53 protein-coding genes (2 of these 53 only partly in view) are annotated in these 57,671 nt (G+C 47.6%); all 53 read right to left on the bottom strand.

Features of this window, described 5'->3' with window-relative positions; genetic code table 11:
* Positions 1-647: the 5' portion of a DUF3388 domain-containing protein gene (locus ACEN86_RS13245; protein WP_495631093.1), read on the bottom strand. Its footprint begins 121 nt before the window's first position; 647 of the gene's 768 nt are visible here — the first part of the coding sequence; the start codon lies at positions 645-647; its stop codon lies beyond the left edge, outside the window.
* A 224-nt stretch (positions 648-871) separates the two neighbouring features.
* Complete coding sequence (locus tag ACEN86_RS13250; protein WP_127199722.1) at positions 872-1,126, bottom strand: DUF3243 domain-containing protein; 255 nt, start codon at positions 1,124-1,126, stop codon at positions 872-874.
* 95 nt (positions 1,127-1,221) lie between these two features.
* Entirely contained in the window at positions 1,222-1,989 is a 768-nt protein-coding gene (gene ymfI, locus ACEN86_RS13255) for an elongation factor P 5-aminopentanone reductase (protein WP_495631094.1), read from the bottom strand.
* A complete protein-coding gene (gene yfmH, locus ACEN86_RS13260; protein ID WP_495631095.1) occupies positions 1,986-3,269 on the bottom strand; it encodes an EF-P 5-aminopentanol modification-associated protein YfmH in 1,284 nt (427 codons plus the stop codon). Before yfmH ends, ymfI begins: the two co-directional genes overlap by 4 nt.
* Before the next feature lie 3 nt (positions 3,270-3,272).
* Positions 3,273-4,553 (bottom strand): EF-P 5-aminopentanol modification-associated protein YfmF, encoded by a 1,281-nt coding sequence (yfmF, locus tag ACEN86_RS13265; protein WP_495631096.1) that lies wholly within the window; start codon positions 4,551-4,553, stop codon positions 3,273-3,275.
* Between the two features lie 149 nt (positions 4,554-4,702).
* Positions 4,703-5,572, bottom strand: a complete 870-nt coding sequence (gene sleB, locus ACEN86_RS13270; protein ID WP_495631097.1) for a spore cortex-lytic enzyme — start codon at positions 5,570-5,572, stop codon at positions 4,703-4,705.
* Between the two features lie 143 nt (positions 5,573-5,715).
* Complete coding sequence (locus ACEN86_RS13275; protein ID WP_495631098.1) at positions 5,716-8,322, bottom strand: FtsK/SpoIIIE family DNA translocase; 2,607 nt, start codon at positions 8,320-8,322, stop codon at positions 5,716-5,718.
* A gap of 66 nt (positions 8,323-8,388) precedes the next feature.
* Complete coding sequence (locus tag ACEN86_RS13280) at positions 8,389-8,619, bottom strand: YlzJ-like family protein (protein ID WP_495631099.1); 231 nt, start codon at positions 8,617-8,619, stop codon at positions 8,389-8,391.
* A complete protein-coding gene (locus ACEN86_RS13285; RefSeq protein ID WP_495631100.1) occupies positions 8,616-9,380 on the bottom strand; it encodes a ClpP family protease in 765 nt (254 codons plus the stop codon). Before ACEN86_RS13285 ends, ACEN86_RS13280 begins: the two co-directional genes overlap by 4 nt.
* A 190-nt stretch (positions 9,381-9,570) precedes the next feature.
* Positions 9,571-11,250 (bottom strand): ribonuclease J, encoded by a 1,680-nt coding sequence (locus ACEN86_RS13290; protein ID WP_495631101.1) that lies wholly within the window; start codon positions 11,248-11,250, stop codon positions 9,571-9,573.
* Positions 11,251-11,546: 296 nt separating this feature from the next.
* Complete coding sequence (gene dapA / locus ACEN86_RS13295) at positions 11,547-12,410, bottom strand: 4-hydroxy-tetrahydrodipicolinate synthase (RefSeq protein ID WP_495631102.1); 864 nt, start codon at positions 12,408-12,410, stop codon at positions 11,547-11,549.
* A 59-nt stretch (positions 12,411-12,469) separates the two neighbouring features.
* Positions 12,470-13,687: an aspartate kinase gene (gene dapG, locus ACEN86_RS13300; protein ID WP_495631103.1), complete on the bottom strand. Its 1,218-nt coding sequence runs from the start codon at positions 13,685-13,687 to the stop codon at positions 12,470-12,472.
* 75 nt (positions 13,688-13,762) lie between these two features.
* Entirely contained in the window at positions 13,763-14,803 is a 1,041-nt protein-coding gene (locus ACEN86_RS13305; protein WP_495631104.1) for an aspartate-semialdehyde dehydrogenase, read from the bottom strand.
* Between the two features lie 62 nt (positions 14,804-14,865).
* Positions 14,866-15,462, bottom strand: coding sequence for a dipicolinate synthase subunit B (locus ACEN86_RS13310; protein WP_495631105.1), 597 nt, complete (start codon positions 15,460-15,462; stop codon positions 14,866-14,868).
* A complete protein-coding gene (gene dpsA, locus ACEN86_RS13315; protein WP_495631106.1) occupies positions 15,459-16,358 on the bottom strand; it encodes a dipicolinate synthase subunit DpsA in 900 nt (299 codons plus the stop codon). The genes ACEN86_RS13310 and dpsA overlap by 4 nt, the downstream gene beginning before the upstream one ends.
* Positions 16,359-16,497: 139 nt before the next feature.
* Positions 16,498-16,950 carry a dUTP diphosphatase gene (dut, locus tag ACEN86_RS13320; RefSeq protein WP_495631107.1) on the bottom strand — a complete coding sequence of 151 codons (453 nt, stop codon included), beginning with the start codon at positions 16,948-16,950 and terminating at the stop codon, positions 16,498-16,500.
* Positions 16,922-18,187 carry a M16 family metallopeptidase gene (locus ACEN86_RS13325; protein ID WP_495631108.1) on the bottom strand — a complete coding sequence of 422 codons (1,266 nt, stop codon included), beginning with the start codon at positions 18,185-18,187 and terminating at the stop codon, positions 16,922-16,924. Before ACEN86_RS13325 ends, dut begins: the two co-directional genes overlap by 29 nt.
* A gap of 101 nt (positions 18,188-18,288) precedes the next feature.
* Positions 18,289-19,293 (bottom strand): polysaccharide deacetylase family protein, encoded by a 1,005-nt coding sequence (locus tag ACEN86_RS13330; protein ID WP_495631109.1) that lies wholly within the window; start codon positions 19,291-19,293, stop codon positions 18,289-18,291.
* A 165-nt stretch (positions 19,294-19,458) separates the two neighbouring features.
* Complete coding sequence (gene pnp, locus ACEN86_RS13335; protein ID WP_495631110.1) at positions 19,459-21,555, bottom strand: polyribonucleotide nucleotidyltransferase; 2,097 nt, start codon at positions 21,553-21,555, stop codon at positions 19,459-19,461.
* A 242-nt stretch (positions 21,556-21,797) separates the two neighbouring features.
* Entirely contained in the window at positions 21,798-22,067 is a 270-nt protein-coding gene (rpsO, locus tag ACEN86_RS13340) for a 30S ribosomal protein S15 (RefSeq protein WP_127199705.1), read from the bottom strand.
* Between the two features lie 156 nt (positions 22,068-22,223).
* On the bottom strand, positions 22,224-23,174 hold the full coding sequence (locus tag ACEN86_RS13345; RefSeq protein WP_495631111.1) for a bifunctional riboflavin kinase/FAD synthetase: 951 nt from the start codon (positions 23,172-23,174) through the stop codon (positions 22,224-22,226).
* 42 nt (positions 23,175-23,216) lie between these two features.
* Positions 23,217-24,137 (bottom strand): tRNA pseudouridine(55) synthase TruB, encoded by a 921-nt coding sequence (gene truB / locus ACEN86_RS13350; protein WP_495631112.1) that lies wholly within the window; start codon positions 24,135-24,137, stop codon positions 23,217-23,219.
* Complete coding sequence (locus tag ACEN86_RS13355) at positions 24,134-25,111, bottom strand: DHH family phosphoesterase (RefSeq protein ID WP_495631113.1); 978 nt, start codon at positions 25,109-25,111, stop codon at positions 24,134-24,136. Before ACEN86_RS13355 ends, truB begins: the two co-directional genes overlap by 4 nt.
* Positions 25,112-25,124: 13 nt before the next feature.
* On the bottom strand, positions 25,125-25,475 hold the full coding sequence (rbfA, locus tag ACEN86_RS13360) for a 30S ribosome-binding factor RbfA (protein ID WP_495631114.1): 351 nt from the start codon (positions 25,473-25,475) through the stop codon (positions 25,125-25,127).
* Between the two features lie 16 nt (positions 25,476-25,491).
* A complete protein-coding gene (gene infB, locus ACEN86_RS13365) occupies positions 25,492-28,080 on the bottom strand; it encodes a translation initiation factor IF-2 (protein WP_495631115.1) in 2,589 nt (862 codons plus the stop codon).
* Positions 28,073-28,396, bottom strand: coding sequence for a L7Ae/L30e/S12e/Gadd45 family ribosomal protein (locus ACEN86_RS13370; RefSeq protein WP_495631116.1), 324 nt, complete (start codon positions 28,394-28,396; stop codon positions 28,073-28,075). Before ACEN86_RS13370 ends, infB begins: the two co-directional genes overlap by 8 nt.
* Positions 28,389-28,703 carry an RNase P modulator RnpM gene (gene rnpM, locus ACEN86_RS13375; protein WP_495631117.1) on the bottom strand — a complete coding sequence of 105 codons (315 nt, stop codon included), beginning with the start codon at positions 28,701-28,703 and terminating at the stop codon, positions 28,389-28,391. Before rnpM ends, ACEN86_RS13370 begins: the two co-directional genes overlap by 8 nt.
* 21 nt (positions 28,704-28,724) lie before the next feature.
* Positions 28,725-29,822 (bottom strand): transcription termination factor NusA, encoded by a 1,098-nt coding sequence (nusA, locus tag ACEN86_RS13380; protein ID WP_495631118.1) that lies wholly within the window; start codon positions 29,820-29,822, stop codon positions 28,725-28,727.
* A 44-nt stretch (positions 29,823-29,866) separates the two neighbouring features.
* Complete coding sequence (gene rimP / locus ACEN86_RS13385) at positions 29,867-30,328, bottom strand: ribosome maturation factor RimP (protein WP_495631119.1); 462 nt, start codon at positions 30,326-30,328, stop codon at positions 29,867-29,869.
* A 233-nt stretch (positions 30,329-30,561) separates the two neighbouring features.
* Positions 30,562-34,878, bottom strand: a complete 4,317-nt coding sequence (locus tag ACEN86_RS13390) for a PolC-type DNA polymerase III (protein WP_495631120.1) — start codon at positions 34,876-34,878, stop codon at positions 30,562-30,564.
* A gap of 417 nt (positions 34,879-35,295) precedes the next feature.
* Positions 35,296-36,747 carry a proline--tRNA ligase gene (proS, locus tag ACEN86_RS13395; protein ID WP_495631121.1) on the bottom strand — a complete coding sequence of 484 codons (1,452 nt, stop codon included), beginning with the start codon at positions 36,745-36,747 and terminating at the stop codon, positions 35,296-35,298.
* 45 nt (positions 36,748-36,792) lie between these two features.
* On the bottom strand, positions 36,793-38,064 hold the full coding sequence (gene rseP, locus ACEN86_RS13400; protein ID WP_495631122.1) for an RIP metalloprotease RseP: 1,272 nt from the start codon (positions 38,062-38,064) through the stop codon (positions 36,793-36,795).
* Between the two features lie 115 nt (positions 38,065-38,179).
* Positions 38,180-39,319, bottom strand: a complete 1,140-nt coding sequence (locus ACEN86_RS13405; RefSeq protein WP_495631123.1) for a 1-deoxy-D-xylulose-5-phosphate reductoisomerase — start codon at positions 39,317-39,319, stop codon at positions 38,180-38,182.
* 38 nt (positions 39,320-39,357) lie between these two features.
* Entirely contained in the window at positions 39,358-40,161 is an 804-nt protein-coding gene (locus tag ACEN86_RS13410; RefSeq protein WP_495631124.1) for a phosphatidate cytidylyltransferase, read from the bottom strand.
* A 21-nt stretch (positions 40,162-40,182) separates the two neighbouring features.
* Positions 40,183-40,953, bottom strand: a complete 771-nt coding sequence (gene uppS, locus ACEN86_RS13415; protein ID WP_495631125.1) for an undecaprenyl pyrophosphate synthase — start codon at positions 40,951-40,953, stop codon at positions 40,183-40,185.
* Positions 40,954-41,021: 68 nt separating this feature from the next.
* Positions 41,022-41,576, bottom strand: a complete 555-nt coding sequence (frr, locus tag ACEN86_RS13420; protein WP_433943304.1) for a ribosome recycling factor — start codon at positions 41,574-41,576, stop codon at positions 41,022-41,024.
* On the bottom strand, positions 41,576-42,304 hold the full coding sequence (pyrH, locus tag ACEN86_RS13425; protein WP_495631126.1) for a UMP kinase: 729 nt from the start codon (positions 42,302-42,304) through the stop codon (positions 41,576-41,578). The genes frr and pyrH overlap by 1 nt, the downstream gene beginning before the upstream one ends.
* Positions 42,305-42,467: 163 nt before the next feature.
* Positions 42,468-43,118, bottom strand: a complete 651-nt coding sequence (tsf, locus tag ACEN86_RS13430; RefSeq protein WP_495631127.1) for a translation elongation factor Ts — start codon at positions 43,116-43,118, stop codon at positions 42,468-42,470.
* 125 nt (positions 43,119-43,243) lie between these two features.
* Positions 43,244-43,942 carry a 30S ribosomal protein S2 gene (gene rpsB, locus ACEN86_RS13435; protein ID WP_127199687.1) on the bottom strand — a complete coding sequence of 233 codons (699 nt, stop codon included), beginning with the start codon at positions 43,940-43,942 and terminating at the stop codon, positions 43,244-43,246.
* A gap of 192 nt (positions 43,943-44,134) precedes the next feature.
* On the bottom strand, positions 44,135-44,758 hold the full coding sequence (locus tag ACEN86_RS13440) for a hypothetical protein (RefSeq protein ID WP_495631128.1): 624 nt from the start codon (positions 44,756-44,758) through the stop codon (positions 44,135-44,137).
* Positions 44,755-45,321, bottom strand: a complete 567-nt coding sequence (locus tag ACEN86_RS13445; protein WP_495631129.1) for a hypothetical protein — start codon at positions 45,319-45,321, stop codon at positions 44,755-44,757. Before ACEN86_RS13445 ends, ACEN86_RS13440 begins: the two co-directional genes overlap by 4 nt.
* A gap of 106 nt (positions 45,322-45,427) precedes the next feature.
* A complete protein-coding gene (locus ACEN86_RS13450; RefSeq protein WP_495631130.1) occupies positions 45,428-45,742 on the bottom strand; it encodes a hypothetical protein in 315 nt (104 codons plus the stop codon).
* Between the two features lie 30 nt (positions 45,743-45,772).
* Entirely contained in the window at positions 45,773-47,185 is a 1,413-nt protein-coding gene (locus ACEN86_RS13455; protein ID WP_495631131.1) for a flagellar assembly protein A, read from the bottom strand.
* Between the two features lie 36 nt (positions 47,186-47,221).
* Positions 47,222-48,010, bottom strand: a complete 789-nt coding sequence (locus ACEN86_RS13460; RefSeq protein WP_495631132.1) for a FliA/WhiG family RNA polymerase sigma factor — start codon at positions 48,008-48,010, stop codon at positions 47,222-47,224.
* Between the two features lie 14 nt (positions 48,011-48,024).
* Positions 48,025-48,447: a hypothetical protein gene (locus tag ACEN86_RS13465; RefSeq protein WP_495631133.1), complete on the bottom strand. Its 423-nt coding sequence runs from the start codon at positions 48,445-48,447 to the stop codon at positions 48,025-48,027.
* 2 nt (positions 48,448-48,449) lie between these two features.
* The gene (locus ACEN86_RS13470; RefSeq protein ID WP_495631134.1) at positions 48,450-48,947 is read right to left on the bottom strand and encodes a chemotaxis protein CheD; all 498 of its coding nucleotides are present in this window, start codon (positions 48,945-48,947) and stop codon (positions 48,450-48,452) included.
* Complete coding sequence (locus ACEN86_RS13475; RefSeq protein ID WP_495634304.1) at positions 48,940-49,533, bottom strand: chemotaxis protein CheC; 594 nt, start codon at positions 49,531-49,533, stop codon at positions 48,940-48,942. The genes ACEN86_RS13470 and ACEN86_RS13475 overlap by 8 nt, the downstream gene beginning before the upstream one ends.
* 36 nt (positions 49,534-49,569) lie before the next feature.
* Positions 49,570-50,031 carry a chemotaxis protein CheW gene (locus ACEN86_RS13480; protein ID WP_495631135.1) on the bottom strand — a complete coding sequence of 154 codons (462 nt, stop codon included), beginning with the start codon at positions 50,029-50,031 and terminating at the stop codon, positions 49,570-49,572.
* A gap of 50 nt (positions 50,032-50,081) precedes the next feature.
* A complete protein-coding gene (locus ACEN86_RS13485; protein ID WP_495631136.1) occupies positions 50,082-52,169 on the bottom strand; it encodes a chemotaxis protein CheW in 2,088 nt (695 codons plus the stop codon).
* Positions 52,170-52,200: 31 nt separating this feature from the next.
* On the bottom strand, positions 52,201-53,661 hold the full coding sequence (locus ACEN86_RS13490; RefSeq protein ID WP_495631137.1) for a protein-glutamate methylesterase/protein-glutamine glutaminase: 1,461 nt from the start codon (positions 53,659-53,661) through the stop codon (positions 52,201-52,203).
* A gap of 31 nt (positions 53,662-53,692) precedes the next feature.
* Entirely contained in the window at positions 53,693-54,577 is an 885-nt protein-coding gene (locus tag ACEN86_RS13495) for a MinD/ParA family protein (RefSeq protein ID WP_495631138.1), read from the bottom strand.
* 2 nt (positions 54,578-54,579) lie between these two features.
* On the bottom strand, positions 54,580-55,935 hold the full coding sequence (flhF, locus tag ACEN86_RS13500; protein ID WP_495631139.1) for a flagellar biosynthesis GTPase FlhF: 1,356 nt from the start codon (positions 55,933-55,935) through the stop codon (positions 54,580-54,582).
* On the bottom strand, positions 55,932-57,671 hold the 3' portion of the coding sequence (flhA, locus tag ACEN86_RS13505; RefSeq protein WP_495631140.1) for a flagellar biosynthesis protein FlhA. Its footprint extends 294 nt past the window's final position; 1,740 of the gene's 2,034 nt are visible here — the last part of the coding sequence; its start codon lies off the right edge, out of view; its stop codon occupies positions 55,932-55,934. Before flhA ends, flhF begins: the two co-directional genes overlap by 4 nt.

The raw sequence follows: 57,671 nt of genomic DNA on the forward strand, positions 1-57,671 counted from the left end.
ATATCAGGATGCTCAATGACCTTGGTTGAAGGCATAGTCATAATATCTTCAAGAAGCTGGTAATGCTTCTCATTGGAACGAATGGTGCTTATAATTCCATCAATAATAAAAACGTTGTTCGGGTTGTACTCCTCTTCGGATAACTGACTGCGGACCGTCTGTCTTAATAACGTCGAGGACACAAAAGTCCATCTTTTCATGGAACAGACACTGCCAGCAATAATGGACTCGGTCTTGCCAACCCGTGGCATGCCTCGAAGTCCAATAACCTGATGGCCCTCTCTCTTAAATAATTCACCCAAAAAGTCAACAAGCAACCCAAGCTCATCGCGTGTAAACCGAAATGTTTTGCGGTCATCCGAATCTCTATTTATATAACGGCCGTGTCTGACAGCCAAAATATCCACGAGCCGCGGACTGCGCAGCGCGAGAACCGTAATATTGTCGACTTTGCTGAGCATCTGCCCAAGTAGAGCAATCTTCTCATCATCATCACATCCCAGCAGCATACCGCGAGTCTGACCTTCAACCCCATTAATGGTTAAAATGTTAACTCCCAGCATACCGAACATGGATGCGATATCCCCTAAAAGCCCCGGCCGATTTCTATGTATTTTGTACTCCATGTACCACTGTGTTTCTTTCAACCGGTTCCACCTCTTCCATCCAGCATTTTATTCAAAAAATTCGACAGAAATCGCCATTAACCTGCATATAACTTTATAATCTGTGGAATTCACACAAATTCGTGTTATTTTTATTCAAATCAACATCACCTGTTAATGATATATAAAATAATTTTGAAAGGCAAGCCCACCTCAGAATATGGCAGAAAAGCCCCCAATTAAGGGAGCTTTTCCAGATTGCTGATCTAGGCGTACTTCTTAGCCAGCTTCACCATCAGCTTAGCAATGGTTCTGCGTTCTTCCTCATTGCCGACATCCCAGATCTCTTTTAGAGCCCGGTTTGAAGCGTTCTGAGGATCAACCTTGTCGTCTAGAAAACCGCCGATTTCGTAGGCTAAATTGGAAATGCTCTCTTCACTCATACCCGCATTTTCCGCATGTTTCACCCGGTCTCCAAGGAACTTCTTCCAAGAATCGAAATTATTCAGCACTGTTGACATGATAAATCCTCCTTCGCGTGGCGTTAAGATTTAAGATCAACAGTTGTAATATGTGATTATCACAATCAGATTATACAGCGGAATAATTTGGGTGCCTACGTAATCCAGCCGCCGTTCGGACTAATTATCTGACCTGTGATGTAGCCTGATTCGGGCAATGCCAAGAAATAGACGAGTGAAGCAATTTCCTCAGGAGCAGCCAGTCTCCCAGCAGGAATTTCTTCTTCCAGCCGCCGGAGTTCCGCCTCCTCAAAGCTGGCCATCATATCCGTGTGTACCGCCCCGGGAGCCACCGCGTTGACTGTAACCAGGGAAGGAGCCAGCTCTTTGGCTAGCGCCTTGGTGAAAGCGTTGACTCCCCCTTTAGCCGCAGAATAGGCAACTTCACAAGAAGCCCCTGACATTCCCCAAATCGAGGATACATTAATAATTCTTCCGAACCGCATACGGACCATATGAGGCATAAACGCCTGTGTACAAAGGAAAACACCCTTTAAATTCACATTCATCATATCGTCCCACTGCTCTTCAGTTAGATCCTCCAGCATACCGTACGTCGCAATTCCAGCATTATTAACCAAAATGTCCGGATACAATCCGTGTAAATCCAGCTTCTCTTTCATACGGATGATCTCTTCTTTGGATCTTAGATCCGCACTAATAGTAAGCACCTTCGCACCGTACGCCATACATCTGCGGGCCGCCTCATTAGCCTTTTCATGAGAGTTTCCATAATGAATAATGACATTCAGTCCTTCCATTGCGAACCGTTCAGCAATAGAAGCACCTATTCCCCTGCTTGCTCCCGTAATCAATACGGTCATATTCTTGATGTTCTTCTCTCTCCCACTTTCAAAACTCATTCAGGGCTCACCACAAGTGACACAGCCATCTGATCCCAGTTAATATGCTCTTTGAGACGCTGGTTAACATCATCTAGCGTGATGGACTCGTAGACCTGGAGAACCTCGAACAGATCCCCACCCCTGAAGTTGTACCTGGTGAACTCATGTGCAATGTTCTCTGGAGAATTCATCATGCGCAGATATCCGCCAATCTTCTTCTTCCGTGCCCGTTCGAAATTTTCAGGCTTAAAGCCTGTTTGAATAAGGGCATTCACTTCTTCGGTAATCACCCTTAGAAGCTCTTCCGGATCACGGGTATCCCCGCCTATAGCCGAGAATGCATAATTAGGATCACTATTATACTCATGACCGAAGCCATCCGAGATCAGATCCTGGTCATAGAGCTTCTGGTACAGATCGGTACTTGAACCGAACAGCAGGTCAAGCGCAAGCTTGGTCGTCAGATCTAACTTGATCCGCTCGCCACCCGTAATCCCAAGTTTGGTCTCTTTGAAACCAAATAAGCATTTTGGAAGAGACACAGGTAATCTGGAGGTACGTCTGCGTTCATTCACACTGGCCGGTTCATCAGCGAACAAACGCTCGATGGTTCCCTGCGTCTTATAATCTTTGCGCGCCTGATTCTCTCTTACCAGATTAAATACCTCTTCAGGGTTAACCCCGCCCACCACGAACAAAAGCATATTGCTCGGATGATAGAAGGCATTATAACAGGTATACAGGGTCTCTTTGGTAATTGTACCAATTGATTCAACAGTGCCCGCGATATCAATATGGACCGGATGAACCTTATATAACGCTTCAATCAAGCCGAAATATACCCGCCAGTCCGGATTATCTGCATACATGCCGATCTCTTGACCAATAATCCCTTTTTCCTTGTCAACATTCTGATCTGTAAAATAAGGGTTCTGCACGAAATTGATCAACGTCTCCAAATTGGCTGTAATATTCTCAGTGGACGAGAATAGATAGGTGGTCTGATCAAAGCTCGTAAATGCATTCGCCGAAGCGCCTTGAGAAGCGAATGTCGCGAAAATATCGCCTTCAGGCTCCTCAAACATTTTATGCTCGAGAAAGTGAGCAATTCCATCAGGCACAGAGACTTCTTCCTGGCCTTCAACACGGAAATGGTTATCAATCGAACCGTATTTGGTAGTAAACGTAGCATAGGTTTTTTGGAAGCCCGGCTTGGGAAGAACGTATACTTGAAGTCCGTTATCCATTACTTCATGATACAGGGTTTCCTGAAGTTTCTCGTACTCAAATTTCTCCACCGGTTATTCCCCCTTCTCGCCTTTCAAAAAGTAAACGGTATCTAGATGGAACGTCTGAGCAGCATCCGTTACCTCCTTGGAAGTAATCTGTTCTACCTGCTCAAGAAGCTCTTCCGCTGTTCGTTCCTTACCTGAAATAACCCGGTTGAAATCGTAGGCGATCATCTCAAATGCGGAGTCCTGCATCTCAACTACGTGGTTGCGGATCATAGCCTTCGTCTGACTTAGCTCCAGGTCACTGATCTCACCTTGGCGCATAGCCTCAAGCTGATTCTTGATGATCTCAAGCGCCTTCTCATAGTTGGCGATCTCAATTCCAGACTGAATGGTTGCCATCCCTTTGTGGCCGTCATACCTTGAAGATGCGTAGTAAGCCAGGCTTTCTTTCTCCCGTACATTAATAAACAGCTTGGAATGCGGGTAACTCCCCAGAATTCCGTTATATACCAATGCGGAAGCATACTCATCACTGCCATAAGTAATTGATGTACGTAGCCCCAAGTTGAGCTTGCCTTGATTCACATTGAGACTTTCCTCAACCGTACGTACATCCCCGGTGTTAAAGTTAACATTGGTTCCTGCATACTGCTTCGCCTGCGGACGTTCGATCTTGAAGCTCTTCTCCACCAGACGGATAACCTCATCTAGAGTGGTGTCTCCCACCACATACAAATCCAGACTCACTTCACGCAGCCAGCTTGTGTAAGCCTCATATAGACCCTCAGGTGTGATCCCGCTGAGTTCAGCACGGCTGCCAAGCGGATGAAGACGGTAAGGATCATTCCGGAACATCTCCTCAAGGCATCGTTCAGCTGCATAGCGGATTTTATCATTGATTATGGATTCCAGCTTTTTGCGGACTGTTTCTTTTTCTGCTGCGACATAGGAAGCCCGGAAGCTCCCATTCTCGGTTACAGGCTGGGTAAGCACCTCTCCCAGAAAAGAAAAGGATTGCTCCAATAGTGATTCTTCGCTGTTCACGAAAGAGTCATTAATGGTATCCATCCGCAGCTGGACGATTTGATAATCGCCTCTTTTATAAATATCAAAGCCAAACCCCGCACCATACAAATGCTCAAGCTGTTCTCTGAACTTGGTGGTTTCCGGATAGGAAACGGTACCTCTGCGCAGTACGAACGGGATTAATCCCGTTGTGGCAACCGTCTCTTCTTGCAGAGGAAGTCCGGCATATACAGAAATCGCGAAAGTCTTAAACCTCTTGGTCGGCATTACGTGAATTCGGATATTGTTTACGCTTCCGCGTTCAAACAAAGACTTGTTCAAGGACAAAACCCCTTTACGAGAGACTAGTGTGAGCATGTTCAATCTAATCTTTTGCCTAATTCAGCCAAATTTAAGTCCATTCTATACCATTCCAAAGTAAAGAAGCAACCGGGGGACCCCTGAGTTGCTTCTTCTATCAAGCTTCACTTTTACATACAGAAGATGTGCTTCCCAATGGTCTTAACCTGCGGTCTTGTCCAGATCCATTTCGATGTCGCCGTCTCTGGATTGAAGTAGTAGAGGCAGCCCCCTGACGGATCCATGCCGTTCAATGCCTCTCTGACAGCCTTTTTGGAGGACTCATTCGGCTCCAGCCAGATCTGGCCGTCGGCTACAGCAGTGAATGCTCCGGGCTGAAAGATAACACCCGAGACCGTTTTGGGGAAGCTTGGTGATTTAACACGGTTCAAAATGACTGCGGCCACTGCGACCTGTCCCTCGAACGGCTCTCCTCTTGACTCCCCGTTCACCGCATTGGCCATAATCTTGAGGTCGTTCTCGGAAAGCCCAAGCGGATTTGATGCTGCTAGTTCTCCCGAGTTGTTGTCAGTCTTGGTATTCTCGGCTGTAGGAGTCTTGCCCGTAGTTTTCCCCGGCTCAGCAGCAGCACCCGCTCCTGAATTCTGGTCAGGGTTCGGGTTATAAGAAGAAGCCTTCGGCTGCCAGTCCTTGGTGGCATTGTACAGTCTTAACTTCGTCTGAGCACCCGCCAGACCGTCTGGTGTCATCCCGAACTCAGACTGGAACCATTTCAAAGACTTCTTGGTGCTCTCTCCGAAATGACTGTCAAGCTTTCCGTGATAGTATCCAAGATAAGCCAGTCTTCCTTGAAGCTCGTATACATCCTGTCCGAATGATCCAAGCTTAATGACCTGAGAACTAAATACGGGTATCGCATTATCGTGACTCTCTTGTGTGGCTGGCGTGATAGTTGTCTTACGCAGCTGGAATGTGCCAAGCAGTGTACAGACCAATAATAAGACCAATCCGGCAGCCAACCAGATTTTCTTGTTGTTCATACGTCAAGCCCTGCCTTTCTCTTGTGTGGTAAGATGGTAACTTTAGTATGACAACCCCTGCCTCTTCCTATGCACCTTATAAAAAGACAAATCAAAAAGAACCCCGCATTCAAACTGCGGGGTTCCTTCGTATAAGCTTCCTATTATGAGCTTACTCTATTCTGTCTATACTGCTCCACCGAGGTAAGCACCTCTCTTGGCTTACTCCCTTCATAAGGGCCCACTATTCCTCGGGCTTCCATAGAGTCAATCAGACGGGCTGCCCGGGTGTAACCCACTCTCATGCGGCGCTGAAGCAGGGATACTGAGGCCTGCTTGGCTTCGAGGACAATCTGGACAGCCTGATCGTACAGCTCGTCCAGCTGTTCCTCGGGCTCCCCCACCGTATCATCGATTTCAGGGATTAGGGTTTCATCATATTCGGCCTGGGCCTGTCCGCGTACATAATCCACGATGGATTCCACTTCCTGGTCACTCATGAATGCTCCCTGCACCCGCACAGGCTTGGAAGCGCCCATTGGCATGAAGAGCATATCCCCCCGGCCAAGAAGCTTCTCGGCTCCAGCCATATCCAGAATCGTGCGGGAGTCGACTTGCGAAGACACGCCAAAAGCGATGCGTGATGGGATGTTAGCCTTGATAACCCCAGTTATGACATCCACCGACGGACGCTGAGTCGCAATAATAAGATGGATTCCTGCTGCCCGTGCCATTTGGGCAAGACGAGCAATCGCATCCTCCACATCATTGGCCGCAACCATCATCAAATCCGCAAGCTCATCCACAATGACTACGATGTAAGGTAGAATGGCCGCTGGATTCTCTTTCATCATGTTATTATAGCCTTCCACATTACGCGCACCGGATTTGGAGAACATCTCATAACGCTTCTCCATCTCAACGACAATTTTCTTCAGAGCGAGCGATGCCCTTCTAGGGTCTGTCACAACGGGAGCAAGCAAATGCGGAATACCATTATACATATTAAGCTCAACCATCTTAGGATCGACCATCAGAAACTTAACTTCGTCCGGCTTCGCCTTATAAAGGATGCTTGTAATAATCCCGTTAATACAGACGGATTTACCTGAACCTGTCGCTCCGGCTACCAGCAAATGGGGCATCTTCGCCAAGTTACCCACAATAGTCTGACCGGAAATATCTCTGCCGAAGGCAATAGACAGCTTGGATTCGGCTTCCTGAAAGGTCGGAGTCTCCATGACTTCACGCATCGTGACAACAGAAACTTCACTATTCGGCACCTCGATCCCGATGGCTGACTTACCTGGGATAGGGGCCTCCATCCGGATATCCTTGGCTGCGAGCGCAAGGGCGATATCATCCGTAAGGTTCACGATCCGGCTAACCTTAACGCCTATATCAGGCTGAATCTCATACCTGGTAACGGCTGGTCCACGCACAACCTCCAGCACTTTAGCACGGACCCCAAAGCTCTCGAGTGTTGCCTCCAGCTTTCGGGCGGTCTGCATGTAATCCGCCTGATCGCCTGCTTTAGCTCCACTGCTTCCCTTCGATAATAATTTAAACGATGGGAGCCTATAAGGTTTGGGCGCAGGCTTAGGAGGAAGTACCGGCAGACTGCCCGTTAGCTCATCTGAACCAAATTCAGATTCTCCTGTAGCCGGGGTCCCTTTGCTTGGGTCATCTGCTGGAACATCAACCGAATCGAGTGAACTCGGTGAGACATAGGAGACAGATGACTCTTCCTCCGGATGCAGTCCAGACTCATCCTTCTCATCATAGGTTCGGTCCTCCCGCTGAATCTGGTCAAAGAAATCACGAATGATCAGACTAGGTTCATTCTTTTGCGGCTCTACATCGGTATCCGTATGTAATTCAACATCATTCCAATTCACATCTGAGGATTCATACTCATGTTCCTCTTCGGAAGGTACAGCTGGCGCAGCCTGCTCGTTCTTGTCTTTGAATCCAAGCAGCTGGAAGAAGACAGGCTTCGTGCGGGCTTTATCCGGAGCTGGCAGAGCCTCTTCGACATCCTCATCCTCATAGTCATCAGCTTCTGGAATAGATTTAATCTTAATACCTTTAGTCTTAGCGCCGCTCTTTCCCTCTGCAGCTGCTGGAGAAGGGCGAAGCAGTCGATACTTTCGGCTTAACTGAACAGCCAATTTTCCTGTACGGTTCTTAAGAATGCTAAATAGTTCCACGTAAGATAGATTGGTTATTAGCATGAAGCTGATGGCGAACATCACCAGCATCATAAGCTTGGCACCCGTAATACCGAACAAAACATAAAAAAGAATGAATTCGAGCGCACCTACATAGCCGCCACTGATATCCAAATTGAACATGGAAGCTACACCGGTTGTACCCACCTTAGTCAGTGCGAACTGCAAATCATGATGAATCTGCAGCAATACATTTCTTGGGGTAAGCGGCAGCACAGGAGCAAGCTTATACTGCATGGCGGATATGGTGCTCATGAGTGCAAAAGCACATACGACCATGACGATACCGGTTCTTCTGGAGCTCCACTTGGATGGCCATTTACGATGAATCATAACGGTTAATCCAACATATATTCCCGTAAGGGGAATAACAAAGTAAAACTTGCCGAGAATCATGGCGGACATCTTGAATAAAGCGTGTCCAACAGCGGCTTCTCCCGCAAGAGCAATTATCGATAATGTGATCAGGATGATCCCATAAATTTCGTACTTAAGCACATTGCCTAATGTGGCTTTTTTCTTCTTTCGCTTTCCGGCCAATAGGACCACCCCCAGAAGAATATTATAACATATTCCAAGGGGGCAACCTATAGGATAACCGGTCGCTTAACGTCGATTTTGAAGAGATGGCAGATAAATAATCTCCTGACCGGGTGCATAGCTTGGATTCAAATAGTCCTCGAGCTCTCCCCTCAGCATCCGGACTATGGTTGCCCTATTATCCTGCCCGAGCCGAATTTGAAGGAGTACTCCATCTACTTCCACCTCACCGTAGACCTCCTCCGTATCCGAACCGGCCCAGATTAACTCCCAGGGAAGGATGGTATAGTGGGTCATTGAGTCAGGCCTCCTGTCTGAATCCCTTTTCTCTCGCTAATCAGTCGATTCAAATAAGTTAGTGCCTCTCCAATCCCACCCAGACCATCTATGAGGCCGTAATTCACCGCATCTGCTCCGCCAACAGCCGTTCCTATATCCCTGTTCAGATCTCCCGTCTTGAACATCAGCTCTTTAAATAACTCGGATGAGATTCTGGAATGGGAAGTAACAAAGCGGACTACCCTCTCCTGCATCTTCTCAATATATTCGAAAGTCTGGGGAACACCGATGACGAGGCCCGTCATACGGATAGGATGTATGGTCATCGTGGCACTCTCGGCAATAAAAGAATAATCGGAGGATACCGCAATAGGCACACCAATGCTATGACCTCCGCCGATTACCACAGTTACAGTCGGCTTAGTAAGAGAAGCGATCATTTCGGCTATAGCCAGACCCGCTTCAACATCTCCGCCGACTGTATTCAGAATAATTAGAATTCCCTCAATTTGCTTATTCTGCTCCGCAGCGACCAGTTGGGGAATTAAATGTTCATACTTCGTAGTTTTGTTCTGAGGCGGAAGAACCATGTGCCCTTCGATCTGTCCTATGATGGTCAGGCAGTAAAGGTTAGATACTTCTGCCGCCGGAACGGAAGTTTGACCTAGCTGCTGAATATACTCTACTACCGGAGGCTTTTTCTCAGCGGGGGCTTCAGGTGGCGGCAATTCTGAATGGAAATTTGTACATCCAGGCGAATACTGCGATTTATTCATCATGTTCATCCTTCCACTATACGCTTATTCTGCAAATTGCGCGGGTACCTGGTTAGTATGCCGTGAACCTTTACCGCGCTATGCATAATCTATATAGTGCCTCAGGATATAGAAATGCCCCCTCTCCTGCCAAGAACCGTCCAATTCCGGCAGGAGAGGGGGCGACTGTGTGCCCAAATTATATAAGCTGTTGTTAGACTTCCATAATAATTGGAAGGATCATTGGTCTGCGGCGAGTCTGCTCATATAAGAAGCGTCCAAGCGCATCCTTAACGTTAGTCTTCAAGGAAGCCCATTCATTTACATTCTCGCTCATTAACCGAACCAGAGTGCTCGTAACAATGCGGTTAGCTTCTTCAAGAAGCCCTTCCGATTCCCTTACGTATACAAATCCGCGGGAAATAATGTCCGGACCCGATACAATTGTACCATCCTGCTTGCTGAGGGTTACCACAACTACCAGAATACCATCCTGGGAAAGCAGCTTGCGGTCGCGCAGTACGATATTACCTACGTCCCCTACACCAAGTCCATCAATGAGGACATTACCGGCAGGAACCTTACCCGCCTTGCGTGCCACGCCATTCTGGATCTCAATGGTATCTCCGATCTCAATCAGGAAGATATCTTCTGGCTGAATGCCTACGGATTCACCCAACAAGGCATGCTTGCGAAGCATACGGTACTCACCATGAATCGGAATGAAGTATTTCGGCTTCATCAAGTTCAGCATCAGCTTCAATTCTTCCTGGCTTCCGTGACCGGATACGTGTACACCAGAGTTAGAACCACTATATATGACTTCCGCACCAAGACGGAACAATTCGTCAATCGTACGTCCCACATATTTCTCATTACCCGGTACTGGCGTAGCTGCAATAATTACAGTATCGCCCGGTAAAATATCCACCTTGCGGTGTGTAGAACGCGCCATACGCGTAAGCGCAGACATGGGCTCGCCTTGGCTGCCTGTAGATAGAATAACTACACGGTCGCTGGCCATTTTGTTCACTTCTTCCGGCTCGATCAGTATACCATCCGGTACATCCAAATAGCCGAGCTCTGAGGCAATAGACACCACATTGACCATACTGCGGCCAATTACTGTGACTTTGCGACCTGTTGCGAAGGCAGCATCGAATACCTGCTGGATCCGATGTACGTTAGAAGCAAATGTAGCAACTACTACACGCTGCTGGGCTTTACGGAATATATCTCCAAGCACTACACCGACATTTTTCTCAGATGGAGTGAACCCTGGCTTCTCAGCGTTCGTACTATCCGACAGCAGGGCAAGAACGCCTCTCTGTCCAATTTCAGCCATACGCTGCAGATCTGCAAATTGACCATTGACTGGAGTATGATCAAACTTGAAGTCACCCGTATGCACTACGTTGCCTTCCGGGGTTTCGATGCAGACGCCGACAGAATCAGGAATACTGTGGTTCGTCTTGAAGAATGTCGCTTTCAATGATGTTCCAAGCTGGATTTCGGAATCCGCATTAATCAGAATGCGCTTCGTATCACCAAGCAAATTGGCTTCCTTCAGCTTGTTCTCCACCAGACCCAGAGTCAATTTAGTTCCATAGACAGGGACATTAAGATGTCTCAAAACATACGGCAGTCCGCCAATATGGTCTTCGTGCCCGTGAGTCAGGACAATGCCTCTTACTTTATCACGGTTCTCCGTTAAGTAAGTAATATCAGGGATAACAATGTCGATACCCAGCATGTCCTCTTCCGGGAATTTAAGACCGGAGTCAATGACAACGATGTCATTGCCATACTGAATTACGTACATGTTCTTCCCGATTTCTGCGACGCCGCCCAGTGCAAAGATCGTTAGTTTATCAATGTTATTTTTTTTGGACAAGTGAATCTAACCCTCCTAAATGTATTGGACGTCGTTATCATTTCGATTATACGGAGTGAACTAACACACACCATAAGGTCATTCTTTAGCCAACCCGTATATAGTAAAATTTCAAAAATATACCGCACCCAGTCACTTGACCTCATTATACATGATCAATTTGGCAAAAAACAAGTCAATCACTGATCACCCGATGTAGTTACCTTGCACCACAATGAAAAAACCAATGCCTAAAGTAGCACATCGGTTTTTAGCAGATCAGCCTATATTTAACTTTTACCCTAATGAAACGGCATTTAATTGAACAATCTCCGAATCGAAGCGGCTTCTTCCTCAGAAGGCGGAACAAGCGGAAGACGAACAGATCCAACCTGAACTCCACGCTCATTAAGCGCAAATTTGACCGCTACCGGATTCGGGCACTGGAACAGTCCTTTGAAGATAGGCAGCAGCTGCTGGTGAAGCTTGGCTGCCTCAGCCACACGGCCTTCCAGATGAGCCTGAATCATTTGTTTCATTGATTCACCGACAAAATGACTCGCTACACTTACGATGCCATGAGCACCTACTGCAAGTGCAGGCAGTGCTGCTGAATCATCCCCGGAGTAGACCGTGAAGCCTTCCGGTGCCTGACTTGCAACCTCTGCAATTTGATCAAGCGCTGCGCATTCCTTGATTGAGGTGATATTTGGAATCTGGGCAAGACGTAGAATCGTATCCGTATTCATACTGATCACGGTGCGTCCGGGAACGTTATACAGCATCACGGGAAGCTTGGTTGAATTCGCAATTGCTTCGAAATGACGGTACAAACCTTCCTGGCTCGGCTTATTGTAATAAGGAACAACAACAAGTACGCCATCAACACCGAGCTTCTCTGCTTCTGCAGTCAGATGGATGGAATGAGCTGTATTGTTGCTGCCGGTCCCGGCGATAATTTTGCAGCGGCCTGAAGCATGCTTGACGGCAAAATCGAACAATTGAAGCTTCTCCTCATCACTAAGAGTAGGAGATTCTCCTGTAGTTCCGCATACTGCCAAAGCATCTGATTTTTGTTCATCAATAAGGTAATCGATAAGCTTACCTGTCAGGTCCCAATCGATATTTCCCTGCTCGTCGAACGGGGTAACCATGGCTGTTATTAATCTTCCGAATTCCACCTTGACTCCTCCTTAAAGTATGATTAGGCCGATCTGATTCTATAACCAAAGGTACATGTTCACCGATGCAGTTCAAATTTGGTATGCAGGGCCCGAAGCGCCTGAACCATATCCTCTTTGTTCACAAGCACCCATATCGTTGTATTTGAATCTGCGGATTGCAGAATTTGGATATTATGTTCACTGAGTGCTTCCACAATTCTGGCCATGATACCCGGTACTCCATTAATCCCTCCGCCAATTACAGATACTTTGGCGCATCCATTCAGGATCTGCGGTTCGAAACCGAGTTCATCAAGCACAGCTGCTGCCTTGACACTGTCGCTGTCGAAGACCGTATAAACGACTCCAGCAGGGGTTACATTAATAAAATCCACACTGATTGCATTCTCAGCCATAGCTTTAAAGACTTCAAGCTGCAGCTGATGACCCTTGCCGGCCGAATGCACCGTAATCTGGGTAACATTGCTCACATAGGCAATCCCGGTTACAAAACGATCCACAATGCCTGTCTGAACGTCTTGGAACCCTTCCGGATTAGCCACCAGCGTCCCTACATTATCCGAGAAGGTGGAACGGACCCGAACCGGAACACTTGACTGCATAGCAATCTCAACCGCTCTTGGGTGGATCACCTTGGCTCCTTGATGAGCCATATTGCAAATCTCTGCATAACTAACATAGGATAACGGTCTTGCATCCTCTACAATGCGCGGATCCGCGGTTAGTATGCCATTTACGTCCGTGTAGATATCTACAATTTCAGCATGTAAAGCTGCTCCCAGCGCTGTTGCTGAAGTATCGCTTCCGCCCCTGCCTAAAGTTGTAAAATCACCGTTCAGACTTTGCCCTTGAAATCCGGTCACAATCACAACGTCTTTCGTATCAAGCTCGTCAAGCACCCTTGCCGGCACAACGTCGAGAATTCGGGCATTCCCGAACTGCTCATCCGTTCTGAACCCAGCCTGAGCTCCGGTTAAGACAACGGACGATATCGACTCCTGCTCAAGCAGACCGCACAGCGTTGTAGCCGAAATGATTTCGCCGCAGATCATCAGCATATCCTTCTCACGTGCGGGAAGCACTCCGCCTTGAATGGCAGCCCAATCTAGCAGCGTGTCCGTTGCATATGGATCACCTTTTCTTCCCATTGCTGATACTACTACAACCAGCCGGTACCCTGCCGCAAGCTCTCTGCGGATATGACGAACGACATGTTCCCTTGCTTCAGGCGTAGCAAGAGATGTGCCGCCAAATTTCTGCACCATGATGCGCATTGCAATTCCTCCAGTATGTTGTCAAAAGAAGACATACGCCACCTTCCTGGTTAGAAAGGAGCGTATGACTAGGAGTTACTTCGATTTGTTAGCAGCGATAATCTCGGCAATTTGTACCGCATTCCATGCGGCACCTTTGAGGAGGTTATCCGATACAATCCATAAATTCAAGCCGCGTTCATTCGTTAAGTCACGACGAAGACGTCCAACAAACACATCATTCTTGCCAGCCGCATCTGTTGCGAGCGGGTACTGTTGATTAGCTGGATCGTCTACAAGAGTAATTCCGGGCGCATCAGACAGCAAGCTGCGGATATCATCCAAGTTGTAATCTTCTTTCAATTCGACGTACACAGATTCCGAATGACCATAGACAACCGGAATACGGACACAGGTTGCAGTAACCAGAACCGATTCATCATCCAGAATTTTCTTCGTTTCACGAATCATTTTCATTTCTTCAAGGGTATAACCATTGTCTTGGAATTTATCGATTTGCGGAATCGCATTAAAGGCAATTTGGTGTTTGACCGGCAATGAGCCTACAGGAAGAATATCAGGATTTGAATCGTTGCCTTCCAATACTTCCTTCGTCTGGCGTTTCATTTCATCAATTGCGCGGGCACCTGCACCAGATACGGCCTGATAGGTCGATACAATAATTCGGGAAATTCCATAGCGGTCATACAGAGGCTTTAGAGCTGCAACCATCTGAATGGTAGAGCAATTCGGGTTGGCGATAACGCCTTGATGCTCATTAATCTTGGATTCATTGACTTCAGGAACCACAAGTGGTGTATTCGGATCCATACGGAACGCGTTGGTATTATCAATACATACAGCTCCATGACGTACAGCATGAGGAGCAAGCTCCTTACTTACATCTCCACCTGCACTGAACAAAGCGATATCAATACCTTCAAAACTGTCCGGGCCAGCTTCTTCAACGGTAATTTCCTGTCCCTTAAAAGTAACGCGGGTTCCTGCAGAACGGGCCGAAGATAAGAGCTTCAGCTTATCGATCGGGAAATCTCTCTTCTCCAATAATCCGATAATTTGTTCTCCTACAGCTCCCGTCGCTCCTACTACCGCGACATTCAATTTCGTTTTACTCATCTGGCTCGTCTCCCCTTCTCTAATCGGTACTATATATAATAAGTTATTATTACTATGGTTAGTTAAGCTTGCTGAGCATGTTCAATAATCACGGGCTGAATCTGCTGTCCTTGCAATGCCGCGTAGCAAGTCTCCGGTATAAGATCCATACGGGAAACTAATGAATTTGGCTTGCCAGTAGGATTATCCTGCCCGAATGGAACGAAATAAATATTCTTCGCCACTACCAGCTTGGCGATGTTGGCCAGATTGAAGCCAAGTCCATCGTTGGTAGAGATGGCAATGACGACCGGTCTCCCCGTACGAAGCTGGGCTTTAGCTGCCATAAGCACAGGACTGTCTGTCATCGCATTTGCGAGCTTGCTTGTGGTATTTCCCGTACAAGGTGCAATGGCCAGCACGTTCAACCGCTTGGAAGGACCGAGCGGCTCAGCTTCAACAATTGTAGAAATGATATCATTACCTGTAATATCTTTCAACTGTTTCTGCCAATCCTCAGATTTGCCAAAACGAGTGTCTGTCGTTAATACCGTCTGTGAAATAATCGGTACAACTTCTGCTCCTCCATCCACAAACCGCTGGATTTGGGGCATCACTTCAGCAAATGTACAATGCGAACCTGTTATCGCATACCCCACAGTAATTCCTTTCCAGTTCACTGAACATCCCCCCGTATCTTCTGTTCCAATATCGACTGACAAATACAATTTGCCATAATAATTCCAGCCGTTTTGGGAGCGACGATACCGGGTAAGCCAGGTGCTAATAGCGCCTTAACGCCTCTCTTCTCCGCATAACGGAAATCTGTTCCGCCTGGAGCAGAGGCAAGGTCGATAATAACGGCCTGACGGGGCATTTTTGCGATGATTTGCGCTGTGACTATCATAGTCGGAATTGTATTAAAAATCAAGTCAATATCGGCGGCCTGATCGGCCAAATCCGTTGTCATAAAAGGCTTCCAGCCCATTTCAGCAGCACGGGCGAAGTGGTCTTTACGCCTAACTCCCGCCTTCACCGCAGCTCCAAGTGCCTGTAGATTTCTGGCCAATGTGAATCCGGTCCGGCCAAGACCAAGTACTACACAAGTTGAACCGTGAATGGTGATATCCGTATTCTGAATGGCCATCATCAAAGCACCTTCAGCTGTAGGAATTGAATTGTAAATGGCGACATCATCACGTTCCAGAAGCTCCAAGAGTTCAAGCTTATATTTTGCAGTCATTCTCCTTACGAAGTCTTTGGCCATTCCTGTGTAAATGAGGACATCCTTGGGTAACGATGCAAAATGCTCTTCCAGTAGGATAATCGGCTCTGAGGAGAACTGTACCGGCACTGACCCTTTCTCATCACTGGCCACTACCGGCAGCACTAGCACATCAGCAGAAGCCAGAAGCTCTGTCGTCAGCTTTTCCGATGACACTCCAGCGGCAGGAGGCTCCTCAAGTTGATCGAAGCCGACAATCCTTACGTTCGCATCAAGCTCAGCACATTTGCGAATGACCTCAACCTGGCGTGCGTCTCCGCCAAGGAAGACAATCGTTATTCCCGTAAGCATTGCAGGAGATCACTCCTTTCCTAACAGCACATATAGGGCATCTTATGCGTCTGCCCCTGAAGAGGTGAAAGCCTCCAAGGCGAAAAAATAAAAAAAGCCTGCACGCTTCGTCAATACGAAGAATGCAGGCTTAATTAATTTATCTGCCAGTATGACCAAACCCGCCTGAACCGCGGACGGTATCGCTAAGCTTATCGACCTGCTCCAGCTGTACTTCAGGAACCTCCTGAAATACCATCTGGGCAATCCGTTCGTTACGTGTGATGGTGAACGGCTCATTTCCTAGATTGATTAAGAGGACCTTGATCTCTCCGCGGTAATCCGCATCAATCGTACCTGGGGTATTCAAGCAGGTTATCCCATGCTTGAAGGCCAGTCCGCTTCGCGGCCTGATCTGCGCCTCGAGCGCGGCTGGCATTGCAATGGCAAAGCCTGTAGGGACGAGTACACGTGCGCCCGGCTCCATAATCAATTCATTCTCGACCGCTGCATACAAATCAAACCCGGATGCCAGCTCCGACATTTTCCTAGGAAGCTCGATATCCTCATTTCCCGGAAGTCTGTTAATTTGAACCAGATACGACAAGTTCATCTCTCCTTAATCCATTGATCACTTTGTCCGATGAACCCACCATGGCCAGAGAGAATGGGCGCTCAAACATAGTATTAAGCACGTACCGGATATCTTCCATTTGTACGGCTTCAATTCGTTCAATCATCTGATCAAGCGTATAATGCTTACCCAGCATAAGCTCATTCTTACCAAGCCGGTTCATGCGGCTTCCTGTACTTTCAAGACTGAGAATGAGACTGCCCTTAAGCTGTTCCTTCCCTTTCCTGAGCTCACTTTCGCTAAGCCCCTTAACGGCTGTCTCATGAAGAATTTCCTGAGTCAGCTCCAGCACGTCCTTGGTCTGCTTGGGAGCTGTCCCCGCATATACCGTAAATAGTCCGCTGTCCGCATGTGAGCTATGGTAGGAATAGACCGAATAGGCAAGTCCTCTCTTTTCACGGATTTCCTGAAACAGTCTGGAGCTCATCCCTCCGCCTAACGCATTGTTGAGCAGTACCATGGCGTACTGGCGTTCATCGTCAATAGGCAGTCCTTGAAAGGACAGGCAAATATGATTTTGTTCCGTCTTCTTGCGGCGGTATCTCAGTCCTCCTAGAAAATCAGGCACCTCTAAGAGACTTTCGCTGCCTTCGTTACCGAATTCCCCAAAATACCGCTCCAGCAGCTCCAGTATACTGTCATCAATATTGCCGGCAACACTGATCACAGTATTCTGAATCGTATATTTCTCATTCATATACTTTCTGAGATGATCCGGGCCCATTCCCTGCAGCTTCTCTTCCGTTCCCAAAATCGGGTAAGCCAAGGGATGGCCGCCGTATGCCGCTTCAGTGACCAGGTCATGCACCATGTCATCGGGCGTATCCTCGTACATGGAGATTTCCTCAAAGATCACATTCTTTTCTTTAGCTAATTCATTCTCATCCATTAAAGAACGGAAGAACATATCGGCAAGAACATCTACCGCAATGGGGAGATGCTCATCAAGCACCTTCGCATAATAACAGGTATATTCCTTGGATGTAAAAGCATTTACATTCCCGCCAATGGCATCGAACTGTTCTGCAATATCCTTGGCGTTATAGCGCTCCGTTCCCTTAAACAGCATATGTTCAATGAAATGAGAGATCCCGTTGATCCCCAGACTCTCATTGCGGGAGCCTGTCTTAACCCAAATGCCAAATGAGACGGATCGGCAAGTAGGTATCTTCTCTAAAACCACCCGAAGGCCGTTTTTCAGCTGCGTTCTCCTCACTAAAGGCCCTCCTAAGCTTCCATGCCAATTATCTACACGGTGAATGATCAAGATCAATAAATGCACCATTATCCTATCAAAAAGAGCCAATTTCCTCAACTCTATGACTTCGGAATCCGGCTTGGGGAGAGCGTCTCTTCCACTGTACCGAGCCTTAGGCCCTTCCGCTGTACTGCATCAATCATCCCTTTGAGTGCCTCCTTGGAGGCCTTTGTAGGGTGCATCAGGATGAGAGATCCGGCTTCCACACGCTTGCTGATCTTGGCCACAACGCTCGCTGGAGAGGGATTCATCCAGTCTACGGTATCCAGTGTCCATAGGACCGTGCGGAGACCCTGCCCAGCGGCAATCTCCACAGTCTTCTGATTGAAGTCGCCTGAAGGAGGCGCGAACCACTTATTCTCGACTCCCAGCGATTCTTTGAGCAGGTCTTTCGTCTTGCTAATTTCAAGAATGGCTCTGCTGTCACTCAATTGACTCATATTGGGATGAGAGTATGCATGGTTCTCGATCTGGTGGCCTCTCTTCTGAATTTCCTTGGCAAGCTCCGGATTCTTCTTAAGCCAGCTTCCATCCAGGAAAAAGGTTGCCTTTACTTTTGCCGCATCCAGTGTATCCAGCATGGGAATGATGTACTCATTGCCCCACGCAACATTGATCATGAAAGAAACCATCTTTTTATTCGGATTCCCCCGGTAAATCGGTAAGGCTCCCAACTGGTCAAGATCTACTTTGGCAGGCAGTTCACGGTAGACAAAAGGGATCTCATCGGCTTTCCAATTCGCGGATTCCGTCCCCTTCTTCAAAGCCAGCGCACGCTGATAAGTCTGATCTACATCCACTTCAAGCCCATTATAGCCAGGAATCGCCTTCCATACCCGATCATTAATCGCGTTAATAGGCTCCACTTTTCGCTTAACTGCCTCTTCTTTGATCATCTGAAGCAGTGCATTCTCTTCCGCACTGCTGCCGAACAGCTCAAAGGCATACTGATCCACAGCAGCCTGTCCACGAGACTCGACAAATGCCCTTACTCCGCTCAGCTGACCAACCAAAAGCATTGCACTGATAGTAACCACAATTATTGTTAGCTTTCTCCGATTCATCTCCAGGACTCATCCTTCCAAAGCCGTTTTGTCCTCATCATATGTCTATATGTACAGGTTTATGCACTTGGGGAGATGATCTATGGACAGCATAAAAAAAGAGCCAGAATAAATCACTCTGCCTCTTTTTTTCATTCCCAATGTAACGGGTATGCTGCTCAGATATTACTTGGCTGTCTCTGCTGTTAACACAGCTTTACGGGACAGGTTCACACGACCCTGCTGATCAATTTCTGTGACCTTCACAGTAATCACATCGCCGATTGCGAGAACGTCCTCCACTTTGGCTACGCGCTCTGTGGAGACTTGTGAAATATGAACAAGGCCGTCTTTGCCCGGAAGAATTTCAACAAAAGCACCGAACTTCTCAATCCGTTTCACGGTACCTGTATAAATCTCGCCTACAACCACTTCTTTAACGATACCTTCAATAATGGAACGAGCTTTGTCGTTCATCTCCTGGTTCGAAGAAGCGATAAATACGCGTCCATCCTGCTCGATATCGATCTTCACACCGGTCTCTTCAATGATCTTGTTGATGATCTTGCCGCCGGCCCCAATCACATCACGGATCTTGTCCGGATTAATGTTCATAGTCAGGATCTTAGGCGCATACTGGGATAAAGTTTCTTTAGGCTTCTGGATGACTTCCATCATCTTGGAGAGGATGAACATCCGGCCTTCTTTGGCTTGTCCAAGCGCATCCTGAAGAATGGCACGATCAATACCATCAATCTTGATATCCATCTGAATGGCGGTTACCCCTTCAGCTGTACCTGCAACCTTAAAGTCCATATCACCGAGGTGATCTTCCATACCTTGAATATCGGTCAAGATGGATACGTGCTCTCCGTCTTTGATCAGACCCATAGCCACACCTGCAACAGGCGCTTTGATTGGGACACCGGCATCCATCATTGCAAGCGTACTAGCGCAAATACTTGCCTGTGATGTTGAACCGTTTGATTCCAAAACTTCGGATACAAGGCGAATTGTATACGGGAAATCCACTTCAGACGGAATTACTTTCATTAGAGCTCTCTCGCCTAGGGCTCCGTGACCAATCTCACGGCGGCCAGGTGCACGAAGCGGACGGGCTTCACCCACACTGAACGGAGGGAAGTTGTAATGATGCATGAATCGCTTGGACTCTTCGAGGTCAATGCCATCCAGAATCTGTACATCGCCAAGAGCACCCAGTGTACAAATACTAAGCGCTTGAGTCTGACCACGTGTGAACAGACCGGAGCCGTGCGTACGCGGCAGCAGGTTAATGTCACATTCAATTGGACGGATCTCATCGAGCTTACGACCGTCAGGACGCACTTTGTCATGCGTAATCAGACGACGCACTTCTTCTTTGACGATATCATGCAGCACTTCTTTAACATCCTTTAAGAGCTCCAGCGATTCTATGTACTTTTGCTCAAAAAAGGCCACAGTCTCATCATTAATCGCATCAATGGCATCTTGACGAGCGTGCTTCTCAACAATTTTAACAGCTTCAACAAGACGTTCGGCTGCATATTCACGAACTTCCTTGTTCACCGTGGCATCAACCGCATGGAGCTTCACTTCCATCTTCGGCTTGCCGGCAATTTGAACAAGCTCTTCGATTGTATCTACAATCTTCTTGATCTCGTCATGTCCGAACATAATAGCTTCAAGCATAACTTCTTCCGGCACTTCATTGGCTTCTGCTTCTACCATCATGATTGCATCTCTTGTACCTGCCACCACGAGATAGAGGTCGCTTGCTTCCTGCTGAGCGATATCCGGATTAATGACGAATTCCCCGTTCACACGTCCAACGGCTACACCACCGATAGGACCGCTAAATGGAACATCCGAAATACTAAGCGCTGCAGATGTACCAATCATAGCTGCAATTTCAGGCTCACAATCCTGATCCACGCTCATCACATAATTAACAATTTGAACATCGTTACGGAAGCCTTCCGGGAACAATGGACGAATCGGGCGGTCAGTCAGACGACTTGCAAGAATAGCCTTCTCACTAGGACGACCTTCACGTTTGATAAATCCGCCTGGAATTTTTCCTACCGCATACAGCTTCTCCTCATAGTTAACGGTCAATGGGAAAAAGTCCAAATCTTTAGGTTGTGTAGATGCGGTTACCGTACAGAGAACCACCGTATCACCATAACGAACAGTAACTGCAGCGTTTGCCTGCTTCGCAAGTCTTCCTGTTTCGAGGATCAGGGTCCTTCCTCCGAGCTGCATTTTTACATGGTTTTCCATGAAATCCCTCCTTGTCTTCATCTAAAAAATAATGTTCGGTATCTATCTCATTATCTCCTGCTTGTCCCATATTCATAATAATACAGTGACAAATGCTCCGCCTTGTACCTAACAGCCTTACACTCAGGAGCTGATTTGGCAAAAAAAGCCCTATCGTAAAAAGCAACCCGGCAGCCACCGTTCGCTTTGATCAAGCGCATCCGGCGGCAACCAGGCTGCTTTGGGTGTTGAACAAGATTAAATTAACGACGCAGGCCGAGTTTTTCAATCAGCGCGCTGTAACGTTGAACGTCTTTGTTCTTCAAGTAAGCAAGAAGCTTACGACGTTGTCCTACCATCTTCAAAAGACCACGACGTGAATGGTGATCTTTCTTGTGGGAACGGAAATGGTTCGTCAAATTGACGATGTTCTCCGTAAGGATAGCAATTTGCACCTCAGGTGATCCAGTATCGGATTCATGAGTTTTGTGCTCGTCGATCAATTGTTGCTTACGTTCTTGAGTCAATGCCATCCTGATTCACCTCCTTCATTATAATCGCCATCAGCCTCGTTGCCGCCGGTGAGAACGAACAACCAAGCTAAGGTTGTAGCTACACGCGTGAACAGGTTCTCGCGAATAACGTTAATTAGTATAGCATATCTGATCTACAAAAGTAAACTTTTTACTTCATGAATCCAAACTTATCAGCAGACTCCGAGCCGTATCCGCATCTTTGGAGATCTGGGTAATTAACTCGTCAATGGATTGAAACTTCCGTTCTTCCCGGATATAGCTTATAAGTTCCACTCGCAGACCTTGGCCATAGAGGTCACCGTCGAAATCAAAAACGTGCACCTCGAACCACGGCTTGCTTACTCCACTATGAAAAGTTGGCTTTACACCGATATTCATTACACCGTGCAGTTCATTTCCGCTGTGCTTCACTTTGACTGCGTAGACTCCATTCTTCGGCAGTACATATGGCTCTGTAAGCTCAACATTTGCTGTAGGGTAGCCAATGGTTCGGCCCCGTTTCTCTCCATGGATCACCGTACCAGATAACGTATAAGGCCGGCCAAGCCACTCATTTGCAAGAACAATTTCGCCTTGCTGGAGGAACTTGCGGATGCCGGAGCTGCTAACCTTCTCTTCCTGAATGACAAAGGGAGGTACAGTATACGTCTCAAAGTAACCATGACCAAGAGACTTCAACAAGTGTGCATCGCCTTCTCCCCTATGGCCGAACCTGAAGTCAAATCCCACAATCGCAGTGTGAATTTGAAGTGGAAGCAGCATTTCGGATACAAATTGCTCTGGACTGATGCGTGAAAAGTCCTCATTAAACTCAACGACATATAAGAAATCAACACCCGCCGAGCGCAGAAGCTCCTCTTTCTCCAGGGTTGGTGTTAAGTACCCTTCATAATCACCCTTCTTCATGACTTCCTTCGGATGAGGATAAAAGGTCATGACGGAAGTAGGGACTTTATGAGCAGCTCCTTCCAGCATCGCAGCCTGAATCACACTCATATGTCCCAGATGCAGACCGTCAAATTGACCAAGAGCCAGGATCTGCGGTTTGGCGAAACGTTCGATAATTTCTTTGCTTAAAGGATAGGATATGTGTACGGTTTCCAAATCTCTCACCTGCAATTTCCGCTAAAATACTATTACGGCAGCTTATTCTTCCGGCAAGAACACTTTGATGGCAGCAATGGCTCCTGACTCCGGTTCCCGGTGAAAAATACCAAGAAATTTCTCATCCGGGCCATACAAACGAATAGGAGCATCACTCTCAACCTGAGGCTGCACAGCCATTCCCGAAAGCCGCTGCCCTTGAAGAGCAGCCTTTACTTTCTCGGGAATCACCTGATGTGCAGCAAGATGAGAGATGGCTTGATCAACCGGAATCAAATATTGATTCAAGGTCCCATTCTGGACACAAGCTTCGACCTCTTCAAAAGTCAGGCAGCGAGCCAAAGGAATTCCTGCAGACATCGTCCGCTTGAGTTCCGACATACAAGCCGGGACACCGAGCGCCCTGCCTATATCCACACACAGTGTACGAATATAGGTGCCTTTGGAGCAAAGAGCCCGAAATGAAATAGTCGGGTTAGGCCCCTCTGGATCGAATGACGTTAGTTCCAACTGATGGATGGTAACCTCACGAGCTTTACGTTCTACGGTCTTCCCCTCACGGGCTAATTCATATAGGCGTTTGCCGTCCTGCTTCAAAGCAGAGAACATGGGAGGAACCTGTGAGATCTTACCCACGAACTGTTCAAGAACTTGAAGAACCTGTTCTTTATTAACTTCAATATGATCGACACGCTCAGTAATAGAACCGGTCATATCTTCCGTATCTGTAGCAATTCCAAGAACGATAGTAGCTTCGTACTCCTTGGGCATTTCCTGCATATACTCGACCACCCGGGTTGCCCGCCCAAGACAAAGCGGAAGCACACCTGTCACTTGCGGATCAAGTGTACCTGTGTGTCCGATCCGTTTCATTCTCAGCATACCACGGGCTTTAGCCACCACATCATGGGAAGTAAAACCCGCCGGCTTGTGAATCGGAAGAATTCCTTCATAACCACTCATAGCTGCTCTTTCACCCGTTCTACAACCTGCTTAATAATCTGCTCCAAATCCCCTTCAATTCGCGCTCCGGCAGCCCGAACGTGTCCGCCGCCCCCAAAGCTTTGGGCAACTGCGGCAACGTCCACTTTACCAGCAGAACGCAAGCTGACTTTCACTGCATTGTCATTAATGACTTTGAACAGCATACCAACCTCAACACCCTGAATATTACGTGGGTAGTTGACAATTCCCTCCAGATCCTCGTTAGCAGCTCCGGTCTCGCTCATATCCTCCGGAGTGATACTAACCCAGCCAATGGTACCATCCTCACTTAGCTGTAGCTTATTCAGCGCTTTGGTCAGGACCCGAAGCTGTGGATAGGTCATTTGTTCAAGCAGGAGTTCAGACAAGCCCGGACCATCCACGCCGTACTGCAGAAGCTTGGAAGCGGCTGCCATCACTTTAGGAGTTGTGTTGGAATAACGAAATCCTCCGGTATCCGTCAGCAGTCCTGTATACAAGGCCGTGGCAACATCTTCTGTCAGTTCAATATCCATAAATTCGATCAAATCAAACAGAATTTCTGCAGTTGCCGCAGCTGTAGGATGTATAAGATTAACGCTTCCATAGGCATCGTTCGTAGGATGATGATCAATATTCAAGATAAGTGCATTCTCCGCAAAAATCTTCTGAGTCTGTCCAACCCGCTGGAAATCAGCGCAATCCACACAAATCACATGCTTGTATGTAGTACTAAGGGGCTGCTCCGACAAGTCGACAATTTGGTCTGCATGCCATAAATAAGACATTCTGCGCGGAATTGGCCCTTCATTCACCATTGTGTAATTCTTACCCAGACATGAGAGAAGCCAGCCCACCGCTAGGGTGGAACTGACTGCGTCTCCGTCCGGCTGTACATGCGATACTACCAAGAAGTCATTATGCTCCGTAAGAAATGCCTGAGCATCCCGAAGCTCCCGTTCATTGGTCTGCATTGCCGTCTCCTTCTTATTTGTCTTCGTGAGAAATCTCTCCTAGCAGCTTCTCGATATGGCTACCATAAGCAATCGATTCATCAATTTTGAAGATAAGTTCAGGGGTGTGCCGAAGCATAACCCGCTTGCCGAGCTCTGACCGGAGGAAGCCTTTGGCTTTCTCCAGGCCTTTGAGTGAATTCTCCTTCTGTTCGGCATCTCCCAGAACACTGAGATATACTTTAGCTTGGGACAAATCACTTGTTACATCAACGCCTGTCACGGTTATGAATCCAATTCGCGGATCTTTCATTTCCGTTTGGATCAGAACGCTGAGTTCCTTTTTTATCTGTTCGCCTACGCGACCTGTACGGTTCTTAGCCATGCCCTACACCTCACAATTACTTGCGTTCTACAGTCTCCATAATAAAGGCTTCAATAACGTCGCCTTCCTTGAGGTCATTGTATCCTTCAACGGTAATCCCGCATTCATAGCCTTGCGCTACTTCCTTGGCATCGTCCTTGAAACGTTTCAAGGAATCGATCTTGCCTTCAAATACGACAATACCTTCACGGATCAAGCGGATCTCAGCGGAGCGCGTAATCTTCCCGTCTGTAACCATACATCCGGCAATGGTTCCGACTTTACTGATTTTGAACGTATTACGAACTTCAGCATGACCGATAACACTTTCTTTGTAGATCGGATCAAGCATCCCTTTCATAGCCTGTTCAATCTCTTCAATCGCATTATAAATGATACGGTGAAGACGAATATCCACTTTCTCTTCATCAGCTACCGCCTTCGCACGCGGCTCTGGGCGGACGTTAAAGCCGATCACGATCGCATTCGAGGCTGCTGCAAGGATAATATCCGACTCAGTGATGGCACCAGCGCTGCTGTGAAGGATCTTAACACGCACACCTTCAACTTCAATCTTCTGGAGAGAGCCTTTAAGTGCTTCCACAGAACCTTGAACGTCACCTTTGATGATCACATTGAGGTCTTTAATTTCTCCATCCTTGATATGCTTGAACAGATCATCCAGCGTAACACGGGTGTTGGAGCCCATCTCGGATTGACGCTGAGTAATCGAACGCTTGTCAGCAATGGAACGAGCTTTGCGTTCATCTTCAAATACCATAAGCGGATCGCCGGCTTGAGGCACTTCGGTCAAACCTGTAATTTCAACCGGGGTTGACGGTCCTGCTTCTTTCAGACGGCGTCCCTTATCATTAACCATGGCACGGACACGGCCGAAGCAGTTACCCGCTACAAAAGCATCACCGACTTTGAGGGTACCATGCTGCACGAGTACACGAGCCACGGGTCCGCGTCCTTTATCCAGCTCAGCTTCAATAACGGTTCCGCGAGCACGTTTGTCCGGGTTAGCCTTATATTCATTAACCTCGGCGACCAGAAGAATCATTTCAAGCAATCCTTCAAGACCAATTCTCTGTTTGGCGGACACATTGACAAAGATGGTGTCTCCGCCCCACTCTTCAGGAACAAGCTCATAATTTGTCAATTCTTGTTTTACTCTATCCGGATCTGCGTCAGGCTTATCAATCTTGTTCACTGCAACGATAATCGGAACACCTGCTGCTTTGGCATGGCTGATCGCCTCAACCGTCTGCGGCATAACTCCGTCATCTGCGGCAACCACAATAATGGTAATATCCGTTACCTGTGCACCGCGGGCACGCATGGTTGTAAACGCTTCGTGGCCCGGAGTATCGAGGAACGTGATTTTCTTGTGGTTAATCTCAACCTGATATGCACCGATATGCTGGGTAATCCCGCCAGCCTCGCCACCAGTGACATTTGTCGAACGGATGGCATCCAGCAGCGTAGTTTTACCGTGGTCAACGTGACCCATAATTGTGACGACAGGAGGACGTTCCTTCAGATCTGCCTCATCGTCCGTTTCCTCCAGTGTTTCGAAGCGGTCGTCTTCAACATGGATCTTAATTTCAACTTCAACGCCATAATCTCCAGCCAGGAGTTGAATCGTATCCAGATCAAGCTCTTGGTTAATCGTTGCCATAACACCCAGGGTGATCAGCTTCTTAATAACTTCTGAAGCATCCTTATGAAGCAGCTTCGCTGTCTCGCCTACCGTCATTTCACCGCGAACGATGATTTTCTTAGGTGTATTGTCGATTTTCTCACGACGTTCTTGAGGCTGAGCATTTCTGCCCCGATTATTCTTCCCTCCACGGTTATTCTTATAACCGCCTGGCTTGTTATCATCAAACCGCTTCTGTCCCGGTCTGCCATTGTTGTTGTTATTGCCATTTCTCTTCTGACCTTGCCCTTGTCCTTGACCGCCGCGATTGGAAGAGTAATTGTCGCTTCCTGAAGAAGCGGTTCTAGCCTGCGGCTGTGAACTGCGGTTCTGTTGATTCTGGGGACGCGGCGTGCTGGAAGCATGCTGTCCTCCGCCTTGGGGACGTCCATTGCTAGTAGAAGTATTGCTGCGGCTTCCATTATTTTGACCGGAACGGCCTTGACTTTGCTGGCTTCCGCCAGCGGACTGGTTACTGCGAGTCTGTGTCGCCTGACTACTATTCGATTGATTTTGGGGTTTATTATTATTCATGCGTACCTGCTTTTCCAGTTGATTTTTGTTTGAATCCTGATTAGATTGCGGTGCAGCTTGCTCGGATCTTGTGTGATCCGCACGCTGTCCATTCTGTTCTTGAACTTGGCTCTTCGGTTTGTGGTCTCCTCCTGCGGAGACCGGTGCCGGCGATTTAGCATGTGCATCCTTGGAATCGGGAACATCCCTTTTGGCTGCGGCATTACTCTTGATATCTTTGAAGAATTTCTCCACACGAGATACTGCATCGTTCTCCATTACGCTCATGTGGTTATTAACAGGGATATCTAGACGTTTAAGAATGGTAATGATTTCTTTGCTGCTCATATTAAGCGATTTTGCATATTCGTATACTCTGAGCTTATCCTTGTTATCTTGTTTACTCAATATACTCCACCTCCGACAAATTACTCACTGTTCTTCGAATCATCGCTGCGAAACCCTGATCCGTCAAAGCCAGCACAATCCTTTCCGGTTTGCCTATGCTTGTACCCAGCTGCTCCCGTTTAAATCCGATTATCAAAGGGACTTTATACGTCCCGCATTTGTCGCGGAATTTCTTCTGTGTGTTCGGGGAAGCATCCCCTGCAAGAATGACTAGTTTAGCTTCGGATGAACGAATGGCCTTTAATACAATCTCGTCTCCGGTGACAATTTTCCCGGCCCGCATGGCCAATCCGAGCTGGGAGTACGCCTTATTCATCGTCATCACTTTCCTGATTAGCCATTGCAGTAAATTCATCTTCGACCGCAATGAAATCTCGGGCAAGCTGTTCATAAATTTCAGGCTTAACTGTCGTCTTTAATGCCCGGTCAAGCGCCCGGTTCTTATGTGCCAGCTTGAAGCAGGACACTTGCCCGCACAGATAAGCGCCCCGTCCTGATTTTTTTCCGGATAAATCAATCAGAACTTCGTCTTCGGGTGTTCTTACTACACGGATCAACTGCTTCTTCGGCATCATCTGCTGGCAGGCGACGCATTTACGAAGCGGTATTTTTCTCGGCTTCATTGGTATGTCCCCGCCTTTGCATTAATCTATAGAAATCGAATCCTGCGGAAGTTCTTCCGCCGAAGTTCTTGGTCTTCCATATTCTTGTTCCGCTTGGCTCTCGCTCTTGATATCAATCTTCCAACCAGTCAGCTTGGCAGCAAGACGAGCATTCTGCCCCTTAATCCCGATAGCCAGGGAAAGCTGGTAATCCGGAACAATAACACGTGCCATTTTCTCACTCTCAAATACTTCCACTTCAAGTACCTTAGAAGGACTCAGTGCATTAGCGACGTATTCCTGTACCTCATCCGAGTAACGGACAATGTCGATCTTCTCGCCGCGAAGCTCGTTCACAATGGTCTGTACGCGCAGCCCCTTTGGACCCACACAGGAACCAACCGGATCTACTTCCGGATTGCGGGAATAGACAGCGATCTTGGAACGGAAGCCGGCTTCACGAGCCACCGAACGAATCTCTACTACCCCGTCAAATATCTCAGGTACCTCAAGCTCGAACAACCGCTTTAGCAGTCCAGGATGTGTGCGAGAGAGAAGAATTTGCGGCCCTTTGGTCGTATTCTCCACTTTAGTGATGAAAGCTTTGATGCGATCACCGTGCTTGAATTTCTCATTTGGCATGAGCTCATTAAGCGGAAGATGGGCTTCTACTTTGCCAAGGTCCACATAAATATTGCGGGCATCCTGACGCTGTACAATCCCGGTCACGATATCTTCTTCTTTGTCGACAAAAGCATTATAGATCAAGCCCCGCTCCGCCTCGCGGATACGCTGGGTCACAACCTGCTTCGCTGTTTGGGCTGCAATACGTCCGAAATCACGCGGAGTGACTTCAATCTCAGCTATATCGTCCAGCTGGAAGTGAGGGTTAATCTCACGTGCAGCAGGTAGCGAGATTTCGGTGCGCAGATCCAGTACTTCTTCCACAATAAGCTTGCGGGCGAATACTTTGATGGCCCCGGTGTGACGGTTCATGTCCACACGCACATTTTGCGCAGTATTAAAGTTGCGTTTGTAACTGGAGATTAAAGCAGCTTCAATCGCTTCAAACAAAATATCTTTACTGATTCCTTTTTCTCTTTCCAATTCATTCATAGCTTCGATAAAATCCATACTCATTTGCTTCAAGCTCCCCCTTTCATAATTCACCGTTCTTGTTTCTGTTAGAAAATAATAGCCAGTCTGGCACTGGCAACTTTCGAATACGGGATGGTATGCTGCTTCTTTCCCGAAACCACGAGCAGTTCGTCGTTCTCGAACGAAAGAAGCCGGCCTTCAAACTCCTTAAGGCCATCAATCTGCTCGTATGTAGTCACAAATACATCTTTGCCAACAGCCTTAAGTACATCTTCAGGCTTCTTAAGCGGCCGCTCGGCTCCAGGAGAGGATACCTCCAGGAAATACGCAGTCGAAATCGGGTCATTGGCATCAAGCTGTTCACTTAAGTATTCACTGATTCGTCCGCAGTCATCGATATCAATGCCGCCATCTTTATCAACGAATACGCGAAGGAACCAGTTATTGCCTTCTTTTACATACTCAATGTCTACTAATTCAAAGCCGTTATCCGCTAAAAAAGGCTGGGCCAATTGTTCAACATGTGCTTTGATTTTAGGTGTGCTCAAGCGTTCATACCTCCAAAAGAAACTTCATTCCTATATACCAAAGAGTAAAGAGTGGGTTTCCCCACTCTTTAAACAACGGTTCTATCTCCATGATTACCAAAAAAATTATAACATAGTCCGGTAACACTGACAAGTAAGAGACCCTGACTGCACTGGGCCTGAGGCCTTATCCCATGAGGACTTGAGCAGCTAGAACCATGCTTGGAGACTGCTCGAATGATGCTGTCTTTTACTTAAAACAAGGAAAGCTGGTTGCTCTCAGGCAGCCCTCTGAATACTCCCATTTGACTCAAAAGCTCAATAACCGTCTTACTCGCCTTGGACTTCTGCTGGAAGTCTTCGATCGAGAGAAACTCACCTTGATCCTTCGCTGCGGCAATATTACGTGCGGCATTATCGCCAATCCCGGCAAGCGCTGAGAATGGAGGAATCAACGAATCCCCATCTACAGTAAATTTCAGTGCATCTGAACGATACAAGTCAATATTCTGAAACCGGAGTCCTCTGGCCGTCATTTCCAGGGCCATCTCCAGCATCGGGAGCATATTCTTCTCCTTGGGCAGCGCCTGGAACCCCTTTTGCTCGATCTCTTCAATTCTCCGGTAGATCGCCTCGTAACCTTGGCAGCACAGCTCGATATCGAAATCCTCTACACGAACAGAGAAGTAGGTGGCATAAAACTCAATCGGATGATACAGCTTGAAGTAAGCCGTACGCACAGCCGAGATAACATAGGCCGCCGCGTGGGCTTTCGGGAACATGTACTGGATTTTGAGACAGGAATCAATGTACCACTGAGGCACTTTGCATTTCTTCATCTCATCAATCCACTCGGGCGGCAGCCCCTTACCCTTACGTACGCTTTCCGTTATCTTAAAGGCAAGACCCGCGTCCATACCGGCTTTATAGATCAGGAAGAGCATGATGTCATCCCGGCACCCGATTACGGTCTTAATGTTACAAGTGTTATTCTTGATCAGCTCTTGTGCATTGCCGAGCCACACGCCGGTTCCATGGGACAGTCCCGAGATCTGCAATAAGTCTGCAAAAGAGGAAGGTTGTGACTCCACCAGCATTTGCCGTACGAACTTGGTTCCCATCTCGGGTACTCCGTAGGTGGCTACCGGAGTGCGAATTTGCTGCGGCGATACACCAAGCGCCTCCGTAGAGTTGAACATACTCATTACCTTCGGGTCGTTCATGGGAATGGACGTTGGATCCACTCCCGTCAAATCCTGCAGCATTCTCATCATGGTCGGATCATCATGACCCAAAATATCAAGCTTAAGCAGATTCGCATCAAAGGCGTGATAGTCAAAGTGAGTGGTCTTCCATTCTGAGGATGTATCATCAGCCGGATACTGGACCGGCGTAATATCATCTACCTCCATGTAATCGGGAACGACTACGATACCGCCCGGGTGCTGACCCGTGCTTCGCTTAACGCCTGTACAGCCTGAAGCGAGACGGTTCAGCTCGGCTGCGCGCCACTTTTTGCCATGGTCCTCTTCATATTTCTTCGCAAATCCAAAAGCCGTCTTCTCGGCAACCGTACCGATGGTACCAGCACGGAATACACTCTTCTCTCCGAACAACTCTTTGGTATAGTTGTGGGCATGAGGCTGGTATTCGCCCGAGAAGTTAAGATCGATATCGGGAACCTTATCCCCTTTAAATCCAAGGAACGTCTCGAACGGAATATCTTGGCCTTCTCCCTTCAATTTCCCGCCGCAATTAGGACAGGTCTTGTCTGGAAGGTCAAAACCACTGGGAATGCTTCCGTCAAGGAACCACTCGCTATATTTACACTCTTTATTGAGACACAGATAGTGGGCAGGAAGCGGATTAACCTCGGAGATCCCAAGGAATGTAGCTACCACAGACGAGCCGACCGATCCCCGGGAACCAACCAGGTAGCCGTCCTGATTGGATTTCTTCACCAGACGCTCGGAGATCAGATAGTTGGCAGAGAATCCGTATTTAATAATAGGTTCAAGCTCTTTCTCAAGTCTCGCGACCACCACTTCCGGCAGTTCTTCTCCATAAAAAGATTTCGCCGTATCGTAACAGGTCTGCCTAATTTCTTCGTCTGCGCCCTCGATAATAGGTGTAAACAGCTTGTCCGGGAAGAGCTCCAATTCCTCGAAGGAATCAGCCAGCTCTGCCGTATTCTTCACTACAACCTCCTGAGCCTTCTCCGCACCAAGGAATTCAAATTCCTTAAGCATCTCTTCGGTTGTACGGAAATGGGCATCCGGCTTGCGAATATCTTTGAGCGGACTGAAGCCGGTAATCCCGTGTATTGCAATATCCCTGTACAGCTTATCGCGAGGCTCCAGATAATGCACATTACCTGTAGCAATTACCGGTTTGCTAAGCTTAAGTCCAATCTCGCATACTTTACGCACAGCCGTCTCGAGTTCGGCAGGGCTGCCTACAAGACCCTTCTCTACAAGATGCATGTACATGGTTAGCGGCTGAATCTCAAGCACATCGTAGAACTGAGCGACCTCCTCGGCTTCTTCCACCGACTTATTAAGCACGGCTTCGAAGAACTCGCCTTTTTCACAACCGGATATAATCAGCAGACCCTCGCGCATTTCCACAAGCTTCGACTTCGGAATGCAGGGCACACGCTTGAAATACTGAGTATGGGACAAGGAAATAAGCTTGAACAAGTTCTTCTTGCCCGTAGCATTCAGCGCATAAATACTGCAGTGAAACGGACGTACATTGGACAGATCTTTACCGACATGATCGTTCAGACGATCCAGCATCGTAATTCCCTGAATCTTGGCCGCATCTTCAAGCAGGCCGTTCAGAATCTCACCGAGGGCAACCGTATCGTCAATAGCCCGGTGATGATTCTCAAGGGAGACTTTATATTTGGCCGCCAGGGTATTGAGGCGGTGATTTTTCAAAGTTGGATACAGCAGCCTTGCAAGTTCAAGCGTATCAAGAACAGAGTTGCTCAAAGGCGGCATATTCAAATCTTTAAGCTTGGCATTCACAAAACCAACGTCAAATCTGGCATTATGAGCCACAAGAACGCCGTCTCCGGCAAACTCGAGAAATTCCCGCAGCACGGGCTCAACATCTGGAGCATCCTTAACCATGTCATCATTGATGTTAGTCAGCTGCTGAATGTTATACGGAATACGTTCATGCGGATTGACGAACGTCGCATAGCGGTCAATTTCCTTACCTTCTACCATCTTGATCGCGGCGATTTCGATGATATTGTTCTGAGTAACCGACAACCCTGTTGTCTCTATGTCAAACACAATATAGGTTGCTGTCTTGAGCTCTATCGGCCTTGGATCAAGTACAACAGCCACGTTATCATTAACTACATTTGCTTCAACACCGTAGATCATCTTGATCCCGTTCTTTTTCGCTGCCTTTGCGGCATCAGGATAACACTGGACTCCACCGTGGTCTGTAACAGCTATAGCTTTGTGGCCCCATTTTGCAGCCATCTTGACATATTGATCAATCGGAGTTACAGCATCCATCGTACTCATCGTGGTATGCAGATGGAATTCTACCCGTTTCTCTGATGCGTTATCCTTACGTCCTGCAGGCGCCCCAACCTCTGTCAAATCCGAAGGAATCATAACAAGCTCTGGAATCTGCATAAAGCGGTCATATTCGATACGCCCGCGCGCCTTCACCCATTTGCCATTAGCCAGCTGGCTCATAATCTTAAGATCTTCCTTGTTCTTGGCGAACATCTTCATCTGCAGAGAATCACTGAAATCCGTCAGATAGTAAGTGAAGAGGGTACTCCCGTTGCGAAGCTCCTTGCTCTCCAGACCAAAGATCGTTCCCTGAATCGTAATCTTCTTCTCTTCATCCTGAATGTCCTTGAGCGGTGTAGGCTGTTCCTTGATATCATAGCCAACCTGAAGCTTAACCACTTCCCCGCCCTCATCATCCGGCTCCGGCTCAGGCTCCATGCTGGTCATCATCTGCTGGATAACTTCACGTTCTTCCTCGACAATCCGCTGCTGGAATTCTTCAAACGCCTCGTTACGGCCTTCACCCGTCTGAAGCTTTACTCTTAATGGGAGTGCAAAGTACGTCTCATAAAAAGTAACTACAGCCCGGTCAATGCCCTTCTTCTTGGCAAGCTCAAGCGACGTCGCATCACTCATGGATATAACAACCAGATCCTGCTCCACTTCAAATGTAGCCCGTGTCATCCATCCGTTAACTGAGGGAACCTCACGCTGCACCCATTCCAGAAAAAGCTTCCAGTATTCCGAAACGATCTGCGTACTCGTGATCATACTGGCATATTTAAACTCAAAGCTAATTTTTGAGATATGCTGCATTCTCTCCTGAACCTGCAGACAAAATGTCCGATATATCTGGCCAGGCACCAGGGTTTCTTTATGAATTACAATCTTCCATTCCTTATTGCTTCGACTTACTTCTACTTTCTCAATCCAGCCATCCAGGAAATGGGCATCAATTAAAGCGCCCGGAATTTCCGTCTGCTTCATCAAGAGCTCAAACCGTGTTCTTTTGTCCCCCGCTTGGCTCATGTTCCCCTCCCCTTCTTAACACAAATACTCTTCTTCCTAAAGGCTATGACTACTTAAAATTAATACGTGATATATAGACTGAACAATTGAGTTACATTAGAGGCAGCCGTGTGAAATGTTCCTACGATCGCTGTTGTTCTCAGACTTCTTGATTGAAATTGTTATGGGTAGAAGTCTAATCACAAAGGCGAACGCTCCGCTTCTCCGGAATCATTTCACACTCTTGCCTATTTGTAATACTTAAATTCAGTCCATATAGTTACATCAGCCGCTTAATCTATTCGAATAAAAAGGCCTCCTGACCGAGAGTTGCGGGCAAGATTGCCCAATCAACATACTGCCGGAAGCCCCCTTTGTAATATGAGTCATGCAGATTACCTGCCAACTTTGCAAGCCCCTATGGATTAGGGTGCTATTCTAGTAGGCTCTGGCAAATAATACGGTATGCTTGGCCTGCTCGCCGCATACGAGACACGTATGCTTCTGTACCTCTGTCTTGAATGGAATGTTGCGGCTCGTTGCGCCGGTCTCACTCTTCACGGTGTCCTCACAAGCTTCTGACCCACACCAACCCGCAAGGGTAAAGCCGCGTTGTTCTTCGACTTTGGCTTTCATCTCATCCAGGGAGTCTACAGAGTAGAAGTTCTCTTCGCGGAACGACAAGGCGCGATCATACATCTCTTGATGAACCTGCTCAAGCATAGCTTGAACTTCTTGAACCAGATTAACTTGCTCAACGACCTTCTTCTCGCCGCTGATTCTGGATACTAGAACACATACTCCGTTCTCCATATCGCGAGGTCCAATTTCAAGACGGATCGGAACTCCGCGCATTTCATATTCGTTGAATTTCCAACCCGGACGCACATCGGCACGATCATCAATACCTACACGGATACCGGCTTTCTTCAGCTCGCTGAACAACTCATCCGCTCTGCCTACAACCGAATCACGCGTTTTAGGAGGACCGATTGGAATGATCATGACCTGCTTAGGAGCCACTTTAGGTGGAAGAGCCAGACCTCGATCATCGCCGTGGACCATAATTAGGGATCCAATTAGACGTGTGCTGACACCCCAAGAAGTCGTGTGAACATACTCCTGTACATTTTCACGATTCAGATATTTAATTTCAAAAGCTTTGGCAAAATTAGTTCCGAGATAATGTGAGGTCCCCGCCTGAACGGCCCGCCCATCTTTCATCATAGCTTCAATAGAGAAGGTATCTACAGCACCCGCAAACTTCTCAGACGGAGTCTTCTGGCCAACAATAACCGGAATCGCAAGATAATTCTCCACAAAATCACGATAGATCTCTAGAATTTTCATTGTTTCCTCGCGTGCTTCCTCTTCATTCTCATGGGCTGTATGCCCTTCTTGCCAGAGGAATTCACTTGTGCGAAGGAATGGAAGGGTGCGTTTCTCCCAGCGAACCACATTCGCCCATTGATTAATGAGAACCGGAAGATCACGATAAGATTGAATCCATCTTTCGTACATGTGCCCGATCATCGTCTCCGAAGTCGGACGGATGGCAAGACGCTCTTCCAGCTTCTCGCCCGCAGCCTCGGTTACCCATGGCAGCTCAGGGTTGAACCCTTCCACATGCTCTTTCTCTTTCTGGAAAAAGCTCTCCGGGATAAACAAGGGGAAATACGCATTCCGGTGCCCGGTTTCTTTGAAACGGCGGTCCAGCTCCTGCTGTATATGTTCCCAGATCTCGTAACCGTCGGGCTTAAATACAATACAGCCGCGGACAGGTGAATAGTCCATCAAATCCGCTTTCTTGATTACATCAATATACCAGCGTGAGAAATCTTCCTGCTGGGGCGTGATTTCAGTTACAAACTGTTTATCTTCGTTCGCCATAAGAAACGTAGTCCTCCCATTAAATAAGCCAAAATTTCTATATCTCTATCCATTAATCAAACGCAAAATATCATTATATGTCACGGCAATCATTAACAGGAACAGCATAGCGAAGCCTATGAAGTGCACCATGCCTTCCCGGCTCGGATCAACCGGCTTGCCGCGGAGCGCCTCCACTCCCAGGAATACCAGACGGCTTCCGTCGAGTGCGGGGATGGGCAGAAGGTTAAATATCCCTAAGTACAAGCTTAGAATAGCCGCCCAATAGGTCAACTGCACAATCCCTTGCTTGGCGATTTGACCTGTAACTTCGAATGTACGAACAGGTCCGCCAAGATCATTCATGTTGAATTTGTTAATCAGCTGCTTGAAGCCGAGAAAGATCGCATCTGTCGTATTGACCATATCCTGTCCAGCCGTCTTGAAAGTTTCACCAAACGAGGCACTTCGGGTCGGGAATACAGGAGTAACCCCCACTTTCCCGCCTTCTTGTCCTGCCATTTCCCTAGGGGTGAGAGTCACCTTTAAGGGATCGCCGTTTCGGATTACAGTCCAATCCATCGGTTTGTCTTTGGAAGCAGAGATAAGCTTGATCATGTTCTCGCGATCTGCTCCAACCTTAACTCCATTGATCGTGTCTATTATATCGCCCTTTTGCAAATGAGCTTCATCTGCCGGCATTCCTTTTGAAACCTCACCGATTTCCAGATAAGTCGGATTCTCAATCTGAATCCCCGCCATCTGGGTATGCAGAGCGAACAAAATAAAAGCTAATATGAAATTCATCAAGGGTCCAGCAAATATGGATAGCGCGCGCTGTCCAACGGTTTTGCTTCCGTACTGACGGTCCTTCGGAGCAATCTGTGTGTCTTTGCCTTTAGCAATCAGCACAGCTTTGGGATCAACCGCAAAGGTCTGATTCTCCCCATCCACATCAAGAATAATCTGAAGCTTATTCTCCAGATCAGCAGACTGAACTTCACCGCGAATTACATTCTTCCGGTTATCCAGCCGATCCAGATAAATCTTGGTCACTGTAGAGCCTGAGAGCCGAAGTGCTACGGTCTGGCCAGGCTGTACACCCACAAGCTCCGGATCCTCGCCTGCCATACGGGCATAACCCCCAAAGGGCAGGAGTCTAAGTGTGAACTGAGTCTCATCCCGCTTATAAGAAAAAAGCTTTGGCCCAAAGCCAATGGCAAATTCACGAACCAATATACCGGCGCGTTTCGCAAAGTAATAGTGTCCCCACTCATGAACAGTTACGATGAGAAAAAACATCAGCACCGTCAGAAATATAATCTGCAGCATTTCCAATCGAGAGCATCCTCCTTTGTTATCAGGTCGCTGTGTATGATTACCCTGCTAATTCTTCACCATTCATACTATTTCCGGACCGGAGTATCCAAGGCTCCATACTACCAGACCCGTCCTACAAAAGGGATGCTGTCTCCCTGGCCCAGCGATCACTTTCATGGATCGCCTCGAGATCAGGGCTTGCCACTACCTTATGACGTGACAAGGTTTCTTCGATGATAGATTCAATCTTTAGAAACGAAATCTCCCGCTTCAAAAAGCGGGCAACTGCAACCTCATTTGCTGCATTAAATACAGATGGAGCCGTACCACCTATTTTACCACATTCAAAGGCCAGTCTTAAACATGGGAATCGGATGAAATCCATCTCCCGAAAGTTCAGGTTGCCAATTTGGGCCAGCGACAAACGAGGGGTCTTGGACGCCCAGCGATCAGGATAGGTAAGTGCATACTGTATGGGTACACGCATGTCCGGATTCCCCAGCTGGGCAATGATGCTGCTATCTTGAAATTCTACATAGGAATGAATAATGCTTTCCGGATGAAGCAAAACGCCGATCTGCTCATAAGGGAGATCAAATAACCAATGCGCCTCAATCACTTCAAGCCCCTTATTGACCATAGTTGCTGAATCAATTGTGATCTTGGCACCCATAGACCAATTCGGATGCTTAAGCGCATCTTCAACAGTAACATTAGAGAGCTGTTCCCTTGTCATATCACGGAACGAGCCTCCGGAAGCCGTTAATGTAATCTGTGCGATATCGGACTTATTCTCCCCATTAAGACATTGAAAAATTGCCGAGTGCTCGCTGTCGATCGGAAGCAGAGAGACCCCTTTGTCCCTTGCTAACGAGGTGACCAAGTGACCGGCTGTGACAAGAGTCTCTTTGTTGGCTAGACCAATGGTCTTGCCCTCTTGGATAGCGGCCATGGTAGCCGGAAGACCTGCACTGCCTACAACTGCAGTAACAACCATATCCGCGTCTGTTCCTGCCGCGACCTCAACAAGTCCCTCGGGTCCATGGAACAGCTGCACACCCTGAGGCAGGTAAGGCCTAATCTCATCTGCAAGCGCTTTGCTTCCAACAGAAGCTTTCTTCGGATTGAACTGCTTCACCTGGTCCAGAAATAGCTCCAGATTACTGCCGGCAGCTAGCCCCTCGATTTGGAAATAATCCGGGTATGCGGAAACGACGTCCAGTGTTTGTGTACCAATAGAGCCGGTTGAACCGATAACTGCCAGTTTCTTCATAACATACCTCTCATCTTATATCTTAGCCAAAGCAGCTTTTAGTTAAAAGGAAGCAGCATTAGAATATGTACAAAGGGAAATACGGTGATCCAGCTGTCACACCTGTCCAGAATCCCGCCATGACCAGGCAGCAATGTGCCTGAATCCTTTATCCCGTATACTCTCTTATAGGCGGATTGCACCAAATCTCCCAATTGACCAACCACAGCTGCGGAGGCACCAATGACAACAGCAAGCCCTATGGATAACAGTCCGCCGGAGAATATAGCGAACAAGGAAGCCGTCACAATTGCGATCAACACACCACCTAGTGCCCCTTCCACCGTTTTGTTAGGGCTGATGGCCGGCCACAATTTATTCTTCCCCCATTTACGTCCAGTAAAATAAGCACCCGCATCACTTGCCCAAATGGAGAACAGCAGAAGGAAGGTCCAGAACAATCCATGTCCATCCGGTGTATTACGGGATTCCGCAATATAAGAGAATCCAATACCTACGTAGACTGCCCCCAAGAAGTGCATGGCTACGTGATTAATATTGGTTGAATTCTTTGTAAACACAGTAACAAACAAAAACAAAAGCATTAATAGCCATATAATTTGAAGCGGCTCAGGCAGGAAAGGACTACCCAGCAGCTTCCACGGAAATACAAGCATAATAACACCGATGAAGCCAAGTAATGCTGATCCGCTCCAAGGCAGCGTTTTGGTCATACGAATAAATTCATAATAACCGATAAGTGACATGATCAGTATCAAACCATGATACCATAGTCCACCGGCTAGGCAGGGTCCCAGGAAGATCACACCCGCTATTAAGCCTGTAATGATTCGCTGCTTCAAAGATGTCCACCTCCGTCCTGCTTAAGATAATCCGCCATACCGCCGCGTTCTTCTCTGGAATTCAGCGACCGCTTGAAATAAATGATCTTTGGAGAATTCCGGCCAGTAGATGTCAGTGAACCAAAGCTCACTGTAGGCCAGCTGCCATAACATGAAATTACTGAGTCTGAGTTCACCGCTTGTACGAATAAGCAGGTCTGGATCAGGAAGCTCTGAGGAATGAAGATGGGCACCAATCCACTCTTCTGTGAGTTCATCAGGTGAAAGTGTTCCTGCGGCAATTTGCCGTCCTGCTTCCTTGAATACTTCTTTAATTTCTCGCCGGCTGCCGTAATTCAAGGCGAAGTTCAGTACCAGTCCTGTATTATTCTTCGTACGTCTGATGGCTTCTTCCATAGCTGCAATCGTATGCTGGGGAAGCTCTTCCGGATGTCCCATCATTTGAATTCGTACATTCTTCTCAATTAATTCTTCCAGCTCTATTGCCAGGAATTCTTCCGGGAGACGCATTAGAAAATCGACTTCATCCTTGGGTCTCTTCCAATTCTCTGTAGAAAAAGCATAAAGCGTCAAATATTTAATTCCTATCTCGTCCGCAGCGATCGCAGTACGTTTGACAGCTTTCATTCCGTTCTGGTGTCCAACTATCCGCGGCAAGCCGCGGCGATTAGCCCAACGTCCATTGCCATCCATGATGATAGCCACATGACTTGGAACATTGTCCTTTGACAAGCTCGGAAGAGTCTGCTTTTGTTCTTCTTTTTTCCACCAGGATTGAAATACTTTAATCATTCCTTTTCCTCCAAGCGGTGATGAAAAAGAGACAAACCCCACCATATAGGAGGGGCCGCTCACGTCTCTTAAACTTCCATAATCTCTTTTTCTTTCGCAGCGAGCACTTTGTCAACTTCCGCGATAAATTTGTCAGTCGTTTTCTGAATATCATCTTGATGACGACGGGACTCGTCCTCAGAAATATCCGTCTTCTCAAGCTTCTTAATATCGTCATTGGCATCACGGCGGATATTCCGAATAGCCACCTTAGCCTCTTCACCGTACTTCTTCGTTGTCTTTACAAGCTCAATCCGGCGCTCTTCCGTAAGAGGAGGGATCGATAGACGAATAGTCGCTCCATCGTTAGCCGGTGTTAAACCGAGATCAGACTTCTGAATAGCGCGCTCAATATCAGCCAGAGAGGATTTATCCCAAGGCTGGATAAGCAGTGTGCGGGAATCCGGTGTATTAATGTTAGCCAATTGGTTCAGCGGAGTAGAAGCACCGTAATATTCCACATGCACCCGATCAAGCAGTGCTGGTGTAGCACGTCCGGCACGAAGAGTCAGCAAATCTCTCTTCAAGGATTGAATGGCTTTATCCATGCGTTCTTCGGCATTTTTCTTAACCGATTGTGGCATTAGTCTACACTCCCTTTAACAATAGTGCCAATTCTTTCACCAAGAACGACACGTTTAATGTTGCCTTGCTCCGTTATCGCGAATACGATAAGCGGGATGTTGTTGTCCATACACAGCGAGGATGCTGTCGAATCCATTACACCCAGGTTCTTGCTGAGTACTTCCATATAAGTCAGCTGCTCGAATTTCTCAGCAGTCGGATCTACAAAAGGATCAGCAGAGTAGACACCGTCTACTTTATTCTTAGCCATCAGGATAACTTCGGCTTCAATCTCTGCTGCACGAAGAGCTGCAGTCGTATCAGTTGAGAAGAACGGATTACCGGTTCCAGCTGCAAAAATAACGACGCGTCCCTTCTCAAGATGACGGATCGCTCTCCGCCGAATATAAGGTTCAGCAATCTGCTGCATAGCGATCGACGTCTGAACCCGTGTGGGTACGTCAATCTGTTCCAATGCGTCCTGCAGGGCAAGCGAGTTCATCAGAGTAGCCAGCATCCCCATGTAGTCCGCAGTTGCGCGGTCAATCCCTTTAGCGCTGCCTGCAATACCTCTCCAGATGTTACCGCCTCCGCAGACAATTGCAACTTCCACACCAAGCTCAACAACCTCTTTGACCTGCTCTGCAATGGAGGTAATCGTTTCGGCATCTATACCGTAACCGTTCTGTCCGGATAAAGACTCTCCGCTGACCTTTAAGACAACACGTTTAAATACAGGCTGTTCCAATTGCAAACCCTCCACTTTAAATCACCGATTTCTAAAGGCCTTTTAGTTAAAAAAGAAGGAACACGGCGTGTTCCAGTCTTTTTTAGATTCCATTTAGTTATATTATACGCTTTTGCATTAAGATCTAAAATATAAATATTTCAGATCTTAACGCAAACCTAGATTAGTTTTTAACTTGGGACAATACTTCTTCTACGAAGTTGTCAACTTTCTTCTCGAGACCTTCACCCAGTTCGTAGCGAACAAAACGGCGAATGGAGATGTTCTCTCCGATTGTGCTGATCTTCTCATTAAGCAAAGTGCTGATGGTTTTGTCCGGATCTTTTACGAAAGTTTGCTCAAGCAAGCAGTACTCTTCGTAGTATTTGCCGATACGGCCTTCTACCATTTTTTCAACGATTTTCTCTGGCTTACCTTCGTTCAAAGCTTGAGCTTTCAAGATTTCTTTTTCTTTCTCGATCTCTTCAGCTGGCACTTCTTCACGACGAACGAATTTAGGGCTAGCCGCTGCGATTTGCATAGCGATATCACGAGCGAATTCCTTAAATTGATCTGTCTTCGCTACAAAGTCAGTTTCGCAGTTGATTTCAACAATAACGCCGATACGTCCGCCAGCGTGGATGTAAGATTCAACCACACCTTCTGTCGCAATACGGCCTGCTTTGTTCGCTGCTGCTGCAAGACCTTTCTCACGAAGAAGTTCAGCTGCTTTTGTCAGATCACCGTTTGCTTCTTCCAAAGCTTTCTTGCAATCAAGCATACCTGCGCCTGTTTTTTCGCGTAGTTCTTTTACCGCTTTTGCATCTACTGCCATGAGTATAACCTCCATCAATTTTAGTGGGAGTGAACCTTAAATTTATCCTTTAAAAAAAGGGTAGTGAGAGGTTTTAGCACCTACCAACCACCCTTTTCATTTAATTCATCATGTAATGAAGCTAATTAAGCTGTAGTTTGCTCGCCTTGGTTCGCTTCGATCACAGCATCAGCCATTTTACCTGTCAGCAATTTAACAGCGCGGATCGCGTCATCATTACCTGGGATAACATAGTCGATCTCGTCTGGATCACAGTTCGTATCAACGATACCCACGATTGGGATACCCAGTTTGCGGGCTTCAGCAACCGCGATACGCTCTTTGCGTGGATCAATGATAAAGAGTGCGCTAGGCAGACCCTTCATGTTCTTGATTCCGCCGAGGAACTTCTCAAGACGATCTTTCTCCTTGCGAAGAATGATAACTTCTTTCTTAGGAAGAACTGCGAAAGTGCCGTCCTCTTCCCATCTTTCCAAAGTCTTCAAGCGATCAATACGCTTTTGGATTGTTTGGAAGTTAGTCAGAGTACCCCCGAGCCAACGTTGGTTAATGTAGAATTGACCAGCGCGCTCAGCTTCTTCTTTAACAGAATCTTGAGCTTGCTTCTTAGTGCCGACGAAAAGAATTGTTCCATTCTCTTCAGCCACACTTTTCACAAAGTTGTACGCTTCCTCTACCTTTTTGACTGTTTTTTGCAAGTCAATAATGTAAATACCGTTTCTTTCAGTGAAGATATAACGATCCATTTTTGGGTTCCAGCGACGTGTCTGGTGACCGAAATGAACGCCTGCCTCAAGCAGTTGTTTCATGGAGATAACTCCCATCTTCACACACCTCCTAATTGGTTTTTTGTATGATGCCCTCCGCCGATGTCATCTCTCGTTAAAACTCCCATAATGGTAAGCACCCTTAACGAAATCAGTCAGCGTGTGTTTTAACACCGTCATTTAATATAACATAATTGAATTCGCCTTGCAATATAATCTCGCTAATCAACAAAAGCCGCCCCAGGATGATTACTTCCCGGACGGCTTTGATGTGATTTTGGAAATAATGGATGGCAAACTTTCTCCGGGCTTAAAGGTATAACTCCCGGTTTGCAAGCTATAATTCGCTTTACTGTCAACCGCAGTCTGAATGAAAGCACTCTTGTCAGAGATAATTCCAGCGCTCTTCAGTCCTTCTGCCACTTTGGTCAGATTATCTCCAGTTGAGATCTTAAACGGTATCTGTTCCGGCTTATTAGGCTGAGCCGTTTTACTTGTCTTAGGAGTATTTACTACGGGAGTGCTAGGCGTGTTCGTAGAAGCAGACTTATCCGGGGCTGTCGGTGTCTTCGGTGACGAAGTGGAATTTGGAGCTGCCGGAGTCTTAGTCGAAGAAGGAGGATTAGGATCTATAGGAGTCTGGGTCTCTGCCCCCTCCTTCTTCTGCTTCTCTTCTTTGGCCTTGGCTTCCCATTCCTGTGCAGTTAGTACCTGCTCCGCTCCATCGTACACCTTTAATCCAAGCCGCTCAGCTGCCTCCTGAACCTGCTGCCTGGTCAGAAGATTCCCTTTGCCAATTAACATAATTTGCAGCAAGAGGGCACCAAGAATTAATCCTACACCCAAACCCACCATAAACGTGCGGTTCTTCATGCTGGAGATTCCTCCTTGCTTGCAAGCTGCAGAATAAGCTGAACTTCGCCCCGCTGCAATTTCAGTGCCTTAGCAATACCATCAATAGATTTACCTTGATCATATAATTCGAACAGGTCAGGGTAGCGATCTCGCACCGTATTACGCGGAACCGTGACTTCCTCCTCGGCTGGCTGTTCTACTACCGGGTTAGCAGGAGCTTCCTTACCGGCAGCTGCTTCCGTATGAGTCCCGTGGCTTGGAGGGCTGGATTCAAGTCTTCCCATTCTGGATTCCTGCAATGAGGTGAGTCTCTCCACTTCTAGCAATCTGGAACGAAGTTCAGCAACCTGTTCTTGAAGTGAAAGCTGCTTCGCGGTCGTGTCCTGCTTGATCTCGGCCATGAGCTCAATAACTTCTGTATTTTCTTTTTCAATCTCAGTCATATAATGTTCTAATGTAGCCTCTACATCCGCTGCTCCAGTGGATCCTTGCTCGCCGCCTGGCTTTCGTGACGGGAGGAACAAAGCGTAGCCAATGACGGCCGCTCCCAATAGAACAATATAAAACCAAGGACTTCCCATCGGCATATTTCTCACCCAATTTACTGTTTGTAGTTATAAGAAAAGCACCAATAGGTGCTTTCATCGTTCGAGTAGCTATACTGACTGCTGAGCTGCACTCCGCACATTATAAAGACAGATCCAGATGGTGTCCTTTGAAAGGATGCTCTGCTGCTCTATCCTTCTCCTGCTCAGAGGTATCTTCTTCCTTGTGCCGATTCCTCTCTTCATGGGAAGAGTTCTGATGCTCGTCTCTTATGGAAGCATGAGAGGATTCATCCACTTGCGCACTGCGTTTACGATCCCGGTCCGTGCTCTTAATATTCTTATCCTCAAGTAAGTGCTGATGATGCATAGGTCGATGCATGGCATCCTGCTGGATCCGGCCGGCTTCACTCGTCCGTGGTACTGCAATTTGCAATTCAACCGATTTGAAATCCATGAGATCCCTCCCACGCGCTGATAAGGAATGTTAGACGTAAGCAGACATTGATATATCGCCTTCATTATAATAAAAGGTCATCCGGGATATCGGATCTTTTATAAATTTGGTGTAACGTCCGATCACAATTTTGGAGCCGCCATAAATCATTTTAAGTACATGGACCTTGGCTTTGCTGGTATCCTCGAGTGATTTCTCGATTTCTAGCATTCGTTCTTTGATTTCAGTCTGCTCCCTTAGATGCGACTTCCTGGTTAGACCGAGCTTCGCCCTCATTTGCATCTTTTCCATATTCAGCTTACCCGCTGAAGCAAGCTGATCAAGCAGGGTTAGAGCCTTATCGGTCTTATCCAGGCTCGCCAGATTCTCCTTAAAGTGATTTCTAAGTTCAGCCAGCTCGTTGCGCAGCTCAGGCAGGACACCTACTTCTACTGTCGTGATCGTAGACATGGGATTACCGATAATACGGGCAATTACCTTCTCACCGGCCTGAATATTACCGCCAACAATAAGTCCCTTGGTTCCGCTGCATATCACATCCCGACCTGCGCGGATATTGGAGTGCATAATACTTTGAGTTACCAGTACATCTTCCCCGGCATAAACATTGCCGTCTTGAATGAAACCGCTCTTCACATTATGTCCAGCCTTGATATGTCCTTTGTTATAACCGATTATGCCGCTCGTAATCTCGATGGATCCCCCGGCTTCCAGTTCAGCTCCCTCGACACCGCCAATTACACGAATGTCACCTGCAGCCGTAATCCGGAACCCAGTTAACACATTCCCACGGACAATGACGGTTCCTACAAAATTAATGTTACCTATGTTATAGTCGACGTCACCGTTAATCTCATAGATGGGAAATACGTTGATTTTGCCTTTATCCGTCCGGGTTACGAGCCCGTCGATCGCCGCATATAAAGCCGTCTGCTCCGGATTAAGCACCACGTTCTTGCCAATCTTGAATCTAGCCTCTTTGCCAGGCTTAAATGGAATCTCTTCCCCGGTCACAGCTACCCCTGCTTTACCGGGGACAGGCGGAACTAGCTCTGCAATGATCTGTCCCCGCTGCAAGTTATTCAGCCGGACTACATCCTTGTAGTCCACACTTCCGTCTTCATTCTCATTCGGGCCATGCTGCTCCTGGTCAAGAGGCACCGCGTACCGGATGAATCCATCCTCTCCATTGACAGGAGCCACGCCTTCAGCAATCTGTATAGGATCGAATGCATAGACACTAGGGTTCGCTATAAAGCGATGTATGGCATCCAGCTGAATTCCGTAAGTAATTCCGTTACCCGCTAAGAAATTCTGCAGGTGTTCGACACTGCAAGCGAAGCCTTCTTCGTCTTTGATCAACTTGAGGTAGGCCGCACTTTTATCGTCTGAAAGCGCTATGCTTAAATATTGCTTTAAATCCAAATCTACATGCTCACCCATCCCAAACTCCCTCATTCCTTAATTTCATCTAAAACTCTAGTCATCTTGCATTAACAGATCCCGCTGTTTATCCAAGCTGCCACGAAGCCTTAGGATCGCTTTGGAATGTAACTGAGAAATTCTTGAAGGTGATAGTGACATGACCTCCGCAATTTCGCTTAATGATAAATCTTCATAATAAAGTAAAGAAACGACCGTACGTTCTTTTTCAGTCAATTTCTCGATTCCCTTAGTCAGTGATTCTTTTAAATGAAACTCACGGACTTTATAGTCCGGATTCTTGGCTTTGTCATCAACGAGAACAGAGAGTCTAGTCTCTGAATCTTCTTCCCGTATCGGGTCCTCCAAGGAACAGAGGGTCATAACTGCAACTTCCTGAAGCATATGCTGGAACTCTTTTATCGAAACGTCTAGATGTTTGCTCATTTCCTCATCGGATACTGTACGAAGATACTGCTGCTCTAGCTGCTGGTAACCTTCTTCAATCTTCTTGGCTTTCTCTCTTACAGAACGGGGAACCCAGTCACCCTGACGAAGCCCGTCCAATATAGCACCGCGGACCCTCCAAGACGCATAAGTCTCAAATTGCAGCCCGCGTTTGTAATCAAATTTCTCTACTGCGTCAATAAGCCCCATAACACCATTGCTGGCTAAATCATCTTTGGATACATTCTTGGGAAGTCCTACAGCCAGCCTGCCTGACACGTAATCCACGATCGGAAGATGCTTCTCAATCAGTGTCTTTTTTGCCTCGATATCACCGTGTTCCTTCCATCTTTCCCAAACCTCGGCGTAATTAAGAGGCATTGATTTACGCTCGTTCAATAACCTCACCCTCCTTATTTTTCTGTCAGGTGACGAAGGGCTTTAACCATCTCTTCAGGATCCTGCTCGGATGTCTTGACCAGTTTCGGCGGATTGAGCGGTGAGAATCCACTTGGCTCGCTAGGTACCTCAGGTTTTTGCTTCAGGAGATCGTTCAATTCTTCACTCTCATCCGGCGTTGTCAAATCCAGCATGGTTCCAAGGTCCTCATCATCATCCGCAGCAGCTCCCATCTCGGGAATCTTAGGTTCCGAAGGTAAGGTGCGCAAGATGCCGAGCAACCATCTGAGGGCAAAAGCCAAAATAAACCAAACTGCAAATGCGATACAGCTTCTTATCAAACTTGTCGTTAATATATTATTGCTGAAAGAGACTATAAAAGTAATTATAAATCCTATCGCTCCAAACAACCAGTTAAACCCTATTTTTCCAGCCATGGCTACAATTCCTTTTTACCCATTTGTACACTTCGTATGAATAATATACCCGTTTCACAATCCATTTCTATCGTCCGGCCGTAATTCCCTCCCGTATCTTCCCCAATCAGAGGAACTCCGAGCTCTTCAAGCTTCACTTTGCAGGACTCGACATTTCTGGGTCCGATACGGAGAGCGTCCCCTTTTCCCGCGAAGCTGAACATCTGGGAACCGCCGGCCATCTTGGCCACCAGGCGCTTGGGAGAGGCCCCAAGAGCAATTACTTTCTGATAGATCGTAGGAACAGCGGTATCCGCATATTTGGCTATATTAAGAGCCCCCTCACGGGCTATATCAGAGGAAGGAAGCATAACATGGGCAAGCGCCCCTACCTTAACGTAAGGATCATAGAGAGTCACCCCTACGCAGGAGCCAAGCCCTGTTGTACGTATTAGCCCTTCTTTCTCAATAACATCAAGCTCGGCCATCCCTACTTTAATAATGCGCTGTTGATCAATCATGATTCTTTGGCACTCCCAGGGCGGTGAATATTTGGTCAAACGATTCAGGATCCGGGATAAGGAAGAATTGTCCCTCGACTTCCTGCTGTCCTTCAATGAAGGTTGTATCAATTAATAGAGCATCATCACCCATTTCACCGAACTGCAGAAGTCCATAGCTCAGAATCGCTCCAGCCATGTCTATCGCAAGTGCAGGCACTGTAGGTGACATAGATAGACGGGTAAAATCAGCAAGAGAGGATAGATAGGAACCCGCCAGAATATTCCCGATCTCAGATAAAGCTGACCATTCCATTTCGCTGAACTCTTCTTCGTCCTCTACTGTAAGATAGGCAAATCTTCTAAGCAGCTTCTTCGCTGCTTCGGGACTCAGGATGAAGAACAGGTTGCCGGGCGCATCTCCTTCCACCCGGAAGAAGATGGCGAGCACGATCTTCTCGGGACCGCCGACCTTGTCTGCAATGGCTTCGAAAGGAAGCATCTGAACCTTGGGCACCGCCATATCAATCGGCTTGTCCAGCAAACAGGACAATGCGGTAGCGGCGTTACCAGCTCCGATATTGCCGATTTCCTTCAAAATATCCATTTTAAATTCCGCATAGTCCTTAAACAAGTCCACGGCTTAGCCCTCTAAACTTTCCAATTGAATAATTTCGTTCTTGTTCAGCACTTCAGAAAGGTTGAGCATAATCAGCAGTCTCTCTTCAGAGATGCGTGCAACCCCATCCAGGTACTTCGCTTTAATTCCCCCAACCACTTCCGGCGGAGAGTCAATAATATCCGTATTCAGATCGATAACATCGTTAGCGGAATCCACAATGAAACCTACTTCCAGCTCCTCAGCTGCCACGATGATAATCCGGCTTTGCTCCGTAAATTCGGCTTCTGGAAGTCCAAAGCGTCCACGCAGATCGATAACCGGAATGACTACACCACGCAGATTAATAACCCCTTTTACGAAAGCAAAGGTCTTAGGAACCCGTGTAATCGGCAAAATCCGTTCGATGGTCTGCACTTTATCTACTTCAATTCCGTACTCTTCTTCCCCCAGCTTGAAAACAATAACCTTGATGTCTTGTCCCATTGTAACTCCTCCTTAATGGTTGTCCGCTGTAATTCGAGCTTTACTGCCTATTACTTAATGAACGTATTAGGATCTATGATAAGAGCAACCTGTCCATCACCCAGTATCGTTGCACCCGCAACACCAGGAATGGAGGGAAGATACTTCCCAAGGTTCTTGATTACGATTTCGTTCTGGCCGATAAATTCCTCTACAGTTAACGCAGCCAGGCGATCACCCTTGCGGATCACGACAATTTCGGTCTCTTCTTCGGCAGCCTCGTCAAAGTCAGGCACATCGAATATGTTCGCAAGTGACAGCAGCGGGATGTGAGCGTCACGGTAAGGAACCATAGTGTATCCATGCAGAGAACGAATCTGATCACGCTTGATAATTCCAGTCTCCACAATTGAGGATAACGGAATCGCATATTTCTCACTGCCAAGCTTAATCAGCATCGCTGAAATAATCGAGAGGGTAAGCGGCAGCTGTACCGAGAACTTTGTGCCCTGCCCAAACTTGGAAGTAATGAGAACCGTACCGCCAAGCGACTCAATTTTGGTCTTAACTACATCCAAGCCTACGCCGCGGCCCGAAATGTCTGAAATGACCTCTGCTGTACTGAAGCCTGGAGCGAATAGCAGCTGAGCCACTTCATCATCGGTAAGTGACTTAGCCTCCTCAGCTGTGACAACCCCATTCTTTACAGCTTTGGCAGCAACCTTCTCCCGGTTAACCCCGTACCCGTCATCTTCGATTTCAATGAATACATGGTTACCACTGTGGAAAGCGCGGAGCTGAACAGTACCGGTCTCTGATTTGCCAGCAGCAGCGCGGTCCGCAATTGTCTCAACACCATGGTCAACGGCATTGCGCAAAAGGTGAACCAGCGGGTCGCCGATCTCATCGATTACCGTACGATCCAGTTCCGTCTCCGCACCCAGAACGATAAGATCGATCTTCTTGTTGAGGGACTTGGCCAAGTCTCTTACCATACGTGGGAAACGGTTGAATACCGTATCGACAGGAACCATCCGCAGTTTAAGGACAATATTCTGCAAATCCGTACTGACCCGGCTCATATGCTCTACCGTCTCGGTCAGTTCCGTTCTCTTAATTTCACCTGCAAGCTGCTCTAATCTAACCCGGTCAATCAGCAGTTCGCTGAACAGGTTCATAAGAACATCGAGTCGGTCAATATCTACCCGAATCGTTCTTGAAGGAGCTGCGGCTTTACGGGCCGGAGCATCTCCGGCAGGTGCTGTTTTGGCAGCTGGTGCAGCTGGTGCGGCGGGTGCAGGTGCTGAAGCTTGTGCCGGAGCTGCCTCAGCCGGAGCGGATGGCGTCTCTACAGCGGCTGCAGCTTGTGAAGCACCGCTTTGGGACATTTGCCGAAGAGATTCCGCATCAAGTGCAATCACCTTGGCACTACCAATTTCGGAGACATTCATAATCATACTTTCCAGCTCAGATGCATCTTTTTGTGTTATGTAATAGAGCGAGAAACTACGATCAAACTTCTCTTGTTCGATATCCTGTACGGTTGGATGCGATTTCACCACTTCACCAAATCGTTCAAGAAGGTCAAAGACCATATAAGCTCTTACCGCTTTCAGCTGGCAATCCTCACGGATACCTACCTCAATATAGAGAACATGGTGGCCTTCTGCTATCGACTGCTCCAATACGGAATACTGGAACTCATCCAGCTGAAGCGAATTGTCTTCTCCGCTTGTCTTAGCTGACGCAGCAGCGGGTGCAGAGGAGGCCAAAGGGTTCTCCCCTCTAACTATGGCTTGAAGGTTAGCGACAATCGAGGTCACGTCCTCTTTGCCTTCCCCGCCCTGAGTAATATCCTGAACCATGGATTGCAGCGCGTCCAAGCCTTTGAACAAGGTGTCAAAGATGAAATCCTGCATCTTCAGCTTGTTATTACGCACGAGGTCAAGCACATTCTCCATTTGGTGTGTAAGGGATGCAAGATCCTCGAACCCCATGGTTGCAGCCATCCCTTTCAGGGTATGGGCAGATCTAAAGATCACCTGGACGATTGATATATCCTCCGGATTCTCTTCCAGTTCCATCATTTTCTCATTTAGCGATTGCAGATGATCATTTGACTCATCAATAAACATGGATAAATATTGATTCATGTCCATGGTGAGACACCTCCTCAAGGATAACTTCCCGTTATTTCACTACTTGTACAAGCTTTGGAGCTATTTCATAAAGCGGCAATACATGGCTTACACATTTCAATTCCACCGCGGATCGCGGCATTCCATACACCACACAGGTTTCTTCACTTTCTGCAAAGGTAGAAGTCACTCCCGCATCATACAGCCGCTTCATGACTCTCGCCCCATCGCTTCCCATACCCGTCAGCAGAACAACATGCCGCTTGAGGGACTCCAGTGGCTGGAGTGACTCGTACAAGACATCAGCAGAAGGTCTGTGACCATTGCGTAACTCCTCTTTGTTCAGAGCTATCCGGTAACCGCTCCCACTTGACGGCTTAACCGTGATGTGAAAACCGCCGGGTGCAATATAGGCCCACCCTTTTTGGAGCTCCATCCCTTCCTCAGCCTCTACTACATGAAGCGGGCTAAGGCTGTTCAGCCGCTGTGCCAGTGAATGTGTGAAATTGGGCGGCATATGCTGAACAATCACGATCGGTGCCGGGAAGTCCGCTGGCATCATTTCCAGCAGTGTTTTTAGTGCCTTGGGTCCTCCAGTTGAACATCCGATAGCTACGATATCGGTATAACCGCTGGAACCAGGGTGAGCGGGTCTGCTCTCTACTCTTGCGGCGGCTTCCCGCTCCGCCGTCTTGCCGTTATGGGAGTCCGTATTCCCTCTAACGTTTGCCCCATCGCCTACAGCTGGTGGCCTGCTAAATGGTGGTACCCGATCCTGTAATTCTTTAGGCGGCACGACCTTCGGCGTTGCAGCAGGCTTGGAAGCTGGTGAGGTGCCGGATGACCCGGTATTGTCATTAACCGGATGCCTTTGGGCAAGATCCGGCAAGCCTCCCGGCTTGGTTACCCGCTGCGGCTTATCTTGGGATTTACCCAGCGGTGAAGCCTTGGCCTGTACCCGATTGTCTTTAACCGGCCTCTCTAGGGCGCTTTCATTCTTAAGGATAGACTTGCCGGTTGCTGATGCCGGTAACTTTGAGGGCTCCTGGGTCGTCGTTTGCTTCGACAAAAAGGATAAATCCGCCGCTATTCTGGCTTCTCTTCGTTCTTGAGCCTGCATGGCGGTAATAATCTGTTCCCGAAGCACCTTCCCGACATCATCAACACCTTGTGAGCTTGTCGTCATGGAAGGCTTGCGAATGAAATCGAACGCACCCAGCTCAAGTGCCATGATGGTCTCCCGCATACCTTCTTCATTTATGCCTGACAGCATAATAACCGGCAGCGGCTTGTCTTCCATGACCTTCCGAAGGGCCTCAAGCCCATTCATTTCCGGCATTTCCACATCCATGGTGACAAGATCCGGCTGTATTTCCGCAATGCGCTTAATTGCCTCTTTCCCGTTTTGGGCTGTCCCCTCTACTTTGAGGAGAGGATCCTGCTCTATCAAATCCGAGATAATCTTTCGCATAAACGCCGAATCGTCAACTACTAAAATGCGATAAGGCCTCATGTCTAGTTCCTCCTGTTCCCATCATGAAGAATCATTTTGTCCGTTTTAGCCATTTGTGTAAAAATCCTTTGATTCCCGTCAAGGTACCTGCATCTTGCGTGGAGCCGTTCGCAATATAATTGGCAGCTAGCCTTTGTATATCACGTGAGGCGTTACAGTTAGGGTATGCTACAGAAAAAGGAACTTGTTTTTTTACGGCTTGTACTACATGGTTATCATCACTCATATATCCGAGCATCGGTATCTCAATATCCAGAAACTTACGGGCGACCAGCGAGATTTTATCCGCGACCTGCCGAGCTTCTCTCTCATTCTCAACCCGGTTAATCATTAATTGAAATGGAACAACATCCTCCATTCCGCCCACCACTTTAATCAATGCATAGGCATCGGTAATTGAAGTGGGTTCTGGGGTAGTAACTACCAGACATTCATCGGCTGCGGTAATAAACTTAAGCGTTTCCTTTGACAATCCCGCACCTGTATCGAAGACAATGTAATCCATTTCATCCGAAATCTCTTCAATCTGTTCGGTAAAATAGTTCAGATCTGAATCTGATAATGTGAACAGATCTGCCAAGCCCGATCCTCCCGGAATAAACGGAAGAGAATCAATGCCATGCTCCATAATCTCCCGGATGTTCTTCTCGCCCTTTAACAAATGGTAGAGATTATATTTCGGCCTTACCCCCATCAACACATCAATATTCGCCATTCCGATGTCTGCGTCAAATAGTAGAACCTTCTTGTTAAGAGCCTTTAAAGCTAGGCAGAAGTTCAATGTGAAATTGGACTTGCCAACTCCCCCTTTTCCACTGCTGACTGTAATAATACGCGCACTCCTTGGGGTCTTCTGTTGTTCCTGCTGCTCCATGGACGATACTAATTGTCTCAGTGATTCGGCCTGATCATTCATTGTCATCGCTCTCCCAAGAGCTCTTGAATCAATAAGTCAGGTGTTGCGGCAAGTAGATCATCCGGAACATTCTGCCCATTGGTCAGATAGGTAAGCTCTAGCGGATACTCGCGAATCAGGTTAAACAAAGGACCGCAGGTATCCGTTTCATCCAACTTAGTAAATATAACTTTATCTAATCCATAACGGCTGAAGTTATCTGTGATTTTCTTCATATCCCGGCTCTTGGAAGTCAGGCTTAGCACCAAATAGGTCTCACTTTGTTCATCCCGATTCAGCAAGCTGTGCAGCTCAGCTACGAACAGCTCATTTAAGTAATTGCGCCCCGCTGTATCCATGAAGATAAGATCGCAGTGCTGAAAACGCTGAACTGCGCGATGTACATCTCCTGGGGATTGAACGACCTCGATGGGCACATTCAAAATCGAAGCATAGGTCCTAAGCTGCTCGATCGCGGAGATCCGGTAGGTATCTGCTGTAATAAATCCAACTTTCTTTTGTTTGCGAAAAATTTGATCCGCAGCAAGCTTTGCAATCGTGGTCGTCTTGCCCACCCCAGTTGGTCCCGCAATGTACACGATTCGGCTGCTGTCTGAAATGCCGTTGCCAATTCTTCCATCTAGAAAAGCTAGAATCTGCTCCCGAACTAATCGGTGCGCATTTTCTTCATCGATGGGACTTTCATCTGTCCACTGTAAAAATGCATTGGAGATCCACTCTTCTATGAGTTCAGAAGAGACCCCCTGCTCAGCAAGACGATGCTGAATGTTGATCAAGGATTCCGGCAACTCCGGTTCTCCATGATCGCGAGAAGCCAGCTTACTCATCATTGCTTTCATCTGCTGTATTTCATCAAACAGTCGATCATCCTTGTATCCTACTGCCGTGGACTCTTTGGCCGGCTGAGGTACACTCTTCGTCTCCAACACAGCCTCAGGCTCAGGCGATTCGTTCTGCTTATTATCCAGCAGCTCTGCTGAGGCGGCAGCTTCCTGTCTGTCGGCCTGTGTCATTCCTGGAACGGAACCTGCCGTCCGGGCAGGTGAGGAGCCATGGGGCTGCTGTTCTTGCCGCTCATCCGCTAGAATCTGTGCGGATTTCCGGTACGCAGCCGGCACGCTCGCCCTTGCTACAGGAGCCGGATAAGCGGCTTGCCGTGGCTTGCTTTCTGGCTGCTGGGCTGCTTCACCCGATTCAGTAGCTGCAATAACCTCGATCCTTTTCTTTTGAAACATGCCAAGGAACCCGCCTATCTTCATCTCCTTGGTACTAAGAATTACAGCATCCTTGCCAAGCTCGCTTCTAATCTTCTGCATTGCATCGGGCATTGTCTCAACGATATATCTCTTTACTCTCATAGATTCACCACTCCGACACTTTGAATTTCAACATTCGGCTCCAGTTCGCTATAGGACAGAACAGGTATGTCCTGCATCGTCCGCTCAATCACCTGGCGCAAATACATTCGAATCGTTGGAGATGTAAGAACAATCGGCTGCTGACCTGACTGAATCAGTCTATTAATCTGCTCAGTCAGCTTCTGGTATATCGTCTGAGTAGACACTGGATCCAGGGCCAGGTAACTGCCTTGATCCGACTGCTGAACACTTTCAGCAATCTTCTTCTCAAGGGTTGGTCCTACCGTGATCACCCGCATGGTCTCCCCATTCTGGGTGAACTGCTGTGTGATCTGTCTGGAGAGTGCCTGCCTTACGTATTCTGTGAGCACATCAGGATCCTTCGTGTAGGTACCATAGTCTGCTAGAGTCTCAAATATCGTCACCATATCACGAATAGAGATCTTCTCGCGAAGCAGCTTCGCCAGAACCTTCTGAACATCTCCCACAGAGAGAACGGATGGGATAAGATCATCCACAAGAATAGGATAATTATCCTTAAGATTGTCGATAAGAGTCTTCGTCTCCTGACGACCAAGCAGCTCATGAGCGTGTCTCTTGATCATTTCGGTTAAGTGGGTCGCGACTACCGAAGGCGGGTCAACGACAGTATAGCCGGATAACTCGGCACGTTCTTTGGTAGGTTCATCGATCCAGAGAGCGGGCAGTCCAAATGCCGGCTCCTGTGTCTCTATCCCGGTGATGGTATCATCATCATACCCTGGGCTCATCGCCAGGTAATGGTTAAGCAGCAGCTCGCCGCCGCCCACGGTGTTCCCTTTTATCTTAATCACATATTCGTTCGGTCTAAGCTGTATATTGTCCCGGATCCGAATAACGGGTACTACGAGACCCATTTCCAGTGCACATTGTCTGCGAATCATAATAATCCGGTCAAGCAAATCCCCGCCCTGCTGCGTGTCCGCAAGGGGTATAAGGCCATATCCGAATTCGAATTCAATAGGATCTACCTGAAGAAGGTTGATTACACTTTCTGGACTGCGCACCTCTTCGATCTGTTGTTCCTCCTCCTGCTGTTCTTGAGCAACCTGGCGCTGGTTCATGTTGTTCTGCATCCGCCACGCGGCATAAGCCAGAAGGCCTGCAAGAGGCAGAGTGGAGAAGATTCCAATTGGTGTGAATATTCCAAGTGCGGTAATAGTACCTGCAACAATGTAGATTAATTTCGGATATATAAAGAGCTGTCCGGTAATATCGTCTGCCAAGTTCCCTTCTGAAGAAGCACGGGTTACGATAAGACCCGCTGAAGTGGAAATAAGCAGAGCCGGGATTTGACTGACAAGACCATCCCCTATGGTAAGCAGTGAATAGGTTGAGAGTGCATCCATAAAAGTCATGCCGTGCATCGCAACTCCAATAATGAAGCCGCCGATCAGGTTAATGACGAGAATGATGATGCCTGCAATGGCATCTCCCTTTACGAACTTACTCGCCCCGTCCATAGCCCCGTAAAAGTCAGCTTCACGTTCGATTTTGCGGCGGCGTTCTCTCGCCTGCTGTTCATTGATAAGACCCGCATTCAAATCGGCGTCAATACTCATCTGCTTACCTGGCATCGCGTCCAAGGTGAAGCGTGCTCCTACCTCAGCGACACGTTCAGAACCCTTCGTAATTACAATGAACTGAACGACAACGAGGATCAGGAACACGATAAAGCCAACTACGGGCTGGCCTTG

The sequence above is a fragment of the Paenibacillus sp. Paensp111 genome, assembly GCF_059492195.1.

Excerpts from the sequence above, each read along its gene's own strand:
- ACEN86_RS13250 (WP_127199722.1), bottom strand. The coding sequence starts at position 1,126 with ATGTCAACAGTGCTGAATAATTTCGATTCTTGGAAGAAGTTCCTTGGA.
- ymfI (WP_495631094.1), bottom strand. The coding sequence starts at position 1,989 with ATGAGTTTTGAAAGTGGGAGAGAGAAGAACATCAAGAATATGACCGTA.
- sleB (WP_495631097.1), bottom strand. The coding sequence starts at position 5,572 with ATGAACAACAAGAAAATCTGGTTGGCTGCCGGATTGGTCTTATTATTG.
- ACEN86_RS13280 (WP_495631099.1), bottom strand. The coding sequence starts at position 8,619 with ATGACCCACTATACCATCCTTCCCTGGGAGTTAATCTGGGCCGGTTCG.
- ACEN86_RS13285 (WP_495631100.1), bottom strand. The coding sequence starts at position 9,380 with ATGATGAATAAATCGCAGTATTCGCCTGGATGTACAAATTTCCATTCA.
- dapG (WP_495631103.1), bottom strand. The coding sequence starts at position 13,687 with ATGCGCATCATGGTGCAGAAATTTGGCGGCACATCTCTTGCTACGCCT.
- ACEN86_RS13305 (WP_495631104.1), bottom strand. The coding sequence starts at position 14,803 with ATGAGTAAAACGAAATTGAATGTCGCGGTAGTAGGAGCGACGGGAGCT.
- dpsA (WP_495631106.1), bottom strand. The coding sequence starts at position 16,358 with ATGCTTACGGGAATAACGATTGTCTTCCTTGGCGGAGACGCACGCCAG.
- dut (WP_495631107.1), bottom strand. The coding sequence starts at position 16,950 with ATGAACTTGTCGTATCTGGTTCAAATTAACAGACTTCCGGGAAATGAG.
- ACEN86_RS13330 (WP_495631109.1), bottom strand. The coding sequence starts at position 19,293 with ATGAATCGGAGAAAGCTAACAATAATTGTGGTTACTATCAGTGCAATG.
- pnp (WP_495631110.1), bottom strand. The coding sequence starts at position 21,555 with ATGGAAAACCATGTAAAAATGCAGCTCGGAGGAAGGACCCTGATCCTC.
- rpsO (WP_127199705.1), bottom strand. The coding sequence starts at position 22,067 with ATGGCATTGACTCAAGAACGTAAGCAACAATTGATCGACGAGCACAAA.
- truB (WP_495631112.1), bottom strand. The coding sequence starts at position 24,137 with ATGAGTGGTTATGAAGGAATTCTTCCGATTCACAAGCCGGCGGGTTTT.
- ACEN86_RS13355 (WP_495631113.1), bottom strand. The coding sequence starts at position 25,111 with ATGCAGACCAATGAACGGGAGCTTCGGGATGCTCAGGCATTTCTTACG.
- rbfA (WP_495631114.1), bottom strand. The coding sequence starts at position 25,475 with ATGGCTAAGAACCGTACAGGTCGCGTAGGCGAACAGATAAAAAAGGAA.
- ACEN86_RS13370 (WP_495631116.1), bottom strand. The coding sequence starts at position 28,396 with ATGAATAAGGCGTACTCCCAGCTCGGATTGGCCATGCGGGCCGGGAAA.
- rnpM (WP_495631117.1), bottom strand. The coding sequence starts at position 28,703 with ATGAAGCCGAGAAAAATACCGCTTCGTAAATGCGTCGCCTGCCAGCAG.
- nusA (WP_495631118.1), bottom strand. The coding sequence starts at position 29,822 with ATGAGTATGGATTTTATCGAAGCTATGAATGAATTGGAAAGAGAAAAA.
- ACEN86_RS13390 (WP_495631120.1), bottom strand. The coding sequence starts at position 34,878 with ATGAGCCAAGCGGGGGACAAAAGAACACGGTTTGAGCTCTTGATGAAG.
- proS (WP_495631121.1), bottom strand. The coding sequence starts at position 36,747 with ATGGCGAACGAAGATAAACAGTTTGTAACTGAAATCACGCCCCAGCAG.
- ACEN86_RS13405 (WP_495631123.1), bottom strand. The coding sequence starts at position 39,319 with ATGAAGAAACTGGCAGTTATCGGTTCAACCGGCTCTATTGGTACACAA.
- uppS (WP_495631125.1), bottom strand. The coding sequence starts at position 40,953 with ATGATTAAAGTATTTCAATCCTGGTGGAAAAAAGAAGAACAAAAGCAG.
- frr (WP_433943304.1), bottom strand. The coding sequence starts at position 41,576 with ATGCCACAATCGGTTAAGAAAAATGCCGAAGAACGCATGGATAAAGCC.
- tsf (WP_495631127.1), bottom strand. The coding sequence starts at position 43,118 with ATGGCAGTAGATGCAAAAGCGGTAAAAGAACTACGCGAAAAAACAGGC.
- rpsB (WP_127199687.1), bottom strand. The coding sequence starts at position 43,942 with ATGGGAGTTATCTCCATGAAACAACTGCTTGAGGCAGGCGTTCATTTC.
- ACEN86_RS13440 (WP_495631128.1), bottom strand. The coding sequence starts at position 44,758 with ATGAAGAACCGCACGTTTATGGTGGGTTTGGGTGTAGGATTAATTCTT.
- ACEN86_RS13445 (WP_495631129.1), bottom strand. The coding sequence starts at position 45,321 with ATGGGAAGTCCTTGGTTTTATATTGTTCTATTGGGAGCGGCCGTCATT.
- ACEN86_RS13450 (WP_495631130.1), bottom strand. The coding sequence starts at position 45,742 with ATGGATTTCAAATCGGTTGAATTGCAAATTGCAGTACCACGGACGAGT.
- ACEN86_RS13455 (WP_495631131.1), bottom strand. The coding sequence starts at position 47,185 with ATGGGTGAGCATGTAGATTTGGATTTAAAGCAATATTTAAGCATAGCG.
- ACEN86_RS13465 (WP_495631133.1), bottom strand. The coding sequence starts at position 48,447 with ATGGCTGGAAAAATAGGGTTTAACTGGTTGTTTGGAGCGATAGGATTT.
- ACEN86_RS13470 (WP_495631134.1), bottom strand. The coding sequence starts at position 48,947 with ATGATTGATCAACAGCGCATTATTAAAGTAGGGATGGCCGAGCTTGAT.
- ACEN86_RS13475 (WP_495634304.1), bottom strand. The coding sequence starts at position 49,533 with ATGGATATTTTGAAGGAAATCGGCAATATCGGAGCTGGTAACGCCGCT.
- ACEN86_RS13480 (WP_495631135.1), bottom strand. The coding sequence starts at position 50,031 with ATGGGACAAGACATCAAGGTTATTGTTTTCAAGCTGGGGGAAGAAGAG.
- ACEN86_RS13485 (WP_495631136.1), bottom strand. The coding sequence starts at position 52,169 with ATGGACATGAATCAATATTTATCCATGTTTATTGATGAGTCAAATGAT.
- ACEN86_RS13490 (WP_495631137.1), bottom strand. The coding sequence starts at position 53,661 with ATGAGGCCTTATCGCATTTTAGTAGTTGACGATTCGGCGTTTATGCGA.
- ACEN86_RS13495 (WP_495631138.1), bottom strand. The coding sequence starts at position 54,577 with ATGAATGATCAGGCCGAATCACTGAGACAATTAGTATCGTCCATGGAG.
- flhF (WP_495631139.1), bottom strand. The coding sequence starts at position 55,935 with ATGAGAGTAAAGAGATATATCGTTGAGACAATGCCCGATGCAATGCAG.